Annotated in this window: 41 protein-coding genes, 4 tRNA genes and 1 pseudogene; 24 read left to right on the plus strand and 22 right to left on the minus strand. The window is 66.3% G+C overall.

The features are described from left to right. Positions 1-282: 282 nt before the first annotated feature. The 4 genes from QN347_RS10645 (at position 283) to QN347_RS10660 (ending at position 2687) form a co-directional block, all read left to right on the plus strand. The gene (locus QN347_RS10645) at positions 283-540 is read left to right on the plus strand and encodes a DUF6894 family protein (protein ID WP_322163524.1); all 258 of its coding nucleotides are present in this window, start codon (positions 283-285) and stop codon (positions 538-540) included. A gap of 95 nt (positions 541-635) precedes the next feature. Further along, on the plus strand, positions 636-1484 hold the full coding sequence (gene nadC, locus QN347_RS10650; protein WP_322163527.1) for a carboxylating nicotinate-nucleotide diphosphorylase: 849 nt from the start codon (positions 636-638) through the stop codon (positions 1482-1484). Positions 1485-1548: 64 nt separating this feature from the next. After that, positions 1549-1974, plus strand: a complete 426-nt coding sequence (locus QN347_RS10655) for a hypothetical protein (protein WP_322163529.1) — start codon at positions 1549-1551, stop codon at positions 1972-1974. Then, complete coding sequence (locus QN347_RS10660; RefSeq protein WP_322163531.1) at positions 1971-2687, plus strand: ribonuclease T2; 717 nt, start codon at positions 1971-1973, stop codon at positions 2685-2687. Before QN347_RS10655 ends, QN347_RS10660 begins: the two co-directional genes overlap by 4 nt. 34 nt (positions 2688-2721) lie before the next feature. On the opposite strand, the gene QN347_RS10665 is transcribed toward QN347_RS10660, so the two are convergent. The 9 genes from QN347_RS10665 to aroA form a co-directional block, all read right to left on the minus strand. Next, on the minus strand, positions 2722-3135 hold the full coding sequence (locus QN347_RS10665) for a DUF4112 domain-containing protein (protein WP_133191972.1): 414 nt from the start codon (positions 3133-3135) through the stop codon (positions 2722-2724). A 24-nt stretch (positions 3136-3159) separates the two neighbouring features. Beyond that, entirely contained in the window at positions 3160-4638 is a 1479-nt protein-coding gene (locus tag QN347_RS10670) for an ABC transporter substrate-binding protein (RefSeq protein WP_322163534.1), read from the minus strand. A 443-nt stretch (positions 4639-5081) separates the two neighbouring features. Next, on the minus strand, positions 5082-7457 hold the full coding sequence (locus QN347_RS10675; RefSeq protein ID WP_322163536.1) for a DUF3772 domain-containing protein: 2376 nt from the start codon (positions 7455-7457) through the stop codon (positions 5082-5084). Between the two features lie 301 nt (positions 7458-7758). After that, a tRNA-Leu gene (locus QN347_RS10680) sits at positions 7759-7844 on the minus strand. Between the two features lie 43 nt (positions 7845-7887). Further along, on the minus strand, positions 7888-8166 hold the full coding sequence (locus QN347_RS10685) for an integration host factor subunit beta (RefSeq protein WP_133188652.1): 279 nt from the start codon (positions 8164-8166) through the stop codon (positions 7888-7890). A gap of 158 nt (positions 8167-8324) precedes the next feature. Then, a complete protein-coding gene (gene rpsA, locus QN347_RS10690; protein ID WP_133188650.1) occupies positions 8325-10058 on the minus strand; it encodes a 30S ribosomal protein S1 in 1734 nt (577 codons plus the stop codon). Between the two features lie 251 nt (positions 10059-10309). Continuing rightward, positions 10310-10933 carry a (d)CMP kinase gene (gene cmk, locus QN347_RS10695; RefSeq protein WP_322163539.1) on the minus strand — a complete coding sequence of 208 codons (624 nt, stop codon included), beginning with the start codon at positions 10931-10933 and terminating at the stop codon, positions 10310-10312. Then, entirely contained in the window at positions 10930-11178 is a 249-nt protein-coding gene (locus QN347_RS10700; RefSeq protein WP_322163541.1) for a CBU_0592 family membrane protein, read from the minus strand. The genes cmk and QN347_RS10700 overlap by 4 nt, the downstream gene beginning before the upstream one ends. Further along, positions 11175-12524, minus strand: a complete 1350-nt coding sequence (gene aroA, locus QN347_RS10705; protein ID WP_322163543.1) for a 3-phosphoshikimate 1-carboxyvinyltransferase — start codon at positions 12522-12524, stop codon at positions 11175-11177. Before aroA ends, QN347_RS10700 begins: the two co-directional genes overlap by 4 nt. 136 nt (positions 12525-12660) lie before the next feature. Here aroA and QN347_RS10710 point away from each other — a divergent pair, with 136 nt between their 5' ends. From QN347_RS10710 to QN347_RS10725, 4 genes are all read left to right on the plus strand, one after another. Beyond that, on the plus strand, positions 12661-12978 hold the full coding sequence (locus QN347_RS10710; protein ID WP_133191968.1) for an FYDLN acid domain-containing protein: 318 nt from the start codon (positions 12661-12663) through the stop codon (positions 12976-12978). A gap of 130 nt (positions 12979-13108) precedes the next feature. After that, positions 13109-13184: transfer RNA gene (locus tag QN347_RS10715), tRNA-Ala, on the plus strand. A 183-nt stretch (positions 13185-13367) separates the two neighbouring features. Then, the gene (locus QN347_RS10720; RefSeq protein WP_322163545.1) at positions 13368-15713 is read left to right on the plus strand and encodes an FdhF/YdeP family oxidoreductase; all 2346 of its coding nucleotides are present in this window, start codon (positions 13368-13370) and stop codon (positions 15711-15713) included. Between the two features lie 5 nt (positions 15714-15718). Then, positions 15719-16498 carry a formate/nitrite transporter family protein gene (locus QN347_RS10725; protein WP_133188640.1) on the plus strand — a complete coding sequence of 260 codons (780 nt, stop codon included), beginning with the start codon at positions 15719-15721 and terminating at the stop codon, positions 16496-16498. Between the two features lie 10 nt (positions 16499-16508). On the opposite strand, the gene QN347_RS10730 is transcribed toward QN347_RS10725, so the two are convergent. From QN347_RS10730 to QN347_RS10750, 5 genes are all read right to left on the minus strand, one after another. Beyond that, positions 16509-17669, minus strand: coding sequence for an L-dopachrome tautomerase-related protein (locus tag QN347_RS10730; RefSeq protein WP_322163547.1), 1161 nt, complete (start codon positions 17667-17669; stop codon positions 16509-16511). Beyond that, on the minus strand, positions 17666-18400 hold the full coding sequence (locus QN347_RS10735; RefSeq protein ID WP_322163548.1) for an SDR family oxidoreductase: 735 nt from the start codon (positions 18398-18400) through the stop codon (positions 17666-17668). The genes QN347_RS10730 and QN347_RS10735 overlap by 4 nt, the downstream gene beginning before the upstream one ends. 105 nt (positions 18401-18505) lie before the next feature. After that, positions 18506-19129 carry an alpha/beta hydrolase gene (locus tag QN347_RS10740; RefSeq protein WP_322163549.1) on the minus strand — a complete coding sequence of 208 codons (624 nt, stop codon included), beginning with the start codon at positions 19127-19129 and terminating at the stop codon, positions 18506-18508. A gap of 237 nt (positions 19130-19366) precedes the next feature. Continuing rightward, the gene (gene ruvX, locus QN347_RS10745) at positions 19367-19831 is read right to left on the minus strand and encodes a Holliday junction resolvase RuvX (protein WP_322163551.1); all 465 of its coding nucleotides are present in this window, start codon (positions 19829-19831) and stop codon (positions 19367-19369) included. After that, positions 19828-20928 (minus strand): DUF3089 domain-containing protein, encoded by a 1101-nt coding sequence (locus QN347_RS10750; protein WP_322164196.1) that lies wholly within the window; start codon positions 20926-20928, stop codon positions 19828-19830. Before QN347_RS10750 ends, ruvX begins: the two co-directional genes overlap by 4 nt. Positions 20929-21472: 544 nt before the next feature. Between QN347_RS10750 and QN347_RS10755 the strand changes: the two genes are divergently transcribed. The 4 genes from QN347_RS10755 to gatB all read left to right on the plus strand — a co-directional run bounded on the left by QN347_RS10755 (position 21473) and on the right by gatB (position 26333). After that, positions 21473-22855 (plus strand): DUF4153 domain-containing protein, encoded by a 1383-nt coding sequence (locus QN347_RS10755; protein ID WP_322163553.1) that lies wholly within the window; start codon positions 21473-21475, stop codon positions 22853-22855. A gap of 37 nt (positions 22856-22892) precedes the next feature. Further along, entirely contained in the window at positions 22893-23195 is a 303-nt protein-coding gene (gene gatC, locus QN347_RS10760) for an Asp-tRNA(Asn)/Glu-tRNA(Gln) amidotransferase subunit GatC (protein WP_133188626.1), read from the plus strand. A 109-nt stretch (positions 23196-23304) separates the two neighbouring features. Next, positions 23305-24789, plus strand: a complete 1485-nt coding sequence (gatA, locus tag QN347_RS10765) for an Asp-tRNA(Asn)/Glu-tRNA(Gln) amidotransferase subunit GatA (protein WP_322163555.1) — start codon at positions 23305-23307, stop codon at positions 24787-24789. Between the two features lie 71 nt (positions 24790-24860). Further along, complete coding sequence (gene gatB, locus QN347_RS10770; RefSeq protein ID WP_322163557.1) at positions 24861-26333, plus strand: Asp-tRNA(Asn)/Glu-tRNA(Gln) amidotransferase subunit GatB; 1473 nt, start codon at positions 24861-24863, stop codon at positions 26331-26333. 45 nt (positions 26334-26378) lie between these two features. On the opposite strand, the gene QN347_RS10775 is transcribed toward gatB, so the two are convergent. The 4 genes from QN347_RS10775 to QN347_RS10790 all read right to left on the minus strand — a co-directional run bounded on the left by QN347_RS10775 (position 26379) and on the right by QN347_RS10790 (position 28172). Next, positions 26379-27029: a hypothetical protein gene (locus QN347_RS10775; RefSeq protein WP_322163559.1), complete on the minus strand. Its 651-nt coding sequence runs from the start codon at positions 27027-27029 to the stop codon at positions 26379-26381. Positions 27030-27087: 58 nt separating this feature from the next. After that, a complete protein-coding gene (locus QN347_RS10780) occupies positions 27088-27729 on the minus strand; it encodes a hypothetical protein (protein WP_322163561.1) in 642 nt (213 codons plus the stop codon). Between the two features lie 66 nt (positions 27730-27795). Continuing rightward, the gene (locus QN347_RS10785; protein ID WP_322163563.1) at positions 27796-27999 is read right to left on the minus strand and encodes a hypothetical protein; all 204 of its coding nucleotides are present in this window, start codon (positions 27997-27999) and stop codon (positions 27796-27798) included. Further along, entirely contained in the window at positions 27996-28172 is a 177-nt protein-coding gene (locus tag QN347_RS10790) for a hypothetical protein (RefSeq protein ID WP_165954473.1), read from the minus strand. The genes QN347_RS10785 and QN347_RS10790 overlap by 4 nt, the downstream gene beginning before the upstream one ends. Before the next feature lie 133 nt (positions 28173-28305). Between QN347_RS10790 and QN347_RS10795 the strand changes: the two genes are divergently transcribed. The 7 genes from QN347_RS10795 (at position 28306) to QN347_RS10825 (ending at position 34143) form a co-directional block, all read left to right on the plus strand. After that, positions 28306-28390: transfer RNA gene (locus tag QN347_RS10795), tRNA-Leu, on the plus strand. Between the two features lie 76 nt (positions 28391-28466). Continuing rightward, positions 28467-30110, plus strand: coding sequence for a trigger factor (tig, locus tag QN347_RS10800; protein ID WP_322163565.1), 1644 nt, complete (start codon positions 28467-28469; stop codon positions 30108-30110). A 216-nt stretch (positions 30111-30326) separates the two neighbouring features. Then, the gene (locus QN347_RS10805) at positions 30327-31280 is read left to right on the plus strand and encodes a glycosyltransferase family 2 protein (RefSeq protein ID WP_322163567.1); all 954 of its coding nucleotides are present in this window, start codon (positions 30327-30329) and stop codon (positions 31278-31280) included. A gap of 62 nt (positions 31281-31342) precedes the next feature. After that, the gene (locus tag QN347_RS10810; RefSeq protein ID WP_133188610.1) at positions 31343-32017 is read left to right on the plus strand and encodes an ATP-dependent Clp protease proteolytic subunit; all 675 of its coding nucleotides are present in this window, start codon (positions 31343-31345) and stop codon (positions 32015-32017) included. A 154-nt stretch (positions 32018-32171) separates the two neighbouring features. Then, the gene (clpX, locus tag QN347_RS10815; RefSeq protein WP_322163569.1) at positions 32172-33440 is read left to right on the plus strand and encodes an ATP-dependent Clp protease ATP-binding subunit ClpX; all 1269 of its coding nucleotides are present in this window, start codon (positions 32172-32174) and stop codon (positions 33438-33440) included. Positions 33441-33497: 57 nt separating this feature from the next. Next, positions 33498-33788, plus strand: a complete 291-nt coding sequence (locus QN347_RS10820; RefSeq protein ID WP_322163571.1) for a hypothetical protein — start codon at positions 33498-33500, stop codon at positions 33786-33788. Between the two features lie 4 nt (positions 33789-33792). Continuing rightward, positions 33793-34143: a GNAT family N-acetyltransferase gene (locus tag QN347_RS10825; protein WP_322163573.1), complete on the plus strand. Its 351-nt coding sequence runs from the start codon at positions 33793-33795 to the stop codon at positions 34141-34143. Here the strand turns inward: QN347_RS10825 and QN347_RS10830 are convergent. The 3 genes and pseudogenes from QN347_RS10830 to QN347_RS10840 form a co-directional block, all read right to left on the minus strand. After that, the gene (locus tag QN347_RS10830; protein WP_322163575.1) at positions 34138-34740 is read right to left on the minus strand and encodes an isoprenylcysteine carboxylmethyltransferase family protein; all 603 of its coding nucleotides are present in this window, start codon (positions 34738-34740) and stop codon (positions 34138-34140) included. The genes QN347_RS10825 and QN347_RS10830 overlap by 6 nt on opposite strands. A gap of 52 nt (positions 34741-34792) precedes the next feature. After that, positions 34793-36520, minus strand: a pseudogene (locus QN347_RS10835) (M1 family metallopeptidase). Further along, positions 36517-37185 (minus strand): hypothetical protein, encoded by a 669-nt coding sequence (locus QN347_RS10840; protein WP_322163577.1) that lies wholly within the window; start codon positions 37183-37185, stop codon positions 36517-36519. The pseudogene QN347_RS10835 and the gene QN347_RS10840 overlap by 4 nt, the downstream one beginning before the upstream one ends. 82 nt (positions 37186-37267) lie before the next feature. Between QN347_RS10840 and lon the strand changes: the two genes are divergently transcribed. From lon to QN347_RS10855, 3 genes are all read left to right on the plus strand, one after another. Next, complete coding sequence (gene lon, locus QN347_RS10845) at positions 37268-39754, plus strand: endopeptidase La (RefSeq protein ID WP_322163579.1); 2487 nt, start codon at positions 37268-37270, stop codon at positions 39752-39754. 153 nt (positions 39755-39907) lie between these two features. Then, positions 39908-40180: an HU family DNA-binding protein gene (locus QN347_RS10850; protein ID WP_133191967.1), complete on the plus strand. Its 273-nt coding sequence runs from the start codon at positions 39908-39910 to the stop codon at positions 40178-40180. A gap of 130 nt (positions 40181-40310) precedes the next feature. Continuing rightward, positions 40311-40385: transfer RNA gene (locus QN347_RS10855), tRNA-Val, on the plus strand. Between the two features lie 43 nt (positions 40386-40428). On the opposite strand, the gene QN347_RS10860 is transcribed toward QN347_RS10855, so the two are convergent. Further along, positions 40429-41133: a 2OG-Fe(II) oxygenase gene (locus QN347_RS10860; protein WP_322163581.1), complete on the minus strand. Its 705-nt coding sequence runs from the start codon at positions 41131-41133 to the stop codon at positions 40429-40431. Between the two features lie 117 nt (positions 41134-41250). On the opposite strand from QN347_RS10860, the gene QN347_RS10865 reads away from it, so the two are divergent. Both QN347_RS10865 and gspD read left to right on the plus strand, forming a co-directional pair. Then, positions 41251-42114 carry a type II secretion system protein N gene (locus QN347_RS10865; RefSeq protein ID WP_322163583.1) on the plus strand — a complete coding sequence of 288 codons (864 nt, stop codon included), beginning with the start codon at positions 41251-41253 and terminating at the stop codon, positions 42112-42114. Continuing rightward, positions 42111-44345, plus strand: a 2235-nt coding sequence (gene gspD, locus QN347_RS10870) for a type II secretion system secretin GspD (RefSeq protein WP_323494023.1), incomplete at its 3' end; no start/stop codon positions are given. The genes QN347_RS10865 and gspD, both read left to right, overlap by 4 nt.

Genomic DNA, 44345 nt, shown 5'->3' on the forward strand with positions numbered 1-44345 from the left:
AACCTTTCTCTACACTAAATCAGTAGGTTAAGCTACGCTCGCCAACCCGAAATCGCCCGTCCGACGAATAATCCGGGCTAGGACCCTGTAGCGGTGCGCGGTATGCCGCGCTTTAGCGTGGATCGTTCTGGCTGCGCCTATCAAATATCAATGCTCTCAATGCGGTGCGCGGTTTTCGGTAGAGCGCGGAGGGGCGCGGTGATAGGCTCGGAGCGAAGCCGAACCGACGGACCGGCGTCCGTGAGACGCGTATCCGTCTCTCGTCTTATGCGAGGAGCGTATATGCCTCGGTGGTATTTCCATCTGTATCAAGCCGGCGATCTGTTGCTGGATCCCGAAGGCGTCGAGATTGCCGATCTTGCCGAAGTGCGGACACGAGCGGTCGCGTGGGCGCGCGATATCATTGCCGCCGATGCGAGGAACGGAGCGCTCTATCTCGACACGCGGTTGTGTGTCGCGGACGATCGCGGCGCCACTGTGCTCGACATCGCCTTTGCCGATGCGATCGCTGTTGTGCCCGACCGCGATACGGTTGCCTGACTCGGTCGCCGTTGCGCGCCGAGCGGCAATTTCTGGCCTGATCGCCTGCGCCATCCTATAGCGGCCCGCTTTCCACCCCGCTGCCGGAGGCTGCCGTGCGCTTCACCCTCGATCGCTTCGATCTCACTGCCTTTGTCGCTGCCACGCTGGACGAGGATCTCGGTCCGGACGGCGATATCACGTCGAGCGCGGTCATCCCGGCGGATGCGCGCTTTACGGGCGTGATGGACAGCCGCGACGCGATCGTCGTGGCGGGGTTGCCGATTGCGGAGGCGTTCTTCGTGGCGCTCGATCCGGCGGTCGAGATCGAGCAGCTGGTCGAGGATGGCGCGCGCGTTGCGGCCGGGACCGCGCTGCTGCGGCTGCATGGCCTGGCCCGCGCGATGCTGACCGCCGAGCGTTCGGCGCTCAACACCGTCCAGCATCTGTCGGGGATCGCGACGATGACGCGCGGCTATGTCGATGCGATCGCGGGAACCGGCGCGACCTTGCTCGATACGCGCAAGACGATCCCGGGCCTGCGCGCGCTCGAGAAATATGCGACGCGGATGGGCGGGGCCACCAACCACCGCATGGGGCTGTGGGATGCCGCGATGATCAAGGACAACCATGTCGCGGTTGCTGGCGGCGTCGGCCCAGCGGTCGCGCGCGCCGTCGCGGCGGGGATCGCGCGGATCATCGTCGAGGTCGATTCGATCGCGCAGATCGAGCCCGCGCTGGCGGCGGGCGCGACGCACCTGCTGCTCGACAACATGGACCCGGCGATGCTGCGCGCGGCGGTGACGCTCGTCGCCGGTCGTGTCCCGACCGAGGCATCGGGCGGGGTGCGGCTCGACACGATCCGCGCGATCGCCGAGACGGGCGTCACCTATGTCAGCGTCGGTCGGCTGACCCAATCAGCGCCGGCGGCCGATATCGGACTCGATTTCACCACGCTCGGATGAGCCATTGCGCGGGGCGCGCCCGGCGCTAATCTGGCGCGCAAGGGCTTCTAAGGGGGGAAGAATCGTGGAGCGTCCAAACGCGATCGTGCTGTTCGAACGCTGCTATCTCGGCGGTGTCGTCGTCGGGTTGGTCAACGCCGCGCTGTCGTGGAACGCGAGCGTGACGCGGCTTACCGAAGATCCGGTGGCAGCCCAAATGGGGGCGTATTTTGGGGTCGGTACGCTGATCGGCGGGATCCTGCTCGGGCTCCTGATTTCGCTGTTCCTGTGGTACTTCACCGCGCGCGCGCAGTCGGTCGTGACCAAGTGGTTCATCACCGTGTTCTTTGCGATCGGCGCGCTCGGCTTTGTCTGGAGCGTGGTGCGCGGCACCAGCCCGCAGGGGATTGGCGCGGTGCTTTCAGTCGTCGCCTTGGTGCTCGATGGCATCGCGGTCTGGCAGCTGTTCAAGCCCGAGAGCAAGATCTGGTTCGGGGAAAGTGTCGCATGAAACTTCTGTCCAAGGCCGTCGTCGTCGCAGCGCTTGCGCTGCCGGGTGCCGTCAGCGCGCAGGCGCTGCAATGCAGCGTTCCCGCGAGCTTGCCGCGCCCGCATCCCGATCTTGCGTCGGACAAGCAACCGCAGCGCGTCCGCCCGATCACTGGCTATACGCTCGCGCTGACTTGGGCCCCCGAATATTGCCATGGCAATTCCAACGATCCGGCCAAGAGCTTTCAGTGCGGCGGCGGCAACCGCTTCGGCTTTACGCTGCACGGGCTATGGCCCGATGGCGTCGGGCAGGAATGGCCGCAATATTGCGCTGCAACGCCGCTACTCCCGCCTGAGCTGATCAAGCAGCATGTCTGCGCGACCCCGTCGCCGCAACTGCTCCAGCACGAATGGGCGAAGCACGGCACGTGCATGGGCATCACGCCCGATGCCTATTTCGCGCGCTCGAACGGTCTGTATGGCAAGCTGCGCTACCCCGATATGGATCGGCTGTCCCGCCGACCGCTGACCGCCGGCCAGCTCGCCAGCGCCTTCGCCGTCGCCAATCCCGGCGTTCCGGCGAGCGCGGTGCGCGTGACGGCAAACAAGAAGGGCTGGCTGGACGAGCTGTGGCTGTGCCTCGACAAGAGCTTTGCCTATACGCGCTGCGTCGCCGGATCGGGCGGGCTGGCGAACGCCGACAGCGTCAAGGTGTGGCGCGGCCGGCGCTTCTGAGCGCCGCCCCTGCCGACCGGACACTGCTTGCGCGTCAGCGCGCGTCGATCACCGCCGTCGCGGGATAGTGTTTGTCGAGATGGCGCTTGATGATTTTCAAGTTGCGCGTGTTCGAGCGGAATAGGAAATCGGGGATCGCGCCGATGAACGGTACTGCGCCGAGCACGAAATCGATCCCGACATTGCCGAACATCCGCGCCATCTGCGTCTTCGACATGCCGAGATTGCGCGCTTCCCACACCATCCAAGCGCCCATCGCGGCGCCGACCGCATCGCCGCCGATCGGGATCAGATCGAGGATCACGTCGAGCCCGACCTTGCGGTTGATGCCCGGAATGGTGAACAGGCCCTCGAGCAAATGCTCCATCGCCTCGATCCGTTTACGCACCGCCGCAGGGTCCTTGCCCGCATAGCGCGCTGCAAAGTCGCCGAGCGGCGGGGGAGTCATGCGAGACGTGTTGGCCATGTCACCTCAATTGGAATCGTTGCGCAAGTGACTCAACGGGTGCCACGCGCGCGAGTTCCCCGTCCAGGCCTTGAGGCCGACACTGACCAGCGACCAGCGCAGCGGACGCGCGAGCGGAATGAACGCGACATCGGCGGCCAGCGCGGCATCGGCGGCGGCAATCTGCTGCGCGCGCAGCCGCGGGGAATCGGCTTCGCGTGCCGCTTCGATCGCAGTGTTCGCAGCCTCGCTGCACGGCTGGCAGGCGGTGGCGACGTACCAGCGCCCGCTGTCATACGGCGCAACGGCGTCGATCAGCCGCAAATCAGCCGCGGCATTCGGCGCGACGCGCTCGGGCTCGATGCCGAGCGACAGCAACGCCGCCCCGACATAGCCGAACAGCACCGTCCCGCCGGGGCCGCCCGGCACCGCGACGCGCAGCCGGATATCGCCGGGATTGACCGTACGCCATTGATCGATGCGCGCGCGCGGCGAGGGGTCGCCCTCGGCCGGCGCGAGCGACCATCCGGGCACCGCGGGCGGGGCGGCCGAGTCGAGCTGTTCGGGGAGGAGCTGCGTATCCGGCGCCCAGTCCGCCGCGATCGCCGCGACGAAGCCCGCGCGGTCGATCGCGCGCGCGATCGCTGCACGGTTGCCGGGATCGGCGAGCACGCCGCTGCGGTTGATCACCGCGAGCCCGAACAGACCCGCCGCGGGATCGAAGCGGCGGTTGGCGGGGGCGATCTGCGTCGTCATGACGAGCGGCCAATCGTCGAAGCTGCCGCCGGTGACGAGCGCGGTCTCGCCGCGCGTGAAGCGCACGATCGCGCGCGCGGCGCGCTCGCCGATGAGCTGGACGTTGGCGGCGGGGGAGGGTTCGACCGGCTCGTCCTCGACCGCGCGCGCCGGGTCGAACGCCGGGCGCAAGGTGACGCTGTGGCGCCGCTGCGCGATGACGCGATACGGCCCGCTGCCGCTCGGCGGCTGTACGCGGAAGATCGCGAGCTCGGGCTGCGCGAACAGTTTGAGCAGATCGGGGCGGGGGCGCTTGAGCCGGATCTCGATGACTTCGGGGGTCATCTCGACGATCTCGTCGATCGCGGTGAGGAACGGGCGCAGCGGGTTGCGCGATTGCGGCGCGAGCTGGCGGCGCAGCAGCTTGACGACTTCGGCTGCGGTCACGGGCTGGCCATCGGCCCATTCGCCGCCGCGTAGCCGGAAGATGTAGCTGGTGCCGTTGTCGATCACGCTCCAGCGCTCGGCGATGCCGGGCTCGACCTGGCCCGTCGCATCGAAGCGGACCAGTCCCTGCGCGGTCGCGTCGAGCATCAGCCGCGCCGGCGTGTCGAGCGCATCGCGCGCCGGGTCGGCCAGGGTCGGTGCGCCGCCGATCGCGCTGACCACGACGGGCCCGGTATCGGCGCGCGGCGTGCACGCGGCGAGCGCGAGCAGCGTGGCGAGGCCGAGGGTCTTGCTGGTCGGCACGAGGCGGGACGGCGCGGGCATCATCCGCGCGTCTTGCCACGCGCCTTGGCGGAGCGCCACCGTGGACCGGCCGGTGGCGTGCGGACAAGCTGGCGGTTTCTCTGGCGGCGCTCTCGGTGTTCGTGGCCCCGCAAACGTGGGTCTCGACCGAGTTGATCCGCCCTATAGAGGTGCGGCGCGCGCCAGACGCCGCGGCACCAGCAACCGCCTCGTCAAACTTTGCCGACACCGTCGCGCCGGCAGCGCTCACCGACGCCGTCAATGGTGCCAAACGGCCGCGACCAGGAAACGCGCGACCAATATCGGCAACGCTACGGCCGATCCGCTCGCGATGCGCTATGCAGCGGGGCCTCATGGCGGGACCGGGTTATCCGTCGCCCGCCGCATCGCGCCGCTTGCCGGTGTGGACGATCAGGTCGACGGATGTCGACGCCGTCCAGGCCTCAAGCATTCGCGAGCGGCCATCACGGAGCATGGGGGGTAAGATCGGTCCCCGCAGCGATCAGTTCGAGCCGCTGCGGAACCGTGCCAATGTCGATCCCTGCGGCCCGGAATTGGTCGAGCAACGTCATCAACACCGTGCTGCGCGCGGCGTAGACCGCGCGCTGATTGGCGACGTGGCCGAAGCAGTTGAACTCGATCCGTCCTTCGGTGAGCCCGTCGATAAAGACCTTGGGGGGCGGTTCGTCGAGCACGGCAGCATCGCTCGCAAAGGCCTCCTGCACCATGGTCCTCACCTGGCCGGCGTCGGTATCGAGCGGGACCGAGAATTTGATCTGGATCCGCCCCAGCGGGCCCGCCATCGTCTTGTTGAGCACCGACTTGGTGATCAGCTCGGAATTGGGGACGATCAGCGTCGAATGATCGGCCAGCTCGATTTCGGTCGAGCGGACGCTGATGCGCTTCACGTCGCCCTCGTCATTGCCGACGCGGACGAGATCACCGATCTTGATCGGGCGCTCGGCCAGCAGGATCAGCCCAGACACAAAGTTCTGCGTGATCGCCTGGAGGCCGAACCCGATGCCGACCGACAAGGCCGATAGCAGCAACGCGACTCGCTCAACCCCAATGCCGAGCGATGCGAGCGCCCAGATAAAGGCGACCGCAATCGCGACATAGCGCGCCACCAGGCTCACCGAATTGCGACCGCTCCCGTCGAGGTCGGTGATCGGCAAGTAGCGGTTTTCGAGCCAGCCCATGAACGCGCGGGTGAGCGCCAGGCCGATGCCGAGCACGACGATCCCGCGCAGGATCGTTGCCGGCGAAATCGAAACACCCCCCACTTCGATGCCCTGCGCGAGCACCCCGAGCCGCCCGAACACCGCCGCAAAGCCCCCGCTGCCCCCGAACGGCGACACCAGCAGCCCAAGCGCGACGCACACCAGCACCAGTCGCAAGACGGCCGAGAGCAGGACGCCGAACTGGTCGATAACGCTGCCGCGCACCCCAAGCGCGCGGGTCAGCGTGACGCCGAGCCGGCTCGACCGCGTGAAGGCGCTCGTCGCGACATCGTCGACCGCGGCAGTCATCAGATACACGGTGGCGCCGAGGATCGCCGCCCAGGCGATGACCTGCGCGGTGAACAGGCTGAACGCGATATAGCCGAGCAACAGGGCGGTCGACGCGATGCAGACGAGCACCCACACCACGAGCAGCACGATGCCGACTCCGGCGCTTGCGGTCCCATTCGCGGCATCGTCTTGCGCCGATCGTTCGGCGCGCAGCCGCCCCAGCACCAACAGGAACGTCGCGATCAGCAGCAAGTGCAGCAAGGCAATCAGCGTCTGGCTCGCGACCTGAGCAGCCTGGCTCGCGCCGATCGCGGTATCGAATGCCGATAGCAGGATCGTGCCGAACGACAGTCCTGCGAGGATCCAGGTGAGCGGCCTCACGCGCGCCGCGGTCTCGTCGTCGATCGCGGCGATCCGCCATGAGGGCTGGCGGCGCATGAGCAGCGCTCCGCTGACGGCGGCGGTAAACGCACTGAAGCCCGTCGCGAGCACGACCGCATCCCCCATACCGGCCCACCGCAGCGGGAGCAGCCCCGACCAACGCAAGCCCTGCATCACGATCATCGCGGCGAGGAGCGGGCACAGCGTCCCGATGATCACGCGCCACAGCGCATTGGCCGATCGCCGCACGCGGCGCCCCGGCGCGCCTTCGACCAGAACCTTCTGGCCGAGCGCGCGCGCCCAGATCCGCAAGGGGAGGAAAACGACGAAGCCAAGCACGAGGCCAAGCAGCGCTTGCCAGGGCAGGCCATGGCGCGCGCTGCCGATCTGATCGATGCCCTGCTTGAGAAAGAGACCGACCCGCTTGATGTCGCGCGGGAGCGAAGCCAGCAACGTCTGCCAGAACGTCGGCGCCAGCGGCGACGCCGCCTGGGCCGAGATCTTCTCGTTGAATTGCTGCTCGCGGCTTTGTTCGATTTCGTCGACCAATTGTTGGGCTTCGACGCTGGCGAGCCCAGCGCGCTTGGCGGTCGCATCGAGCGCGGACCGCTGTTGCGTCAGCGCCGCGCGTTGCGCCGTGATGTCGGGCGCTTCGGTCACGCCGGGTGCCGCGGGGCCGAGCCCTGCAATCCGCGCATCGAGCAGCGTGATCTGATCGTCCAGCGCGGCGCCGACGTCCTTGGCGACTTGCTGTGCGGCGAGCGCGCGCATGCGCAGCGCCTTTTGCGCGTCAGCGTCGACGCGTCCGTCGAGCGCGCGATCGACTGCGCGCAGCTCGGTCTCGGTTCGCGCAAGTTGGGCCGAGAGCGTCACGGCAGGCGCCTGCGCGGCCAACGGCTGTGCGATCAGGATCGATAAGGCGAGCGCGCCCAGCAGTCGTTTTCTCATGATATCCGTCCAAACACCGCACCCGCCCTGCTCGACTGGAACGCGGGGCGCCAGCGGCGTATCCGATGCTGGGCGATCACACTACCGCTTTGCCCCGGTCGACGCGGTGCGGAGGGGACTTGCGCCCAGTTTTCCAAGCGGGTCGGTGTGGACCTCCAGCAGGGAAGCAGGCCGGGCGTGAAGACACCGTCTCGGCGGCCGCGCCCCCGCATGTCACGAGCCAAGATGGGGTGTCGGGATGCATGGGGCTTCAGGCGCTGCGGGCTCACACAGGCAAAGCGATTACCAAAAGATTTAAAGCTGGTGCGGACGGCGGGACTCGAACCCGCACACCCTGAGGGCGAGGGATTTTAAGTCCCGTGCGTCTACCAATTTCGCCACGTCCGCGCGGTACTCGTCCAAGCGCACCGAGCGCGCGGCGTCAACCCACTCAGACGTTCAAATTGGCGCGCATTTCCTTGCCGGGTTTGAAATAGGGCACGCGCTTTGCGTCAACGTCGACCAGTTCGCCAGTGCGAGGGTTGCGCCCGGTGCGCGCATCGCGTGCGCGGGTCGAGAAGGCGCCGAAGCCGCGCAGTTCGACACGGCCGCCAGCCGCGAGCCGCTTGATGATTTCGTCAAAAAAGGTCGTGACCAGAGCCTCGATATCGCGGGGCGACAAATCGGGATTTTCGGCAGCCAGGGTCTGCACCAATTCTGATCGTATCATCGTACGCGTTCCTTACCCCCAAGCCTAGCCCGAGCGGACGAAATGGCCGCTTCGGCTTGATCTATAGCAAGCCTAGCATGGGGATAGGTTGAAAACGACGGAAAAAAACGAAAGGGGCGCCTTCCTCCCGGAAAACGCCCCTTCGTCATCCTAAAGTATTACTTCTTGGCGTCGGCACCCTGCGCCTTGAGCGCTGCACCGAGGATGTCGCCCAGCGACGCGCCCGAGTCGGACGAGCCATACTGTGCAACGGCCTGCTTCTCTTCGGAGATCTGCATCGCCTTGATCGAGAAGGTCGGCTTCTTCGAGCGGTCGAAGCCAGTGACCATCGCATCGAACTTCTGGCCGGTCTGGAACCGCTCAGGACGCTGCTCGTCGCGATCGCGGCCGAGGTCGGTGCGCTTGATGAAGCCCGTCGCGCCGTCGTCGCCGACCTGCACTTCGAGACCCGCGTCGCGGACTTCGAGCACGGTGACCGTGACGATGGCGTTCTTGTTGAGGCCCGATGCCGCTGCCGAGATGCCGCCGGCGGCAACGCCGCCTGCTGCAGGGGCACCACGCTCGAGCTGCTTCATGCCGAGCGAGATGCGCTCCTTCTCGGCGTCGATGTCGAGCACGATGGCCTGAACCATCTCGCCCTTGCGATGCAGGTTGAGCGCGTCCTCGCCCGAAACGCCCCAGGCGATGTCGGACATGTGGACCATGCCGTCGACGTCGTTGTCGAGGCCGATGAACAGACCGAATTCGGTCGCGTTCTTGACTTCGCCTTCAACGGTCGAACCGATCGGATGCGCTTCTGCGAAGGCCTCCCACGGGTTGCTGATCGCCTGCTTGAGGCCGAGCGAAATGCGACGCTTGTCGGGATCGACCTCGATGACCACGACGTCGACTTCCTGCGAGGTCGAGACGATCTTGCCGGGGTGAACGTTCTTCTTGGTCCACGACATTTCCGAAACGTGCACCAGGCCTTCGATGCCCGGCTCGAGCTCGACGAACGCACCGTACTCGGTGATGTTCGTGACGCGGCCGGTGAGCTTGGCGCCGACCGGGTACTTGGCGGCTGCGCCTTCCCACGGATCGCTCTCGAGCTGCTTCATGCCGAGCGAGATACGCTGCGTGTCCTTGTTGATGCGGATGATCTGAACCTTGACGGTATCGCCAATGTTGAGAACTTCCGAAGGATGGCCGACGCGCTTGTAGCTGAGATCGGTGACGTGAAGCAGGCCGTCGATGCCGCCGAGGTCAACGAACGCACCATAATCGGTGATGTTCTTGACGACGCCGTCGATGATCTGGCCCTCGGCGAGCGACAGGATCAGGCCCGAACGCTGCTCGGCGCGGGTCTCTTCGAGGATCGCGCGACGCGACACGACGATGTTGCCGCGCTTGCGGTCCATCTTAAGGATCTGGAAGGGCTGGGGGATATCCATCAGCGGGGTGACGTCGCGCACCGGGCGGATGTCGACCTGCGAACCCGGCAGGAAGGCCACGGCGCCGTTGAGGTCGACCGTGAAGCCGCCCTTGACGCGGCCGAAGATGACACCCTCGACGCGGGCGGTCTTGGCGAATTCGGTTTCGAGCGTGTCCCATGCGGCTTCGCGGCGGGCGCGGTCGCGCGACAGCATCGCTTCGCCGTGCACGTTCTCGACGCGGTCGACGAACACTTCGACTTCGTCACCGACCTTGAGATCGGCCTTCTGGCCCGGCATCGCGAATTCGCGAAGCGGAACGCGGCCTTCGGACTTCAAGCCGACGTCGATGACGGCCAGATCGTTCTCGATTGCGGTGACGGTGCCCTTGACGACGCGGCCTTCGAAGCTGTCGGCACCGCCGAGAGTCATTTCGAGGAGGGCGGCGAAATCGTCGCGGGTTGGGTTTGGCTGAGTGGCCATAAAGGGATCAGATCCTAAATCATTGTTCCGGCCAGCCGGTTGTCTCCGGCGGTCTTGGCCTATGTGTCGGAACAGCCGAATGCCGGGCCGACATCCGCCGATTGACGTTCGCGGGGGCGGGCAACTCGCTAAATGCGAAAAGGGCGCGAGAGGACATGCCTGTCGCGCCAGCCTCCGCGAGCACCGCTCGCCGGACGGGCGTTCTTTAGCGCAAGCGCGCGGAGGGGGCAAGCTGGCGATGCGCCCCTGGGTCAGTGCTGGCGTTTCGACTCTACGATATCGATCGCGCGCTGCACCGATGCCTCGATCGACAGGAAGCTCGTGTCGAGGAACGCCGCATCGTTGGCGGGGACGAGCGGTGCGTTCGAGCGTGTCGAGTCGCGCAAATCGCGGGCGCGGATGTCGGCGAGCACCTTGTCGATGCTGATCAGTGACCCGTGCGACCGCAGCTCGGCGTGACGGCGCTTGGCGCGGATGTTGGGGGTGGCGCGGACGAACAGCTTGGCATCGGCGTTGGGCGCGATGACCGTGCCGATGTCGCGCCCGTCAAGCACCGCGCCGCCCGGTTGCTGCGCGAAACGCTTCTGCCGCTGGAGCAGCGAGGCGCGCACGAGCGGATGCGCCGAGACGACCGACGCCAGCGAGCCGATCGCATCGCTGCGCAGCAATGGATCGTCGAGCAACGAATCATCGAAATCGCATGCGGCGACCGCGTCGGCCTCGACCGCGGCGTCCAACTCGAGCCGCTGCACGTTTGCCGCGACCGCGCGATAGAGCAGCCCGGTGTCGAGATGCGGCAAGCCGTAATGCCGCGCGAGCGCCCGCGCGATCGTGCCCTTGCCCGAGGCGGCGGGACCGTCGACTGCAATAATCATCGACGTTTAACCACGATACGTACCAATCCAATGAAAGCGATTGCGGCCCAAGCCAGTTCGAGGGCAAGCGCGGGGAGATTGTAGTTCACCACGAGCGACAGCGCGAGTAGCGACGCGCCCAGAAAATTGAGCCCGTTCGACAACAGGTTCGGCGCGGCGTTGCGGAGCGTCTGGTACGCGAAGCCGGTCAGGATGACGATCGCGCCGACAAAGCCGATCAGATCGGCGGTATGCGAATCAATCATGCGTCGCCGCTCTGCAACTGCGCGATCTGGTCGAAGAAAGCGGGATAGCTCGTCGCCACCGGCGACGCGTCGTCGAGCGTGATCCCGGCGCCGGCGCTCCCTGTGCGGCAATGCAAAGCCGCCACCGCCATGCTCATCGCGATGCGGTGATCGAGCAGCGTCGCGATTGTCGCGCCGCCGGGCAGCGGATCGCCGCCGGTCCCGTCGATGATCATGCCGTCCTCGACTTCCTCGACGCGCGCACCGGCGGCGCCGAGCGCGGCGGCCATCGCGGCGATCCGGTCCGATTCCTTGACGCGCAGCTCGTCGGCGCCGCGCGCGATCGTGCGGCCGGTCGCGAAGGCGGCGGCGACGAACAGCACGGGATATTCGTCGATCATGCTCGGCGCGAGATCGGGCGGGATCTCGATACCGGTGAGCGCCGCGTGGCGGACGCGCAGATCGGCGACGGGCTCGCCGCCGACTTCGCGCGGGTTCTGCTCTTCGATGCTCGCACCCATCAGGCGAAGCGCGGTGAACAGCCCGGCACGGGTCGGGTTGAGCCCGACATTCTCGACCACGACGTCCGATCCCGGTACGATCGTCGCGGCGACGACGAGGAACGCGGCGGAGGAGGGGTCGCCCGGCACGACGATCGCTTGCGGCTTGAGCTCGGCCTCGCCGGTGATTTCGATGATGCGGCCTTGCGGCGACGGCTCGACCGTCACGGTCGCGCCGAAGCCGCGCAGCATCCGCTCGCTATGGTCGCGCGTCGCGATCGGCTCGATCACGCGCGTGATCCCCGGGGTATTGAGGCCGGCGAGCAGGATCGCCGACTTCACTTGCGCCGAGGCGACGGGGAGGGTGTAGGTGATCGGGATCGCGGGGCACAGGCCGCGCAGCATCAGGGGGAGGCGACCGCCCGGGCTCGACGTCACATCGGCGCCCATCTGCGACAGCGGCGTGATGACGCGTCCCATCGGCCGCTTCGACAGCGAGGCGTCGCCGATGAAGGTGGCGGTGATCGGGTGGCTCGCGACCAACCCCATCAGCAGCCGCGTCGAAGTCCCCGAATTTCCCATCTCGAGCGCGGTCGCAGGCTGGAGCAGCCCGCCGACGCCGACGCCATCGACGTGCCACACCGCATCGTCGCCGCGCCGGATCGTCGCGCCCATCGCGCGCATCGCAGCGGCAGTGGCGAGCACGTCCTCGCCCTCGAGCAGCCCCTCGATCCGGCTCGTGCCGACCGCAAGCGCCGAGAGCATCAGCGAACGGTGGCTGATCGACTTGTCGCCGGGGACGCGGACGCGCCCCTTGAGCGGCCCGGATGGTTGGATTTCGCGGGGGATAGGCGTAGGGTGTGTCATCGGGGCCGCGCTTTGACAGTGCGCTTGCGCTATGGCAAGGCGCGCACCACTTTGCGGCCCTTCGGGTCGCGAGACCCAATTCCTATCAGCCCAGGGCCGCAACGCCCGTCGGCCCAACAAAAGGTTCAATCGGCATATGATCCAGCCGGAATGGGGCACGAAGCGTACGTGCCCGAAATGCGCCACCCGTTTCTACGACCTCGGCAAGGACGATCCCGTCACCTGCATCAATTGCGGTGCGCATTGGGAGCCCGAGCCGATCCTCAAGTCGAAGCAGCCGCTGCCGTTCGAGCAGGCCAAGCCCGAGCTGGTCAAGAAGGACGACGATCTCGCCGGCGACGACGAGGATATCGACACCGGTGAAGACGAGGAGCCCTCGCCCGACGACGAGGTCGATCTCGGCGGTGACGACGATCTCGGCGTGGAAGCGCCGCAGAGCGAAGACGAGCATTAATCCACAGCTAATTGATGTTTTTTCTGGCAAGCGACACTCAGACCGCTTGCCAAGGGCGCGTCGCCTCGGTATGGGCGACGCCTTCCCGCAAAGAGGTCCCGGTTTCGGGTCTCTCTTTCCAGAATACGATGGGGCCGTAGCTCAGCTGGGAGAGCGTTCGCATGGCATGCGAAAGGTCAGGGGTTCGATCCCCCTCGGCTCCACCATTCTTCCACAAGCGATCGATGTTTCTCGCTTGATGGCGGTGGGCCCGACCCCCGTCTCAAAAACTTTCAATCTATCGTAGCGTTCGTCGCAACTGCGCTTCTCGTCGCGATGTCGGTGCGTTAGGCGCGACGGTGTCGTGGCCCGCTCCTCGTGCGGGCCTGTCGAAGTGTGGAGTTCCGAGTATGCGTCGTAAGCGTCCCGAGGGGATCAAGGATTATACCGGCCCGGCGGGCGGCTGGGGGGCGCTCAAGGCGGTCGCGGTCTCGCTCAAGGCGCAGCAGATCGTGTCGCAGGGCGCGCAGACGCTGCTCAAGTCGAACCAGCCCGACGGCTTCGATTGCCCGAGCTGCGCCTGGCCCGACCCGAAGCACTCCTCCTCCTTCGAATTCTGCGAGAATGGCGCCAAGGCAGTCGCATGGGAATCGACCGCCAAGCGGATCGGCGGCGATTTCTTCGCGCAGCATTCGGTCTCCGAGCTGTGGGAAAAGACCGACCACTGGATCGAGGATCAAGGCCGCGTCACCGAACCGCTGCGCTACAATGCGGCGACCGACCATTATGAAGTCGTCGGCTGGGACGAGGCGCTCGCCGAGATCGGTGCGGGTCTGGCCGCGCTCGAGGATCCCAACCAGGCCGAATTCTACACTTCGGGGCGCTGCTCGAACGAAGCCGCGTTCCTCTACCAGCTGTTCGCGCGGCTGTACGGCACCAACAATTTCCCCGATTGCTCGAACATGTGCCACGAGGCGACTTCGGTCGGCCTCCCCAAGTCGATCGGGATCGGCAAGGGCACCGTCAGCCTCGAGGATTTCGATCATGCCGATCTGATCCTCTCGATCGGCCACAATCCCGGCACCAACCATCCGCGGATGATGGCGACGCTGCGCGACGTGGCGCGGCGCGGCGGCAAGATCGTCGTGTTCAACCCGCTCAAGGAGCGCTCGCTCGAACGCTTCGAATCGCCGCAATCGGTGGTCGAGATGGCAACCTTGTCGGCGACGCCGATCGCGACGAGCTATTTGCAGGTCAAGGTCGGCGGCGATGCTGCGGCGCTTAAGGGCATCGCGAAGGCGCTGGTGGCGCTCGACACGCCAGAGACGCCGGTGCTCGACCACGCCTTTATCGCCGAGCATACGGCGGGCCTTGAGGCGTTCCGCGCCGATCTCGATGCGACCGACTGGGCCGCTATCGAGCAATCGAGCGGCCTCGCGCGCGCCGATCTCGAAGCGGTCGCGCAGATCTATGCGCAGTCGAAGGCGACGATCTGCTGCTACGGCATGGGCATCACGCAGCACCGCACGGGGACGAGCAACGTCCAGCAAATCGCCAACCTGTTGCTGCTGCGCGGCAATATGGGGCGGCCCGGCGCGGGCATCTGTCCCTTGCGCGGCCACAGCAACGTCCAGGGCGACCGGACCGTCGGCATCACCGAACGGCCAAGCGCGGCGCTGCTCGACAAGATCCAGGACGTATTCGGCTTCGATCCGCCGCGCGCCGATGGGCATTCGGTGGTCGAGAGCATCGCTGCGATGCGCGACGGGACGGCCAAGGCGATCGTCTGCCTCGGCGGCAACCTCGCGATCGCGTCGTCGGATCCGCAGGCCTGCGCGCAAGGCTTCCGCAACATGGATCTGGCGGTCCACATTACCACCAAGCTCAACCGCACGCATTTGCTGATGGCCAAGGCGAGCTATGTCCTGCCGTGCCTCGGGCGGACCGAGCGCGATACGCAGGACGGTGGCCCGCAAGCCGTGACGGTCGAGGATTCGATGTCGATGGTCCATGCCTCGCGCGGCTTCCTGATGCCGCCGGGCGAGAATGTCCGTTCGGAACCGTGGATCGTCGCGGGGATCGCGAAGGCGACGCTCGGCGACAAGGGCGCGATCGATTGGGACGGCTATGTCGCCAATTACGACCGTATCCGCGACAAGATCGAGGCGGTGTTCCCGGCGTTCAAGAACTACAACACGCGCATCCGCGCGCCAGGCGGCTTCCACTTGCCCAATTCGGCGGCCGAGCGCGTCTGGAACACCGATACCGGCAAGGCCAATTTCATCGTCGCCACGGGCGTCGAGGAAGACGAGACGACGCGTGATCCAAGCGTCCTGCGGCTGACGACGCTGCGCTCACACGATCAGTACAACACCACGATCTATGCCCTCGACGATCGCTATCGCGGCGTGTTCGGGCGGCGCGACGTGCTGTTCCTGAACGCGAAGGAGATCGCGCGGCTCGGCTTTGTCGAAGGCGATGTCGTCGACGTGACGACCGCGCTCGCGTTCAAGCGCGACGACCGGATCGTCCAGGGGCTGATGCTCGTCGAGCATGCGCTGCCCGATGGGTGCTGCGCGTCCTATTACCCCGAGACACAGCCGCTGATCGCGCTCGAGGACCATGATCCGCAAAGCCTGACCCCGTCGTACAAATCGGTGCCGGTCCAGATCCGCAGCGCGGGAACCAAGAACGCGGCGGACCGTATCGTCGCGCGGGCGGGCGTTGCCGGCCGCAAAATCTCTGTGAAAGCGTAAAATCCATGTATGCACCGACGGTAACCGGCTTCGCTGATCGCGCCGCCGCCGAAGCCGCTTCGATCCGCCGCTCGCCGCTGGGCTTCTTCGTCGGCGCGATGCTGGCGGGGGCCTATATCGGCATCGCGATGATCCTCGCCCTCAGCACCGCCGACGCTTTGCCGGCCGGCGTGCGCCCATTGGTGATGGGCGCGACCTTCGGGCTCGGGCTGATCCTCACCGTGTTCGCCGGCGGGGAGCTGTTCACCGGCTATGTGATGTATCTCGGCTTCGGGTTGATGCGTCGCAGCGTCAGCGTGGCGGACGCCGCCTTGCTGATCGTCGTGGTGTGGATCGGCAATCTGGCGGGCGCGCTGTTGCTTTCGGCGATCTTCATCGCGGGCGGCGGCGGGTTGGTATTCGCCAATGCCGCGACGATGTTCAACGCCTATGCCGCGCACAAGGTCGAGGCCGATGCGACGGCGTTGATCGCGCGCGCGGTGCTGTGCAACTGGCTGGTGTGCCTCGCGATCTGGACCGCGGCGCGGGTGACCGGCGATGCCGCGAAAAGCCTCGTCATGGCGTGGGTGCTGCTCGCCTTCGTTGCCGCCGGGTTCGAGCATTCGGTTGCCAACATGACCGCGCTGACGCTGGGCCTGTTCTCGCCGGGCGAGACGATCACGCTGGCGCAAGTGTTGCGCAATCTGGCGTTCGTCACGCTCGGGAACGGGATCGGCGGGTTGCTGTTCGTCGTCGGCGCCTATGGCCTTGCGGCGAAAACCGACGCGCCGATGGCGCGCCAGTAATCGCGCAGCGTCAGGCCGGCCCGGCGTCGATCTTGATCCGCAGCAGCTCGTAGGGTTTGCGCCGCAGATCCTTGCCCTTGTGGAAGCCGGGCTGGCGGTGGAGCTGGTTAGCGGTGAAGTACAGATAGCCATCGGTGCCGATCGACAGCGTGTCGGGCCACAGGATCCGGCGGTCCTGCGCGATCGTTTCCCACTTTCCGTCGGCGAGCCGGCGGATCGCATTATGCTCATAGTCACCGCCATAGATGCGGCCGCGCGAATCGACCGCCAGACCGTCGGAGGCGCCCTTGAGCCCGAGATCGCGCACGGCGGCCGAGAGCTTCGCCGGGTCGACGACGGGATCGCGCAGCAAGGCGGTCGGGACGGCGTAGAGATGGCGGCTCGACAGCGGTGAATAATAGAGCGTCGCGCCATCAGGCGAGAGCGCGATGCCGTCGGCGGCGACCTTCCACGGGGTCGGCGGACCATCGGCGGGGCGCGTCATCACCGGCTTGCCTTCCACGACGGGCGCGAAAGCGGGGTCGGGCATCGTCGTCGCATCGCCCGACAAGCGGCGGACGGCGGCACCGCTCGCCAGATCGACGACGATGATCGCGCCGGGGCCGGTCACCGAACTGTCGGTGATATAAGCGACGCCTGCGATCCCCTGGCGCAGATCGAAGCGCACGTCGTTGAGGTAGGTCGTCGGCAGCACGACGTCGGGGCCGAGCACGATCGTCTGCACGACGCGGTCGCGTGCGAGATCGACCGCGACGAGCTTGGCGCCGCCTGCGAGCGGCGCCGCGAAATTGGGGGCGGCGGTGTCGAGGATCCACAAGCGGTTCGCGCTGTCGGCGACGACGCTTTGCACGCTGATCAGCGTTTCGCCTGGGCGCGCGGGATCGGGCTGGTTGATCGCCTGGTCGGGATAGGCGGTGACGACACCGTTCTTGAGCTCGCCGACGGTGAAGCGCGGATTGTCACCCCACTGCGGATAGTTGACAAAGATCCGGCCGTTCGCCGCGACGGTGACGCCCGTCGGCATCGCATCGCCGAAGGTCGCGACGCGTTCGACCGGCGACGGGGATGGCGACGGGGACGGGCGCCGCGCGAAGGCGCCGATCGCCGCGGTCGCGACGAGCGTGATCGCGCTGGCGCGCAGCGCAGTGCGGAGCAGGGAACGGCGCGTCATGGCGCGACCTGCTTGACCGGGCGGACGAGGATTTCCTCGACCAGCACCCGCGGCGGCTGCGCGAAGGCGTAGACCAGCGCCTGCGCGATATCCTCGGCCTGGAGCGCGTCGAGCGATTCGCGGCGCTCGCGCATCGTTTCCTCGGGGACGTTGTGGCCCCATTCGGTCCACACCGCGCCGGGTTCGATCAGCGAGACGCGAATGCCCGCATTGCCGACTTCCTTGCGCAGCGCATCGGCAAAGCCGACCACCGCGAACTTGGTGGCGTTGTAGACCGACCAGCCGGCGATCCCGTACCGCCCGCCGACGCTCGACACGATCGAGACCATCGCGCCCGCGCGGCCGTGCATCAGCGGCAAGGCGGCGTGGGTGCAGTTGAGCACGCCGTAGAGATTGGCGTCGATCTGCGTTTTCCAGTCGTCGGGCTTGCTGTCGGCGAACGCGCCGTTGACGCCCATGCCGGCATTGTTGAACAGCAAGTCGATCCCGCCGAAGCGCGTCTTGACCGCGGCGACCATCGCCTGGACCGCCGCCAGATCGGCGACGTCGGTTTCGATCGCCATGGCGCTCTCGCCGATCTCTGCGGCGATCGCGTCGATCCGGTCCTTGCGCCGCGCGACGAGCACGACGTGGGCGCCTTCCTTGGCGAGCAGGCGCGCGGTCGCCTCGCCGATCCCGCTCGAGGCGCCGGTGATGACCGCGACCTTCCCGGTCAGATCCTGCATGTTCATCGCGTCACTCCTTCGCGCCATGGCCGCGGCGGCCAGCGTGTCGGTGTAACACGCCGGCGCTGTGGAAGTTGCGCGAGGGACGGCGTCGGAACGCCGCGAACAGCGTCAATCAGACTTGATGGTGGTGTGATCGGAAGGACTAAGCTGCATCGCGATGGGGCATGGTCCAGATGGCTGCATCGCGGCCGCGCGGTTGATCTCGAAGCGATCGCGGTGGCCGAGCAGCATCGTCTCGATCGCGGTAAAGCGCGCGTTACGGTTGCTTGCCTGTCCCGGTGCGGCGGCATCGGTCGCGACGAAGCGACTGCCCCACGCGTCGGCGAGGGCAAGCGCTTGCTCGACCTGGAACGACGGATCGCTGATGACGATCGAGGGAAAGGGCAGGCAGCAGGCAGGGCCGTTCTGCATCGCCGCCGCGGCCGCAATCTGATCGAAACCGACGTGCAACGGCGTGTGGAACAGCGCGCCGCTGATCGCCCGCAAATAGCTGCGCGGCGAAAGCTGCGCCCACCACGCCACCGCGCGACACGCGATGCCATGCGCCAGGATGACGACGGGGGCCTCGTGCCGCGCAAACACGGCGTCGAGGTGGAGCGCCCAGCGTCCATTGTGGAATTTCGAGAGATCAAGCTCGATCCGGGCTGGCAACGCCGGGGCGGCCGAATCGCCTTTCGCCGTCACTACGATCGGGACGGGACGCTCGGTCGGCGACTCGAATGCAAGCGTCATGACGGCTCTCCTCTTGCAGAAGCGCAGTCCGGTGCGACGATCTCAGCGCGCCGACTCGGAACACGCCCCCTGCACGCGAGGGTATGCGCATCGCCTAAACCGGCAAGAGCGGAAGCGCTGGAAGGCGTCTGGCGAGCGCCCAGCCGAGCGACGAGCGGTGCACCCGGATCGAGCGGCATGCACGACCGGATAGCCAGCGGTGATCGCGTCGACTGGGCCGCGAACGGGCTTTAGCGGCTAGATCGCGACGAGCGCGTCGATCGCGCCTTGCAGGATGTACGCAGCGGCCATCTTGTCGACGAGCTCGGCACGCTTGGCGCGGCTCGCGTCCTGCTCAATCAGCGTGCGCGTAACCGCGACGGTCGACCAGCGCTCGTCCTGCAGGAAGATCGGCAGGTCGAGATCGGCCATGTTGCGCGCGAACGCCCGGCTCGACTGGCTGCGCGGGCTCTCGCTGCCGTCGTTCAGATTGAGCGGCAGGCCGATGACGATCCCCTTCACCTGCTGCGCCGCGATCATCTCGGCGAGCGCGAGCTTGTCCTTCTGGAACTTGGTGCGGCGGATCAGCAGGGCGGGCGAGGCGAAGCTCCACCCGGCGTCGCACAAGGCGGTGCCGATCGTCTTGGTGCCGACGTCGAGCCCGATCAGCCGACCACCAGCGGGAAGCGCGGCACGGAATTCGGTGCGATCGGTCGTGATCATTTCGCGAAGACCGCCAGCCGTCGTGCCGCATCGGCGCGGACGTTCGCCCAGAACAGGCTGTAGTCGTAGACGTGGTAATTGTTGCCCGGCAGTACGTAGCCGCCGAGCTTGGGCGGATCGCCGATCAGCAGGAGCCCGCGCGAATCGCAGCGCGCCGGAACCTGGCCCGCGACGATCGTCGCGCTCGAGAGATCGGCCGAGGGAACGAGCGTGCCGAGATTGGCGGTTGCGGGTGCGGTCGCATCGGGGGTTCCGGTCAGCGGATTGGTGCAGATCATCGGCGTGCCGCGGCGCGGCGTGCCATCGCTGCCGCGGCTGGCGTTGTAGGTGTCGAGCACCAGCGACGGCTCGGCGGGTTCGGCGAAGCTCTCCCACGACTGGATGCAGCCGCCCTGATCTGCGCTGCGGCATTCGGGCAGGCCAAGCTTGGGCAGGTCGACGCTGCGCGACACTGGCCAGCCGACGACATAGGCGGCGACGATCCGCTTCTGCAGCGGCGTGCCAGCGATCTTCTCGCGCAGCAGCCGCAGCAGGTGCAGCGCGCCCTGGCTGTGGCCGGCGAGGATGATCGGCCGGTCGCCCGCTTGCGCCACGAACGCGTCGAATGCCGCCGCGACGTCACCATAAGCGAGGTCGAGCGCCTTGGCGGCATTATCTTGCGTCGTCAGGAACGCACCGAAGGTCGCCTGGCGATAGCGCGGCGCCCAGATCGCGCCGACGGCGTTGAACGCGCTGGCCTGGCCGCGCAGGAACAGCTCGGCGCGGGCATTGGCCTCGGCATCGTCGAGCGGCGCGTTCCAGCGCGATCGGTTGAGGAACGAGGTCGGGTGGATGAAGAACACCGCCGCGCGCGTGTCGTTGGCGGGCGCGTAGCCGGGCGGAAGCCATAGCGCCGGATTGCCCGGCTTGTCGGGGCGCGCGAGCCACATCTCGGCGCGGCGGTACGCAGCAGCGGGCTGGCGCGGCTCGGCGATGAAGGCGGCGCGCGGAATCATCGCCAGCTTGATCAGCTCGGTGCCCCAGATTGCATAGGCAAACGCACCCGCGATCACGATCACGATCAGCACGGTGAAGATGTAGAGAAACTTGCGCGCCAAACCGGTCGACCTCCCACGGCATGGCGCGGCGGTGCCCATGCAAGCGTGCTGCGGTTTTCCGTGCCGCAGGATCGCCGCGCTTGCAATCGCCTTGGTGCTGGCGTTGGTGTGGGCATGGCGCGGGGGAGCGATGCGATGAACGAAAGTCCGGGATTCGAACGCGATACCCATGGCTGGCCGTTGCGGCCGATGCTGCTCGCCGTGGTCGGCGCGCTCGCCGCGCTCGCGGTGCAGCAGCTGCTCGACCGCAGCCCCCACTTTCCCGTGATCGACCCGGCGGCGTGGCGAATCGCGCTGACCACCGCGATCGGTACGGGGGCGGTGACCTTTGGCTTCGCACTCGAGCGGCGGCGCTGGTGGTGGGCGGCGGCCTTCGGGATCGGCATCGGGGCGGTCGCGGGCCTGATCGTCTATTGGAACGGTGGCGGCTGGGGCGCGTGGTACAGCTGGCGCGGCGCGAGTCTGTTCATCGCGATCGCGATCGCCGTGCCGCTGTTCCAGACCGCGCGCGATCACGCTGCGGTGCGCTTTCCCCTATGCCAACGTGCATGGCGACGCATGGACCAACGTCGTGCTGTGGTGTGCCTGCTGGCTGTTCACTGGCGTCGCATTCGCGCTGGCATGGCTGCTCGCCGCGCTGTTCGACTTGATCGGCGTGCATGTGCTGCGCGACCTGCTGCGCCACGAATGGTTCACCGCGCTGCTGGCGGGCGCGAGCTTTGGCGGATCGCTCGGGTTGCTGCGCGAGCGCGACGACGTGCTGCGGCTGCTCCAGCGCGTGGTGACCGCGGTGCTAGAGGTGCTCGCGCCAGTGCTCGGCGCGGGGCTGCTGGTGTTTCTGCTCGCGCTGCCCTTCACCGGGCTCGACGCACTGTGGGAGGCGACCAAGTCGACCACGCCGATCCTGCTCAGCTGCGTGATCGGCGCGCTGATCCTCGCCAATGCGGTGGTCGGCAACGGCGCGGGCGAGGAAGCGACCCACCCGGTGCTGCGCTTCGGCGCGATCGCGCTGGCGCTTGCGGTGCTGCCGCTGGCGGTGATCGCTGCGATCGCGACGGGATTGCGGATCGCGCAATACGGCCTGACGCCCAACCGGCTGTGGGCAGCCGTGTTCGTGGGGTTCGCGAACCTTTACGGCGTTGCCTATCTCGTCGCGGTGCTGCGCGGGCGGTTGGCGTGGAGCCGTTATGTGCGGCCGAGCAATTTGCGGATCGCGTTCGTCGTCGCCGGTGTCGGGCTGCTGCTCGCCACGCCGCTGGCGAGCTTCAACGCGCTCGCGACGCTCGACCAGGTCGCGCGGCTCGAATCGGGGCGGGTTGCGCCCGCGAAGTTCGACTGGGCGGCGCTGGCGTTCGATTTCGGTGATCCTGGCAAGGCGGCACTGCGGCGGCTCGCCCGCTCGGCGATCCCGGGTATCGCGGCGCGCGCGAAGGACGTCGCGACCAAGACCAACCGCTGGGACGTGGCGAGTGTCGACCGCGCACAGGCCGACGCCGATATGCTCGTCAAACGGCTGCGCGTGGTGCCCGTGGCGGTGGCCGTGCCATTCGCACTGCGCAAGGTGCTGACCGACTGGCAGGGCTGCAGCACCGATGTCAAAGACCGCTGCACCTTGCTCTATGCTCCGGGTGCCGACGAAGCAGTTGCGATCTCAAGGTTTTGCGTCGATCAGCTAACGACGCCTCGGAAGGTCGAGACCTCCGGCCGCGATCCTGCATTCGCATTCCAGTCGGCTTGCGGCCCCACACACTATCGGCGCACCGGCGAGAGCTGGACGCGGCTCGACACAAATATGCGCGCGCCGTTGAGTGCGCCCGAGCGCGCCGCGCTCAAGGCGGGCGATGCCGCGGGCAAGGTCGAGATCCGCGCCGTTCCCGCGCGCCGCGTGTTCGTCGGGGGCATTCCGCTCGGCGATCCGTTCGAATAGGTTGCGCTAGGCTCGGGCGCTCTGCTAGCCGCAGGCCATGCCAGTCACCATTGCCACCGTCAGCAAGATCGCGAGCCTCGCCCGCATCTCCATCACCGAGGAAGATGCCGTGCGCATCGCGCCCGAGCTCGAAAACATCATGGGTTGGATCGAGCAATTAAGCGAGGTCGACACGGCCGGCGTCGCGCCGATGACCGCGGTGATCCCCAACCACCTCCGGCTGCGCGACGACGTCGTCAACGCCGACCCGCTGACCGGCGGCGGCATCCGCGATGCCGTGCTGGCCAATGCTCCCCAGGCCGAGCACGGCTTCTTCACCGTGCCCAAGGTGATCGAATGATCCGCGCCATCGTCGCCCCGGCGCAGGCCGGGGCCGCCGCGTTCGTCGCGAGCGGCCTGCACCACAACGAAGCGGCCCCGGCCTATGCCGGGGCGACGGGAATGACCGTATGACTGACCTCACCGATCTCGGCGTAGCCGCCATCCGCGACGGCGTCCGCGCCGGCACCTTCTCCGCGCGCGAAGTCGCCGAGGGGTTCATCGCCAACGTCTCGAAGGCCAAGGCGCTCAATGCGTTCCTGGTCGAAACCCCCGACCACGCGCTCGCCGCCGCCGATGCCGCCGATACGGCACGCGCTGCGGGCGAGACGCTCAAGCCGCTCGCCGGCGTGCCGATCGGGATGAAGGATCTGTTCTGCACCAAGGGCGTGCCGACCACCGCGGCGAGCTTGATCCTCGAAGGCTTCGTGCCGCCGTACGAATCAACGGTGTCGGCCAATTTGTGGGATGCTGGCGCGGGCATGCTCGGCAAGCTCAACATGGACCAGTTCGCGATGGGCTCGTCGAACGAGACCAGCGCATTCGGCAACGTGATTTCGCCGTGGCGGCGCTCGGACGGCGGCAATGCGCCGCTCGCGCCCGGCGGGTCGTCGGGCGGCAGTTCGACGGCGGTCGCAGCGCGGCTGTGCCCGGCGGCAACCGGCACCGATACCGGCGGATCGATCCGCCAGCCCGCCGCCTTCACCGGCATCAGCGGCATCAAGCCGACCTATGGCCGCTGCTCGCGCTGGGGGACGATCGCGTTCGCCTCGTCGCTCGACCAGGCCGGGCCGATGGCGCGAGACGTCCGCGACTGCGCGATCCTGCTCGAGGCGATGAGCGGGTTCGACGCGAAGGACGCGACTTCGCTCGATCTGCCGGTGCCCGCGTGGGAAGCCGGATTGTCGGGTGATCTCAAGGGCAAGCGGATCGGTATTCCCAAGGAATATCGCGTCGACAATATGCCCGCCGAGATCGACGCGCTGTGGCAGCAGGGGATCGACTGGCTCAAGGACGCCGGCGCCGAGATCGTCGAGGTCTCGCTGCCGCACACCAAATATGCGCTGCCGGCCTATTACATCATCGCGCCGGCCGAAGCCTCGTCCAACCTCGCGCGCTATGACGGCGTGCGCTACGGCCTGCGCGATCTGCCCGAGGGGGCAGGGCTGCAGGACATGTACGCCGCGACGCGCGCCGACGGGTTCGGCGATGAGGTCAAGCGCCGTATCATGATCGGGACATATGTCCTGTCGGCAGGGTTTTACGACGCGTACTTCACACAGGCATCTAAGGTCCGCACCCTGATCGCGCGTGATTTCGAGCTGGCCTGGGCAAAGTGCGACCTGCTGCTGACCCCGACGGCGCCGTCCTCGGCGTTCGCGCTGGGGGAGAAGTCGGCCGATCCGATCGCGATGTATTTGAACGACGTCTTCACCGTGCCGTCCTCGCTCGCGGGTTTGCCGGCGATGTCGGTGCCGGGTGGCCTCGACGGCGCCGGGCTGCCGCTCGGCCTGCAGATCATCGGCAAGCCGCTCGACGAGCAAGGCGTGCTCAATGCCGGGCTGGCGCTCGAGCAGCGCGCCGGGTTCACCGCGCGGGCCGAGGCGTGGTGGTGATCGCGCTCTCCTTCACTTCGGGCAAAGAAGGGCAGGGCGTCGACACGCTCAGCCCGAACGGAATTTAGGTCATGACTGACACCAAATACACGATCCGCGGCGAAACCGGCGACTGGGAGGTCGTGGTCGGCCTCGAAGTCCATGCGCAGGTGACCTCGAACGCCAAGCTCTTCTCGGGCGCGGCGACCGCGTTCGGCGCCGAGCCCAACACGCAGGTGTCGCTGGTCGACGCCGCGATGCCCGGCATGCTCCCCGTTCCCAACCGCGAGTGCATCCGCCAGGCGGTCCGCACCGGAATGGCGATCGACGCGCAGATCAACACATGGTCGCGCTTCGACCGCAAGAACTACTTCTATGCCGATCTGCCGCAGGGGTATCAGATCAGCCAGCTCTACCACCCGATCGTCGGCGAGGGCGCGATCGACATCAGCCTCGACGACAAGAACCCCGATGCCGCGGGCAAGCGCATCGGCGTCGAGCGGATCCATGTCGAGCAGGATGCGGGCAAGCTGATGCACGACCAGCATCCGACGCGCTCCTACGTCGATCTCAATCGCTCGGGCGTCGCGCTGATGGAGATCGTGTCGAAGCCCGACATGGCTTCTCCCGCCGAAGCAGGGGCTTATCTCCGCAAGCTCAGATCGATTCTGCGCTATGTCGGGTCGTGCGACGGCAACATGGAAGAGGGCTCGATGCGCGCCGACGTCAATGTCAGCGTCCGCAAGGCGGGTGACGAGCTCGGCACGCGCACCGAGACCAAGAACGTCAACTCGGTTCGTTTCGTGATGGCGGTGGTCGAGCAGGAGGCCAAGCGCCAGATCGACGTGCTCGAAAGCGGTGGCCGGATCATCCAGGAAACGCGGCTCTACGATCCCGACCGCAACGAGACGCGCTCGATGCGCTCGAAGGAAGACGCGCACGATTATCGCTATTTCCCCGATCCCGATTTGCTCCCGCTCGAACTCGACGACGCGTTCCTCGAAGAATGCCGCGCGTCGCTCCCCGAGCTGCCCGACACCAAGCGCCGCCGCTACGAGGCGCTCGGCATCACGCCTTACGCCGCCGCGGTAATGACCGCCGAGGTCGAGGCGGCGCGCTGGTTCGACGCGTTGCTCGACACGGGCGTGGCGCCGGTTGCTGCGGCGAACTGGACGACGTCGGAGCTGTTCGGCGCGCTTAACCGCACCGGCCGCGACATCGAGAATTCGCCCGTCAGCCCCGATCAGGCCGCCGAACTGCTCGGCCTGATCGCCGATGGCACGCTGTCGGGGACGCTCGCCAAGCAGGTGTTCGAGATCATGCTCGAGACCGGGCAGGGCGCTGCCGAAATCGTCGAGGAGCGCGGGCTCAAGCAGACCAGCGACACCGGCGAGATCGAGCGCGTCATCGCCGAGGTGATGGCGGCGAACGAAGACAAGGTCGCCGATTATCGTGGCGGCAAGGACAAGCTGTTCGGCTTCTTCGTCGGCCAGACGATGAAGGCGATGGGCGGCAAGGCCAATCCCGGCGTCGTCAACGACGTGTTGAAGAAAATGCTGGGGTAAAGAAACGCGGGCGCCCGGCCAACCGGGCGCCCTGGCTGTGGGTATTCAGCCTTTCTTTGCGGTCATCGCCTTGCGCGCGTTGTTGGCATATTCCTCGAAATTCTTGTCGAACACCGAAACCAGCTCATTGAGCGCGGCAGTCGCGTCCTCGCCTTCCTTGGCGGGAAATAGCTTCAAACCATTGCCACCCCAGGCTTTATATTCGTAATCGATCGTCTGGTCGTTGCCGAAGTCGCGCAGCATGAACAGCGTGCGCAGCGACCGGCCGTAGATCGCCGCCTTCTGATAGAAGACATCGGCGACGATCAGCTCGGAATAGCAGGCCGCGGTCGAATCCGACCGACGCGTCTTGACCTTGTTCATCGTCTTGCGCTCGAGCGGTGTTTCGTGGCGCACGATGACGGTGCCGGGCTGACGGTTGAGCAGATCGGTCAATTTGAGCGACTGCAGCGCGTCGAGCTGCGACGGACTATCGAGCGCGCTTGCCATCTGGGCTTTGTTGCTAGCGTCCTTCCCGCTGTGAAGTGCGGCATCGAGCAGACCGCCGCCGAGCAATCCGGTCGTCATCGAGTTCATCCGTTCGGCCGGCCAGATGTGAAGTTCGCACGGCGCTGCCTGAGCGCTGGCGATGCCTCCGATCGCACAGGCGACTGTAGCGAAAGCGGCTCCCAGGACGCGATGGACTGCGTTGGTCATTATAGTCTCCCCCTTTGGTTTCGGCCCCTTTCCCAGGGGTCGTCATGGACGGCCTTATTTAATGTGACGCTTTGGTCTTGGATGGCTTTGCCAAGGCGCTTGCGAAAAGCGCGACATCGCGGGTGAAGGCCGCGCGCAGTTCGGCGGCGGCGGCGACCATGTCGGTTGTGGGCGTCGGCGGAAGCAAAGTCAGTTTGGTCTTGGTCCAGGTGCTGAAGACCCGACGTGGTGCGGGCTCGGTCGTGAAGTCGCGGTAGCGGAAAAGGATCTTGAGGTAACTCCCGTCGACGATGTCTTGCTGGAAGAAGACACTGTCGACGATAAATTCCGCATAACAGGGCGCCGACGAGGGCGCGATGCGCGCGACGCTTGTCCGCATGAGGCGACTCGACAACGCCTCCTCGTGGACGATTGGCTGATACTTTGCCAAGTTAAGTTGATCGCGCAAAGCAGCACTTCGCAGCAGTTCGACCTGATTGGCGGTGTCGATGGGTTCGACCGCCAAGGCGGGATATCCGTCTCGCCCGGTGACTGCACCGTTGACGATGCCTCCGTGGAACACGCCACTGTAAACAGAATTAAGGCCCGCGCCTGGCCAGATATGGAGTTCGCAGGCTCCATCCGATGACGACGACTGTGCAGCGGCGGGAAAGCACGCGATAAAAGCGGCTGCAAGACCTATCGAAACCTTGAATACCACCGTATCCCCCCGGACATGTCCGGGGGGAATTAGACGGATATTCAGACCGTTGCAACGGGAGCTGATTTACTGCGCGTCGTCGTCCTGGTTTTTCACCACGCCGCCAGTTCCGCCGACGCCGTCTTCCATGCCCGGAGACGTAAAGGCATCGGGCTCGCGCCCGCCTTCGCCGCGCTCGACCGCGTCCTTGCGCGCTTCGACTGCTTGTTCGATGTCGCTGCGGGCGTCGGTGTCGTTCTCGGGCAGGCTGTCGGGATGCGGATCGCTCATGCGAAATCTCCCGTCATGCCGGTGTCGGTCGGCGCGATCGGCGCACCGCCGGGGTCGCCGGCGGGATCGGGCACGACCACGTCGGGCGTCGGGCTCGGCAGTTCGGTCGGCATCGAATCGGGCTGGCCGGGTTCGCTCGGGATCGGCAGTTCGGTTGGGGGCGTGCTGGCCATAACGTCTCTCCTCTTACGCTGCATCAACGCGCCATCATCCTAGCGGTTGCGTGGCGATGCGGCATCGGGTGTTTGCCCGCTTGCCCCCGGGCGCATGGCTGGTATAGACGCCCCCCACACCGGCGGTGTCCTTGCGGGCGTGGCGGAACTGGTAGACGCAGCAGGTTTAGGTCCTGCCATCGAAAGATGTGGGGGTTCGAGTCCCTTCGCCCGCACCAGTCTCTCATGCGTTTGTGCATGGGGACTGCGACACACTATCCCTGAACTCCTTATCCATTGGGCGTGAGATCTGAAATGCAGACTGTCGAGACGTTGAACGAAGGCCTCAAGCGCGCCTACACGCTGACGATCACCGCGAAGGATATCGATTCGCGTGTCGATGCCGAACTGAAGCGCGTCGCGCCGACGGTGAAGATGCCCGGCTTCCGCCCCGGCAAGGTGCCCGCGAACCTGGTGCGCAAGATGCACGGCGACGCGCTGATGCAGGACGCGCTCAACAGCTCGATCCAGCAGGGCATCCAGGAGCTGATCGCCGAGCAGAAGCTGCGCCCCGCGCTGCAGCCCTCGGTCGAGCTCGCCGAAGGTTTCAAGCTCGGTGACGATGCGCAGATCACCGTCACGCTCGAAGTGCTCCCCGACGTGCCGACCCCGGCGATCGACGCGCTCAAGCTCGAGCGCCTCACCGTTCCTGCCGACGACGCGACGGTCCAGGCACAGCTCCAGAAGTTCGCCGACCAGCAGAAGAAGTGGGACGACGCAGCCGAGGGCCACGAAGCGCAGATGGGCGACCTGGTCGTCATGGACTTCGTCGGCAAGGTCGGCGACGTGGCGTTCGAGGGTGGCACCGGCAGCGACATGTCGGTCGAGCTCGGCACCGGCCGTCTGATCCCCGGCTTCGAGGAGCAGGTCGTGGGCGTTAAGGTCGGCGACGAGCGCCAGATCACCGTGACCTTCCCCGAGGATTATCAGGCCAAGGAACTCGCCGGCAAGCCCGCGACCTTCGACCTCAGCATCACCGCGGTGAAGACCGCCGGCGAAAGCGTGATCGACGACAGCCTCGCGACCTCGCTCGGGCTCGAGAGCCTCGAGCAGCTCACCGGTCTCCTGAAGGGCCAGATCGAGCAGGAGCTCAACGGCCTGACGCGCACCCACATGAAGCGCAAGCTGCTCGACCAGCTCGCCGAAGGCCATGATTTCGAAGTGCCGCCGTCGATGGTCGAAGCCGAATTCGACCAGATCTGGCAGCAGCTCCAGCACGAAGCGACGCACGAGGAAGATCCCGCGGCAGCACTCGCCGAGATGGAGTCCGAGCGCGACGATTACCGCAAGATCGCCGAGCGCCGCGTGCGCCTTGGCCTCCTCCTGTCGGAAATCGGCCAGGCCAATGGCGTCGAAGTCAGCCAGCAGGAAATGAACCGCCTGATCGCGCAGGCCGCGCAGAACTATAACAACGAAGACCGCCAGCGCTTCCTGCAGTACATCCAGCAGGAGCCGATGGCGGCAGCGCAGCTGCGCGCGCCGCTGTACGAGGACAAGGTCGTCGACTTCCTGTTCGAGAAGGCCGAGATTTCGGACCGCGAAGTGACGCGCGAAGAGCTCGAAGCGGCGATCGAGAGCGAAGAAGGCTTCTCGAGCGGCACGCACACCCACGATCACGACAACCACAAGCCCAAGGCAAAGAAGGCGGCTGCTAAGAAGGCGAAGCCCGCTGCCGACGACGCCAAGGAAATGGAAGCGGCTGACGTCGAGCCGGCAGCCGCTGGCGACGATCTTGTCGAAGCCGAGCCGGTGAAGAAGGCCGCGACCAAGAAGGCGCCCGCCAAGAACGCCGCCGCTGCTGCCGACGCTGAGGCCGAGGCTGTTCCGGCTGAGGAGGCTGCTGCCCCCGTAAAGAAGCCGGCTGCCAAGAAGAAGGCTGCTGCCGACAAGGCCGAATAAGGCGCACACCCGCCCGCTCGACTCCATCATCCGTCACCCCGGCCCTGTGCCGGGGTCCACCTCGCCCCGGACGATACGTCGAGCGGCATGGTGGACCCCGGCACGAGGCCGGGGTGATGGCGTTGTAAGGTCTGGGCCGGCGGCGGCAAACGCAGACGCCACGCCGCACACCACAAAACAGTCGAACCCGTCACGATAACGCCCTAAGGCTCGGCCATGACATCCCGTATCGCCGTCCTGCTGCCGTGCTACAACGAGAGCACCGCCATCGCGCAGACCGTTGCGGCGTTCCGCGCCGCGCTCCCCGATGCGACCATCTACGTCTATGACAACAACAGCCGTGACGACACCGTCGCCGTGGCGCGCGCGGCGGGCGCCGTCGTTCGCACCGAGCGGATGCAGGGCAAGGGCAATGTCGTCCGCCGCATGTTCGCCGACGTCGATGCCGACATCTACGTCATGGCCGATGGCGATGCGACCTATGACGCGACCGCCGCGCCGGCGTTGGTCGCGCGGCTGCTCGACGAGCAGCTCGACATGGTCGTCGGCAGCCGCGTGACGCAGGTCACCGCTGCGTATCGTCGCGGGCACGTGCTCGGCAACAAGGCGATGACGGGGATGCTCGCGCAGCTCTTCGGGCGCAGTTTCACCGATATCTTCTCGGGGTACCGCGTCTTCTCACGGCGCTTCGTCAAGAGCTTCCCGGTGCTTTCGGCCGGGTTCGAGATCGAGACCGAGATCAGCGTCCATGCGCTCGAACTCAAGATGCCGACGGGCGAGATCGAGACCGCCTATTTCGCGCGGCCCGAAGGGTCCGAATCGAAGCTCAGCACGTATCGCGATGGCTTCCGCATCGCACGCACGATCATCACGCTCTACCGGATCGAGCGGCCGCTGCTGTTCTTCGGCGCGATCGCAGCCCTGCTGTCGCTCGCCGTGCTCGCGCTCGGGATCCCGCTGATCGTGACCTATATGCACACGCACCTCGTGCCACGGCTGCCGACCGCTGTGCTGGTCGTCGGCCTCGCGATCCTCGCCGCGCTCAACGTCTTTACCGGGTTGATCCTCGACACGGTGGTCCGCGGCCGGCGCGAAGTGCGGCGGCTTGCTTATCTCAGCCACCGCGCTCCCGGTGGCGATGACCGTCGCTCGGACGCCGTCGGGGCTTGAACTCGTTTCGTGCAGCGCCGATGTATGCGGTTCTAGGGGCATAAAGGACTAAAAGGCTCATCATGCGCAATCCGTTCGACACCGGCGACTTTCTGGCCCCCATCAATGACGGCCTCGTTCCGATCGTCATCGAGCAATCCAACCGCGGCGAGCGCAGCTTCGATATTTATTCGCGACTGCTGCGCGAACGCATCATTTTCGTGACCGGCGGCGTTGAGGACCATATGGCCTCGGTCATCTCGGCACAGCTGCTCTTCCTGGAGTCGGAGAACCCCAAGAAGGACATCTTCATGTACATCAACTCGCCGGGCGGCGTCGTCACGGCGGGCATGGCGATCCATGACACCATGCAGTACATCCGTCCGCGCGTCGGCACGGTCTGCATGGGCCAGGCCGCCTCGATGGGCTCGTTCCTGCTCGCCGCCGGTGAGCCGGGCATGCGTGTCGCGCTGACCAATGCGCGGATCATGATCCACCAGCCTTCGGGTGGTGCGCAGGGCATGGCGTCGGACATCCAGATCCAGGCCAAGGAAATCCAGCGCATCAAGAACCGGATGAATGCGCTCTACGCGCAGTATACCGGCAAGCCGCTCGAGGAGATCGAGCGCGCGATGGATCGCGATACTTTCCTCGAGGCACACGAAGCCAAGGATTTCGGCCTGGTCGACCAGGTGTTCGACAAGCGTCCGGCACTGCCCGACGATTCGAGCACGCCGCCTGCGCTGACCTCGGCGTAAGCTTGCCGGTTAAGGTTCTGTTGGGCACCGGGGCGTCATACGTACGTCCCGGTGCTGACATCACCGGGTATTTTGGTGATTGTCGGATTGCGCGAGGACGGTCTAGGATACACGTTCCGCATATGCGCGCCTGGTGGCGCCAAGGATGGTTAGAATGACGAAGCTCAGCGGCGGCGATTCGAAGAGCACGCTTTATTGCTCCTTCTGCGGCAAGTCGCAGCATGAAGTCCGCAAGCTCATTGCCGGACCGACGGTGTTCATCTGCGATGAATGCGTCGAACTGTGCAACGACATCATCCGCGAGGAGACCAAGTCGGCGCTCGTCTCGAAGAAGGATGGCGGCGTGCCCACGCCGCAGGAAATCTGCGACGTGCTCGACGATTATGTGATCGGCCAGAAGCGCGCCAAGCGTGTGCTCTCGGTGGCGGTGCACAACCATTACAAGCGTCTCAACCACGGCCAGAAGGGCGCCGATGTCGAGCTCGCCAAGTCGAACATCCTGCTCGTCGGGCCGACCGGCTGCGGCAAGACGCTGCTCGCCCAGACGCTCGCGCGCATCCTCGACGTGCCCTTCACGATGGCCGATGCGACGACGCTGACCGAAGCCGGTTACGTCGGCGAGGACGTCGAGAACATCATCCTCAAGCTGCTTCAGGCCTCGGACTACAATGTCGAGCGGGCGCAGCGCGGGATCGTCTATATCGACGAGATCGACAAGATCAGCCGCAAGGCCGAAAACCCGTCGATCACGCGCGACGTCAGTGGCGAGGGCGTCCAGCAGGCGCTGCTCAAGCTGATGGAAGGTACGACGGCGTCGGTGCCGCCGCAGGGCGGTCGGAAGCATCCGCAGCAGGAGTTCCTGCAGGTCGACACGACCAACATCCTTTTCATCTGCGGCGGCGCGTTCAACGGCCTCGAGAAGATCATCGGCGATCGTCTGCAGGGCAAGTCGATCGGCTTTGGGGCCTATGTCGCCAGCCCTGAGGAACGCCGCACCGGCGAGACGCTCAAGGCAGTCGAGCCCGAGGATCTGCTCAAGTTCGGGCTCATCCCAGAGTTCGTCGGCCGTCTGCCGGTGATCGCGACGCTCGAGGATCTCGACGTGCCGGCGCTGGTGACGATCCTGACCGAGCCGAAGAACGCGCTGGTCAAGCAGTATCAGAAGCTGTTCGACATGGAGGCGGTCAAGCTCGGCTTCACTGACGAAGCGCTCGTCTCGGTCGCCAAGAAGGCGATCGACCGCAAGACCGGTGCGCGCGGGCTGCGCTCGATCCTCGAGGGGATCCTGCTCGACACGATGTTCGACTTGCCCGGTATGGACAGCGTCGAGGAAGTGATGATCGACAAGGACGTGATCGAGGGCCGCAAGGAGCCGATCCGCGTCTACGGCAAGAAGGAAAAGGCCGGCGCGGGCGCGGCCTAATCTGGTCAGCCCCTGTCCCGTTCGCGGGGCAGGGCGCTGCGTGCGCGGAGGCGTCCGATGACGCCTTCGCGCGGGTCCGTCGTGCGTCCCGACCGGAACGCTGACCCTGTCGCGGGTGTCCGGGTTGCCGGCACCGCCGATCGTGACCGTATCGTCGCGCTGCTCGCGCGCGCTTTCGCCGATGATCCGGCGATGGCCTATATCTTTCCCGATCCTGCTGACCGTGCGCTCCGGCTGCCGCGGCTGTTTGGCGTGCTGTTCGATTCCGATGCGTCCAGCGGCATCCGGCTGGTGACCGCTGGCGGCGAGGCGGCGACGCTGTGGCGTGCGCCGGGGGCAAACGTCTGACAGCATGCTCACGATGCTGCTCCACGCCTGGCCGCTGTGGCGCGCGCTCGGCGGATCGATCGGCCGCGCGCTGGCGGTGTCGAACGCGATCTCGGCGCATTTCCCGCGCGAGGCCGCGTGGTATCTTCACATCGCAGGTTGCGATCCCGCGGCACAGGGCCGGGGCTTCGGCGCGGCCGCGGTGCGCGGCGGGCTCGATCGCCTCCTCGGGAGCGGACTCCCGGCCTATCTCGAAACCGCAACCGAGCGGAACCTCGCTTTCTACCGCGCGCTCGGCTTCGAGATCACCGCCGAATGGAGCGTGCCCAAGGGAGGCCCGCGCTTCTGGTCGATGCTGCGCCCAGCCAGTTCATAGGAGGCCCGGCACGAAGCGTTTGACCCGCGCGGCATAGGCATCGAACGCGGGCCCGAACGCCGCGCGCAGCACCACCTCTTCGTGCCGCACGCGCATCCATGTGCCGAGCGCGAAGAGCGGGATGCCGACGACAAGGCTCGCGGTGTGACCATAAGCGATCGCCATCGCGATCATCACGAACGCCAGCGAGACGTAGATCGGGTTGCGGATCAGCGCGAACGGCCCCGTTTCGACCAATTGCCCGTCGTCGCGCGTCCGCGCGACCAGCGCCCAGTTCCGCCCCATCGCGCGCGACGCCGAGTCGAACAGCCACGCCGCCGCGAGCATCAGCGCGAGCACGACGCCCGCCTCGATCAGCGCCTTGGCCGAAAGCGGATCGAGCGCGATGCGGATTCGGCCGAGCCCGGCGCTGCCGATCCCCAAGCCCTGCACGACGATCCACAGGATCGAGGCGTTGCGGCGTCCTGAATCGGGGCTGGCCGGGGCGCTCCGGCCACGCGCGCGCGCCAGCAGCAGCGCCGTCAGTCCCGCGAGTATGCCGATCGCAAACGCCGCGAGTCCGGGAAGCCCGACCGAGTCCAACGGGATGAAATTCATGGCCAAGCCCCCTTGCAACAGCGCTGTAGTATTCAGCTATGACACCGCGGTGTCAACTGGCCGGTTTGGCGGCCTTTGCCGCTGCGTCGCGCCACGCTTGATAGTCCTCGATCGCGATCGATCGGCGCAGCAGCTTGGCGTTCGGATCGATCACGAGGTGCGCCCCGCGCGGGACCGCGACGCTACCAAAGCCGCCCGCCATCGCAAGCCGCACGATCCGCTTGCCGATCTGCACATCGACCGGCATCGGGAACACCCCGCCGCCCGGCGCCTGCCAATGCAATGTCAGCCGGGTCGCGCTGCGTGTCTCGACCAATTCTGGCAGCGCCGCCTAGCGCAGATAGACGTCGAAGAACCAGCGATAGTCCTTGCCCGTCACGCGTTGCACGATCCGCTCATAGTCGGCGGTCGACGCGTAGCGCGGCGTGAAATTGCCCGGCCGCGGGTCGAGCCGGCCGTAGACGATCAGCCGCGTCACATCGCGAAACGCGCGGTCGCCGATCAGGGTCCGCAGGCTGTGGAGCATCCACGAGCCCTTGTAATAGATGTCCTGGCCGGGGCCGCCCTTGCTGATCTCGTACACCTCTTCCTCGGTGCGGATCTTGCCGGCGATGACGGGGCGGAGGTTGGCGATCTTGTTACGCTGGTCGGAGAGCATCGTCGCATAGCGCGCCTCGCCCTCGCGCCAGCGGCCGTAGAGCGGCTGCATATAGCTGCCATAGCCTTCGTGCAGCCAGTAATCGTCCCAATTGGCGGCGGTCAGCTGATTGCCGAAGAATTCGTGCGCGAATTCGTGCTGGAACAGCCAGTCGAAGCCTTCGGGCGCCTTGGCATAGCCATTACCGTAAGCGTTGATCGTCTGGTGCTCCATGCCCTTGTACGGCGTCTCGACCACGCCGAGCTTCTCGTCGCCGAACGGGTAGGGGCCGACTTCGCCCTCGAAGAAATCGAGCGTCGGCGCGAATTCGGCGAACAGCGCCTTGGCCTTGGCTTCTTCGCCGGGGAGATACCAATAGGCCATCGGGATCGTGTTGCCGTAGCGGCTCTTGTAGCTGCCCGAAATCTCCTCGAACGGCCCGACCGTCAGCGCGACGCCATAGGTGTTGGGGTGCTTGACGCGCCAGTTCCATGTCGTGCGCCCATCGGCGAGCGTGTCGACCCCGAGCAGCACGCCGTTCGACGGCGCCTTCAGGCCCTTGGGCACGGTGATGTGGAGCGTCACGAGGCCCGGCTCGCCGGTCGGAAAATCGAGGCACGGCCAGAACAGGTCGCACCCGGCGCCCTCTGCGGTGGTGCCGAACCACGGCGCGCCGCTCGGGGTCTTCGCCCAGACGACGCCGGGGTCCCACGGCGCGTTGACCGCGACGTGCGGCGTGCCGCCATAGGTCAGCTTGGCGGTGACGCGTCCGCCCGCCGCGACCATGCGTGGCAGCGTGATGACGAGTTGGCCCTCGGGATTGCGCCAAGCCGATGGCGCAAGCGGGGTGCCGTCGACGGATACCGCATCGACGGGCAGATTGCGGTCGAGATCGAGCACGAGCCGGGCGAGCGGCGCCTTGGCGGTGAAGCGCAGCGTCGCGACGCCGCGTAGCGTCTCGGTCTCGGGCAGCACTTCGAACGCGAGGTCGGCGGCGTCGAAGCCGAGCTTGGCCTGCTCGGCGTCGATCGGCCCGCCCGATTTCTGCGTCTGTGCGGTCAGCGGCGGCTCGCCCTTGGTCGGCAGCGCGGCGGCGGTCAGCGCGAGGCAGCTCGACAGGAGCGCGATACGAACAGGGATCATGCGGGGCTCAGTTCCACGGAAAAATCGGTGATCGTCAGGCGCAGCGACGGGCGGCCGTCCTGTAGCATCGTCGTGACGCGCGGGAAGCGGACGCCTTGCGCATTCACGCTGCCGGCAAAGCTGAAATGCTGGCGGATCGCGGGGGCGCCGGGTTCGGGTGCCGTCAGCACATAATCGGCCGCGGCGATCCGTCCGTCGCGATCGAGCGTCAGTGCGATCGGCGGATAGCCGTCGCGCGCGGCGTTGAGCCGGTTATAGCCCGCGGTGGAAACGAAGGCCGGGGCAAGCAGCAGATAGGCGAACGCGCCGAGCCGCTGGCGTTCGAAGCGTGCCTGCGCGGCGGCGAGCGTCGTCTGCGCGCCGTCCTGCACCAGAAAGGCGGTGTCGCGCTCGATCATCACGGTCCGCGCGGCGCTGCGCGTTTCGCTGACGAGCCAGCTGTCCGACCGCGACCGTGCGAACGGCTCGATCCGGCATTCGACGTGCAAGTCGACCGGGGTCTTGCCGAGCATCATCCGTGCCATGCCGCTCCACGTCAGCACGCGGACGCGCGCCAGCCGGTCTTGCCCGCCCGCAGCGATCATCGCGCGAGCCACCGCGTCGCCACCGTGCCCCGCAGCACCGATCGCCTGCGGCAGCGCTGCGATCGCGATCGTTCCGCCCAAAATCGCACGACGATTGATGGATCGGCAACTCCCCCCATATAAGGGGGCAAGCACGCGGCCTTGTCGCGATCTCGGAGTATCCATGACCCAAGCTTCTTCCACCCCGTCCACTCAGGCTTATCCCGTCCTGCCGCTGCGCGACATCGTTGTCTTCCCCAACATGATCGTGCCGCTGTTCGTCGGTCGCGACAAGTCGGTCGCAGCCCTGGAAGCCGCAATGGCCGCCGACAAGGAGATTTTCCTGGTCGCGCAGCTCGATCCGAGCGAGGACGACCCCGATCGCGACGATCTGTACGAGATCGGCGTCACTGCGGTCGTGCTGCAATTGCTCAAGCTGCCCGACGGCACCGTCCGCGTGCTGGTCGAGGGCAAGCGCCGCGCCGCGCTGACCTCGCTCGTCCAGAGCGACGGCTATCTGTCGGCCGAAGTCGAGATGCTCGAGGGGGATGCCGGGTTGGACGAGCTCGAAGCCGCGAGCACTGAGCTGGGCGACCGCGTTGGCGAGATCACGCCCGACGATCTCAGCCCCGATCTCAAGGCGCTGATGCGCTCGGTGATCGACCAGTTCGAGAATTACGCCAAGCTCAACCGCAAGCTGCCCGCCGAGACTGCCGTCCAGCTCGGCGAGATCGAGGATCCCTCGAAGCTCGCCGACGCGGTCGCCGCCAACATCCAGGTCAAGGTCAGCGACAAGCAGGCGCTGCTGATCGAGCGCGATCCGGCCAAGCGGCTCGAGATGGTGTTCGCGTTCATGGAGGGCGAGCTCGGCGTTCTGCAGGTCGAGAAGAAGATCAAGTCGCGGGTCAAGCGCCAGATGGAGAAGACCCAGCGCGAATATTATCTCAACGAGCAGTTGAAGGCGATCCAGCGCGAACTCGGCAACGAGAGCGATGACGGCGAAGGCGACGAGATCGCCGAGCTGACGCAGAAGATCGCGACGATGAAACTCTCGAAGGAGGCGCGCACCAAGGCGACCGCCGAGCTCAAGAAGCTGAAGACGATGGCGCCGATGAGCGCCGAGGCGACCGTCGTGCGCAATTACCTCGACGTGCTGCTCGGCCTCCCGTGGGGCAAGAAGTCGAAGATCCGCAAGGATATTTCGGCCGCGCAAGCGGTGCTCGACGAGGACCATTATGCGCTCGAGAAGGTCAAGGACCGGATCATCGAATATCTCGCGGTGCAGGCGCGTACCAACAAGCTGAAGGGGCCGATCCTGTGCCTCGTCGGCCCGCCCGGCGTCGGCAAGACCTCGCTCGGCAAGTCGATCGCCAAGGCGACCGGCCGCGAGTTCATCCGCCAGTCCTTGGGCGGCGTGCGCGACGAAGCCGAGATCCGCGGGCATCGCCGCACCTATATCGGCTCGCTGCCGGGCAAGATCGTGACGAACCTCAAAAAAGCCGGCACCAGCAACCCGCTGTTCCTGCTCGACGAGATCGACAAGCTCGGCCAGGATTTCCGCGGCGATCCGGCGTCGGCATTGCTTGAGGTGCTCGACCCCGAGCAGAACGCCAAGTTCCAGGATCACTATCTCGAGATCGACGTTGATCTGTCGGACGTGATGTTCGTGACCACCGCGAACACGCTCAACCTCCCGCAGGCGCTACTCGACCGGATGGAGATCATCCGGCTCGAAGGCTATACCGAGGACGAGAAGGTCGAGATCGCCGAACGCCACCTGATCGAGAAGCAGATCGAGGCGCACGGGTTGAAGGACGGTGAGTTCACGCTCACCACCGAGGGTCTTCGCGCGCTGATCCAGTACTATACGCGTGAAGCCGGTGTCCGCACGCTCGAGCGCGAGATCGCCAAGCTCGCGCGCAAGGCATTGCGCCAGATCCTCGAGGGCAAGACGACGAGCGTCACCGTAACGCCCGACAATCTGTCCGACTTCGCCGGCGTGAAGAAGTATCGCCACGGCTTGGGTGAAGAAGAGAATCAGATCGGTGCGGTCACCGGGCTCGCCTGGACCGAAGTCGGTGGCGAATTGCTGACGATCGAAAGCGTCACCGTGCCCGGGCGCGGCCAAGCGAAGATCACCGGCAAGCTCGGCGACGTGATGAAGGAATCGATCGAGACCGCGTTCAGCTTCATCAAGGCACGCTCGCCCTCGTACGGAATCAAGCCGAGCATCTTCGCGCGCAAGGACATTCACATCCATCTGCCCGAAGGTGCGGTGCCCAAGGACGGTCCGTCGGCGGGCATCGGCATCGTGACGGCGATCGTCTCGACGCTGACCGGCGTGCCGGTGCGGCGCGACATTGCGATGACGGGCGAGGTCACGCTGCGTGGTCGCGTGCTGCCGATCGGGGGGCTCAAGGAAAAGCTGCTCGCGGCGTTGCGCGGTGGCATCACCACGGTGCTGATCCCGCACGAGAACGAGAAGGACTTGGCCGATATTCCCGCGAATATCCGTGACGGGCTCAAGATCATCCCGGTGGCGCATGTCGATGAGGTGCTTCGTCTTGCGCTAACCGCGCCGTTGACGGCGATCGATTGGACCGAAGCGGACGATCTGGCGGCACAGCCCCCGGCAGGCGTCCCGGCAATCGGTGGTGAACTGCACCACTGAGCTCGGATCGGCGTATAATACTGCATCCTCGCCGTTTTGACCGACGGCGGGGATGTTTTTGCTTTGACAGCCCCGGTGCGAGCCGCCTTACTGCGCCATCGGCTTTCGCCTGGGAATCATTTCAGTAGTTTTTTAAACGGGGGTTTCGTGGCCATGAACAAACAGGAACTGATCGCGACGGTGGCCGACACGTCGGGTCTGACCAAGGGTGATGCAAGCAAGGCCGTCGAAGCCGTGTTCGAAGCCGTGTCGGCCGCGCTGAAAAAGGGGGATGAAGTCCGTCTCGTCGGTTTCGGGACGTTCTCGGTCAGCAAGCGCAAGGCGTCGACCGGCCGCAACCCGCGCACCGGCGAGCCGATGACGATCAAGGCATCGTCGCAGCCCAAGTTCAAGGCCGGCAAGGGCCTCAAGGATTCGGTCAACTGATCGACTGACTCGCAAAATCTGGGCATCGGCGCTGGACAAGCGGCGCCGGCTCGTTTTAAAAGACTGCAACAGGGCGGCGTCAATGCCGCCCTTCTCCGTTTCGCCCCGCCGTACCGGCGGAAAAGGCAACGGGCGCGTAGCTCAGTGGTAGAGCACACCCTTCACACGGGTGGGGTCGCAAGTTCAATCCTTGCCGCGCCCACCATATTGCAGCCGCCGGATCCGCATGGGTCCGGCGGCTTTTTACGTTACCGCCAGGCGCGTTCGCGAAACCATTTGGTGATGACGTATTTAGTCCCCGCGCGGACTTTCATGCCGTGGTGGAGCGTGGCCGGGTTGAGCGTGCCATCGGCCTGCCGGTTGTTCCAGGCGAGCAGCTTGCCCGTCTCGGGCTGGATGATCTTGTTGATCGCCTTGAAGCGCGTCGCGCCGCCCGCCTCGGGTTCGTTGAGATAGAGCATCACGGTCCAGGTGCGGTTGCCCGCGCTACGACAATGGCGATCGAAATCCACGCCGCCCGGTTCGAAATAATCGGTGTGCGGCTTGAACTCCTGGCCAACCGCGTAGCGCTGACCCTGGATCGGTTCGCCGTGCGCCGGGTCGAGCCCGGTGAACGCGCTGATCCGCGCGTCGAGCCACTGCGTCAGCGGGGCGAGCGGGTCGAGATCGCCGGTTTCGCTCGTGCGAAACGCGCGGTCGCCGTTGAAGTCCGCCACCGTCGAAGGGCGCCGCGTCGCGTCGACCGCGTCGCGCACCTGCGCGCAGGTTTCGGCATCGAGGAACTTGCGGCACACGAACAACGTCAGCTTGGGAGACGGAACACGCTGGACCCCCGGCAGAGCGGCGAGATGTGCGACCATTGCCGCTGCATCGAGACCCGAACCGAAGCTGGGGGCGGCTGGGAAGGCAGGAGCATCGGTCACGCGCCACACTTTGCCAAAGACTTCGCGCATTTTCCAGGTGCTGGCAGCGCGTCCGATTCGGCGGCCGCCACGTACAAGGTTCACAGCGGCACCGCGGAACGGTAACACGGGCTGTAATATGGCGTCGCGATCGGGGATGGGTTCCACATGCGCTTGGTTTTGGATGCGCGGGCGCGGGCCTTTCTGCGACGGTTTCCGGTTACCACGGTCTATTCCGCGCTCGAGCTCGCGCTGATCGCGGGGCTTGCCGTGCAAAGCGCGCGGCTCGTCTGGGCGGTGCTGACGCCGGTCGGCCCGGTCGGGATATGGCGGCCCGAGCAAGGCGGCGTACCCGGTTCCCCCGAGGCGATCCTGCGCGGCTTCGATCCGTTCTACCGCGCGAGCGGCGGCGATGTCGCGGGGCCGTCGGTCGTCACCACGCTCCAGCTCTCGCTGTTCGGCGTGCGGATCGACGAAGCGCAGGGCGGTGGCTCGGCGATCATCGCTGGCCCTGACGGCGTCCAGCAAAGCATCGGCGTGGGGCAGGAGATCATGCCCGGCGTGCGGCTGAAGGCGGTCGCGTTCGACCACGTCACGATCGATCGCGGCGGCGTGTCGGAAGATCTCTATCTGCCGCAGACCGAGCAAGCGCCGGTCGCGCCCGCGATGCCGAACGGGCCAGCGCTGATCGGCGGCAGCGCACCCGCAGCTATCACCGCGCCACCGCCCGCCGCGGTCGGACCGCAAGGCGTCAGCTTTGCGCAGTTGCGGCGCGATGTCGGCTTCATCCCGCGGATCGACGGCGGCCGCGTGACGGGGCTGACGGTGCGGCAGCAAGGCGACGGCGCGGGCTTCCGCGCGGCAGGGTTGCGCGACGGTGACGTCATAACGCAGATCGCGGGCAAGCCGGTCGGCGGCGCTGCAGACATCGAGCGTCTCGGCGCGCAATATGCAAAGGGCGGCACGCTTGGCTTTACGGTCGAGCGTGGCGCAGACAGTGTACCACTCGTCATCACGATTGCGGGGCAATGAAGAAACGAATCCTGGCGCCTATCCTCGCGATCACGCTTGTCACGGCGGCGCATGCGCAACAGACCATGAATGTCCGCGATGCGGATATTCGCGCGTTCATCGCCGATGCCGCCCGCGTGACGGGGCGGACTTTCATCATCGACGCGCGGGTGCAGGGCAAGGTGACCGTCGTCACCGATCACCCGGTGAGCAAGTCGCAATATTTCGAGATCTTCCTCTCGACGCTGCGTGCCAACGGGCTCGTCGCGGTGCCGACGACCAATGGCGCGTTCCGCATCCAGCCGACCGATAACGCCGCGTCGCAGCCGAGCCGCATCGGCTCGCGCGGCGCGACGAGCAACAGCTACATCACCGAAATCGTCCGGCTGCGCTCGATCGATGCGCAATCGGCGGTCGATACGGTGCGCGGGCTGATCTCGCCGCAAGGCTCGGTCACCGCCAATCGCGGCGGGAACAGCCTCGTCATCGTCGACTTTGCCGACAATGTGCGCCGCGTGCGCGAAGTACTGCGCCGGATCGACACCGACACCGCTTCGACGCGGATCATCGCGCTGAAGAATGCCGGCGCGCGCGAGATCGCGACCGCGTTGCAGGCGCTCGCCGGGCAAAGCGCGGGCGGTGCCGGGGGGGCGGCGCCCGCAGGCGCCGCGACGTCGGTCAGCGTCGTTGCGGTCAACAGCTCGAACTCGGTCGCGATTCGCGGCGATGCCACGTCGGTCGCGCGGCTCGCCGCGGTCGCCGAGGATCTCGACCGGCGCGCGAAGAACGGCACCGAGATCAAGGTGATCTTCCTCGAAAACGCCGATGCCGAGCAATTGCTGCCGGTGCTCCAGCAGCTCGTCGGGCAGACGCCATCGCCGATCACTAACCAGCAATTGTCGGCGTCGAACTTTGGCACCAACAGCCAGTCGGGTGGCAGCAACGGCAACAATGCCAGCTCGCGCGCAGCGAACACGCCTGCGGTCCAGCAGCAGGACACAGGAAATACCGGCAACGCACCGACGCAGACTGCGATCACTTCGGGCGGGCGCACCGCCTCGGTCGTGACGCGTTTCGTCGGGGCGAACGCAATCGTCATCGCCGCGCCCGCCGAAGTCCAGCGTCAGCTCGCCGACGTCGTGCGTCAGCTCGACACGCGGCGCGAGCAAGTGCTGGTCGAGGCGATCGTGGCCGAAGTGTCGGACCAGACGGCGAGCTCGCTCGGAGCGCAATTCGCGATCGCGAACTTGAAGGGCGGCGCGTTCGCCGCGTCGAGCTTCCAGAACTCGGCGCCGAGCTTGCTCACCATCGCCGGCGCGATTGGCGCGCGGCAGCTCGCGACGACGACGACGACGATCAACGGCGCGACCGTCACGACGAGCACCGGCAGCTCGTCGAGCGATTCGCTGACGCAAAGCGCGATCAGCTCGGTGCTCGGCGCGAGCGGCGGCTTTGGCGGCTGGGCGGGCAAGATCGGCGACACCGTCTTCGGCTCGATCATCAACGCGGTGAAGAGCGACACGACCTCGAACCTGCTCCAGGTGCCGCATCTGGTGATGCTCGACAATCAGGAGGCACACAGCTTGGTCGGGCAGGAAATCCCGATCACCACGGGCAAGGCGCTGTCGACCAATTTCGACAATGCCTTCCAGACGACGCAGCGCGAGAATGTCGGGATCGAGCTGACGGTGCGGCCACAGGTCAATTCGAGCGGAACGGTCAAGCTCAACCTGCGGCTTGAGGTCAGCTCGATCGCCGGGCCGGTGTCGAGCAGCAACAGCGACTTGATCCTCAACAAGCGCGAGGTCGAGACCGTCCGCACCGTCGACGATGGCGACATCGCGGTGATCAGCGGGCTGCTCGACGATAACGAGCGGCGGACGATCGAGAAGATCCCGTTGCTCGGTGACATTCCCGGGCTCGGCAACCTGTTCCGCTCGAAGGCCAAGTCGCGGACCAAGACCAATCTGATGATTTTCATTCGCCCGACGATTCTGCGCACCGCCGATGACAGCCGCAAGCTGACCGAGCAGCGTTATGGCTATCTCCGGCTTCAGCAGGGGCTGGCGATGCCCAATGACGAGCCGTCGATCGACCAGCTGGTGCGCGATTACATGGGCGCGGCGCCACCGATCCCGAGCGCGCCGGTGCCAGGGAATATCGAGGATCCGCGGATCATGGTGCCGGTGCAGCGGAGCTCGAGCACGGTAATCCGCACGAAGCGGGACCGGTGCTGTCTCTTATACACATCT

This window comes from Sphingomonas sp. 10B4 (genome assembly GCF_035019905.1).
GTDB lineage: Bacteria > Pseudomonadota > Alphaproteobacteria > Sphingomonadales > Sphingomonadaceae > Sphingomonas > Sphingomonas glacialis.

Excerpts from the sequence above, each read along its gene's own strand:
- gatC (WP_133188626.1), top strand. The coding sequence starts at position 22,893 with ATGCCAGTCACCATTGCCACCGTCAGCAAGATCGCGAGCCTCGCCCGC.
- QN347_RS10860 (WP_322163581.1), bottom strand. The coding sequence starts at position 41,133 with ATGCGCGAAGTCTTTGGCAAAGTGTGGCGCGTGACCGATGCTCCTGCC.
- QN347_RS10660 (WP_322163531.1), top strand. The coding sequence starts at position 1,971 with ATGAAACTTCTGTCCAAGGCCGTCGTCGTCGCAGCGCTTGCGCTGCCG.
- gatA (WP_322163555.1), top strand. The coding sequence starts at position 23,305 with ATGACTGACCTCACCGATCTCGGCGTAGCCGCCATCCGCGACGGCGTC.
- QN347_RS10785 (WP_322163563.1), bottom strand. The coding sequence starts at position 27,999 with ATGAGCGATCCGCATCCCGACAGCCTGCCCGAGAACGACACCGACGCC.
- QN347_RS10790 (WP_165954473.1), bottom strand. The coding sequence starts at position 28,172 with ATGGCCAGCACGCCCCCAACCGAACTGCCGATCCCGAGCGAACCCGGC.
- QN347_RS10675 (WP_322163536.1), bottom strand. The coding sequence starts at position 7,457 with ATGAGAAAACGACTGCTGGGCGCGCTCGCCTTATCGATCCTGATCGCA.
- QN347_RS10645 (WP_322163524.1), top strand. The coding sequence starts at position 283 with ATGCCTCGGTGGTATTTCCATCTGTATCAAGCCGGCGATCTGTTGCTG.
- QN347_RS10825 (WP_322163573.1), top strand. The coding sequence starts at position 33,793 with ATGCTCACGATGCTGCTCCACGCCTGGCCGCTGTGGCGCGCGCTCGGC.
- QN347_RS10865 (WP_322163583.1), top strand. The coding sequence starts at position 41,251 with ATGCGCTTGGTTTTGGATGCGCGGGCGCGGGCCTTTCTGCGACGGTTT.
- QN347_RS10850 (WP_133191967.1), top strand. The coding sequence starts at position 39,908 with ATGAACAAACAGGAACTGATCGCGACGGTGGCCGACACGTCGGGTCTG.
- QN347_RS10725 (WP_133188640.1), top strand. The coding sequence starts at position 15,719 with ATGTATGCACCGACGGTAACCGGCTTCGCTGATCGCGCCGCCGCCGAA.
- QN347_RS10700 (WP_322163541.1), bottom strand. The coding sequence starts at position 11,178 with ATGATTGATTCGCATACCGCCGATCTGATCGGCTTTGTCGGCGCGATC.
- aroA (WP_322163543.1), bottom strand. The coding sequence starts at position 12,524 with ATGACACACCCTACGCCTATCCCCCGCGAAATCCAACCATCCGGGCCG.
- QN347_RS10775 (WP_322163559.1), bottom strand. The coding sequence starts at position 27,029 with ATGACCAACGCAGTCCATCGCGTCCTGGGAGCCGCTTTCGCTACAGTC.
- QN347_RS10730 (WP_322163547.1), bottom strand. The coding sequence starts at position 17,669 with ATGACGCGCCGTTCCCTGCTCCGCACTGCGCTGCGCGCCAGCGCGATC.
- QN347_RS10735 (WP_322163548.1), bottom strand. The coding sequence starts at position 18,400 with ATGAACATGCAGGATCTGACCGGGAAGGTCGCGGTCATCACCGGCGCC.
- QN347_RS10740 (WP_322163549.1), bottom strand. The coding sequence starts at position 19,129 with ATGACGCTTGCATTCGAGTCGCCGACCGAGCGTCCCGTCCCGATCGTA.
- ruvX (WP_322163551.1), bottom strand. The coding sequence starts at position 19,831 with ATGATCACGACCGATCGCACCGAATTCCGTGCCGCGCTTCCCGCTGGT.
- QN347_RS10685 (WP_133188652.1), bottom strand. The coding sequence starts at position 8,166 with ATGATACGATCAGAATTGGTGCAGACCCTGGCTGCCGAAAATCCCGAT.
- QN347_RS10820 (WP_322163571.1), top strand. The coding sequence starts at position 33,498 with ATGACGCCTTCGCGCGGGTCCGTCGTGCGTCCCGACCGGAACGCTGAC.
- lon (WP_322163579.1), top strand. The coding sequence starts at position 37,268 with ATGACCCAAGCTTCTTCCACCCCGTCCACTCAGGCTTATCCCGTCCTG.
- QN347_RS10665 (WP_133191972.1), bottom strand. The coding sequence starts at position 3,135 with ATGACTCCCCCGCCGCTCGGCGACTTTGCAGCGCGCTATGCGGGCAAG.
- rpsA (WP_133188650.1), bottom strand. The coding sequence starts at position 10,058 with ATGGCCACTCAGCCAAACCCAACCCGCGACGATTTCGCCGCCCTCCTC.
- QN347_RS10710 (WP_133191968.1), top strand. The coding sequence starts at position 12,661 with ATGATCCAGCCGGAATGGGGCACGAAGCGTACGTGCCCGAAATGCGCC.
- QN347_RS10805 (WP_322163567.1), top strand. The coding sequence starts at position 30,327 with ATGACATCCCGTATCGCCGTCCTGCTGCCGTGCTACAACGAGAGCACC.
- gatB (WP_322163557.1), top strand. The coding sequence starts at position 24,861 with ATGACTGACACCAAATACACGATCCGCGGCGAAACCGGCGACTGGGAG.
- clpX (WP_322163569.1), top strand. The coding sequence starts at position 32,172 with ATGACGAAGCTCAGCGGCGGCGATTCGAAGAGCACGCTTTATTGCTCC.
- QN347_RS10810 (WP_133188610.1), top strand. The coding sequence starts at position 31,343 with ATGCGCAATCCGTTCGACACCGGCGACTTTCTGGCCCCCATCAATGAC.
- tig (WP_322163565.1), top strand. The coding sequence starts at position 28,467 with ATGCAGACTGTCGAGACGTTGAACGAAGGCCTCAAGCGCGCCTACACG.
- QN347_RS10670 (WP_322163534.1), bottom strand. The coding sequence starts at position 4,638 with ATGCCCGCGCCGTCCCGCCTCGTGCCGACCAGCAAGACCCTCGGCCTC.
- QN347_RS10830 (WP_322163575.1), bottom strand. The coding sequence starts at position 34,740 with ATGAATTTCATCCCGTTGGACTCGGTCGGGCTTCCCGGACTCGCGGCG.
- QN347_RS10720 (WP_322163545.1), top strand. The coding sequence starts at position 13,368 with ATGCGTCGTAAGCGTCCCGAGGGGATCAAGGATTATACCGGCCCGGCG.
- cmk (WP_322163539.1), bottom strand. The coding sequence starts at position 10,933 with ATGATTATTGCAGTCGACGGTCCCGCCGCCTCGGGCAAGGGCACGATC.